At 61.4% G+C, this 55301-nt stretch carries 58 protein-coding genes and 1 pseudogene (2 of these 59 only partly in view); 26 read left to right on the forward strand and 33 right to left on the reverse strand.

Features of this window, described 5'->3' with window-relative positions:
• On the reverse strand, positions 1-937 hold the 5' portion of the coding sequence (locus FHT70_RS21480; protein WP_183704708.1) for a glutathione S-transferase family protein. Its footprint begins 77 nt before the window's first position; only the first 937 of its 1014 coding nucleotides appear in the window; its start codon is at positions 935-937; its stop codon lies off the left edge, out of view.
• Positions 938-1214: 277 nt separating this feature from the next.
• On the opposite strand from FHT70_RS21480, the gene FHT70_RS21485 reads away from it, so the two are divergent.
• Complete coding sequence (locus tag FHT70_RS21485; RefSeq protein ID WP_246721910.1) at positions 1215-1715, forward strand: N-acetyltransferase; 501 nt, start codon at positions 1215-1217, stop codon at positions 1713-1715.
• On the opposite strand, the gene FHT70_RS21490 is transcribed toward FHT70_RS21485, so the two are convergent.
• From FHT70_RS21490 to FHT70_RS21510, 5 genes are read right to left on the reverse strand one after another with little or no spacing between them, the layout of a single operon-like run.
• Positions 1716-2132, reverse strand: a complete 417-nt coding sequence (locus tag FHT70_RS21490; RefSeq protein ID WP_183704712.1) for a GNAT family N-acetyltransferase — start codon at positions 2130-2132, stop codon at positions 1716-1718. It abuts the gene before it with no gap.
• A 4-nt stretch (positions 2133-2136) separates the two neighbouring features.
• A complete protein-coding gene (locus FHT70_RS21495) occupies positions 2137-4209 on the reverse strand; it encodes a hypothetical protein (RefSeq protein ID WP_183704714.1) in 2073 nt (690 codons plus the stop codon).
• A gap of 1 nt (position 4210) precedes the next feature.
• Positions 4211-7024: a DUF4159 domain-containing protein gene (locus tag FHT70_RS21500; protein ID WP_183704716.1), complete on the reverse strand. Its 2814-nt coding sequence runs from the start codon at positions 7022-7024 to the stop codon at positions 4211-4213.
• Positions 7021-7941 carry a DUF58 domain-containing protein gene (locus FHT70_RS21505; protein WP_183704718.1) on the reverse strand — a complete coding sequence of 307 codons (921 nt, stop codon included), beginning with the start codon at positions 7939-7941 and terminating at the stop codon, positions 7021-7023. Before FHT70_RS21505 ends, FHT70_RS21500 begins: the two co-directional genes overlap by 4 nt.
• Before the next feature lie 13 nt (positions 7942-7954).
• Positions 7955-8965, reverse strand: a complete 1011-nt coding sequence (locus FHT70_RS21510) for a MoxR family ATPase (protein ID WP_183704720.1) — start codon at positions 8963-8965, stop codon at positions 7955-7957.
• Positions 8966-9123: 158 nt separating this feature from the next.
• Here FHT70_RS21510 and FHT70_RS21515 point away from each other — a divergent pair, with 158 nt between their 5' ends.
• Genes FHT70_RS21515 through FHT70_RS21525 form a run of 3 tightly spaced genes read left to right on the forward strand, consistent with a single transcriptional unit; the run spans position 9124 to position 11644 of the window.
• Positions 9124-9747 carry a DUF1285 domain-containing protein gene (locus FHT70_RS21515; RefSeq protein WP_183704722.1) on the forward strand — a complete coding sequence of 208 codons (624 nt, stop codon included), beginning with the start codon at positions 9124-9126 and terminating at the stop codon, positions 9745-9747.
• Entirely contained in the window at positions 9744-10394 is a 651-nt protein-coding gene (locus tag FHT70_RS21520) for a CoA pyrophosphatase (protein ID WP_183704724.1), read from the forward strand. The genes FHT70_RS21515 and FHT70_RS21520 overlap by 4 nt, the downstream gene beginning before the upstream one ends.
• On the forward strand, positions 10391-11644 hold the full coding sequence (locus tag FHT70_RS21525; protein WP_183704726.1) for a CCA tRNA nucleotidyltransferase: 1254 nt from the start codon (positions 10391-10393) through the stop codon (positions 11642-11644). The genes FHT70_RS21520 and FHT70_RS21525 overlap by 4 nt, the downstream gene beginning before the upstream one ends.
• Positions 11645-11715: 71 nt before the next feature.
• On the opposite strand, the gene FHT70_RS21530 is transcribed toward FHT70_RS21525, so the two are convergent.
• From FHT70_RS21530 to hemF, 3 genes are all read right to left on the reverse strand, one after another.
• On the reverse strand, positions 11716-11901 hold the full coding sequence (locus tag FHT70_RS21530) for a DUF1059 domain-containing protein (protein ID WP_064806262.1): 186 nt from the start codon (positions 11899-11901) through the stop codon (positions 11716-11718).
• A 113-nt stretch (positions 11902-12014) separates the two neighbouring features.
• Entirely contained in the window at positions 12015-12278 is a 264-nt protein-coding gene (locus FHT70_RS21535) for a hypothetical protein (RefSeq protein ID WP_085778925.1), read from the reverse strand.
• 102 nt (positions 12279-12380) lie between these two features.
• Positions 12381-13292 carry an oxygen-dependent coproporphyrinogen oxidase gene (gene hemF / locus FHT70_RS21540; RefSeq protein ID WP_183704728.1) on the reverse strand — a complete coding sequence of 304 codons (912 nt, stop codon included), beginning with the start codon at positions 13290-13292 and terminating at the stop codon, positions 12381-12383.
• 177 nt (positions 13293-13469) lie between these two features.
• On the opposite strand from hemF, the gene FHT70_RS21545 reads away from it, so the two are divergent.
• Positions 13470-13730, forward strand: coding sequence for a hypothetical protein (locus FHT70_RS21545; protein ID WP_183704730.1), 261 nt, complete (start codon positions 13470-13472; stop codon positions 13728-13730).
• Positions 13731-13733: 3 nt separating this feature from the next.
• On the opposite strand, the gene FHT70_RS21550 is transcribed toward FHT70_RS21545, so the two are convergent.
• Positions 13734-15380: a Na/Pi cotransporter family protein gene (locus FHT70_RS21550; protein WP_183704732.1), complete on the reverse strand. Its 1647-nt coding sequence runs from the start codon at positions 15378-15380 to the stop codon at positions 13734-13736.
• 199 nt (positions 15381-15579) lie between these two features.
• Positions 15580-16041, reverse strand: coding sequence for a tRNA (cytidine(34)-2'-O)-methyltransferase (locus FHT70_RS21555; RefSeq protein ID WP_085778921.1), 462 nt, complete (start codon positions 16039-16041; stop codon positions 15580-15582).
• Positions 16042-16424: 383 nt separating this feature from the next.
• On the opposite strand from FHT70_RS21555, the gene FHT70_RS21560 reads away from it, so the two are divergent.
• Positions 16425-18281: an ABC transporter ATP-binding protein gene (locus tag FHT70_RS21560; RefSeq protein ID WP_097597124.1), complete on the forward strand. Its 1857-nt coding sequence runs from the start codon at positions 16425-16427 to the stop codon at positions 18279-18281.
• Positions 18282-18382: 101 nt separating this feature from the next.
• On the opposite strand, the gene FHT70_RS21565 is transcribed toward FHT70_RS21560, so the two are convergent.
• Complete coding sequence (locus FHT70_RS21565; RefSeq protein WP_085778920.1) at positions 18383-18613, reverse strand: CopG family transcriptional regulator; 231 nt, start codon at positions 18611-18613, stop codon at positions 18383-18385.
• A gap of 161 nt (positions 18614-18774) precedes the next feature.
• Here FHT70_RS21565 and FHT70_RS21570 point away from each other — a divergent pair, with 161 nt between their 5' ends.
• Positions 18775-20688 carry an ABC transporter ATP-binding protein gene (locus FHT70_RS21570; RefSeq protein WP_183704734.1) on the forward strand — a complete coding sequence of 638 codons (1914 nt, stop codon included), beginning with the start codon at positions 18775-18777 and terminating at the stop codon, positions 20686-20688.
• On the opposite strand, the gene FHT70_RS21575 is transcribed toward FHT70_RS21570, so the two are convergent.
• Positions 20644-21576, reverse strand: a complete 933-nt coding sequence (locus tag FHT70_RS21575; RefSeq protein WP_183704736.1) for an endonuclease/exonuclease/phosphatase family protein — start codon at positions 21574-21576, stop codon at positions 20644-20646. The two genes, FHT70_RS21570 and FHT70_RS21575, sit on opposite strands and share 45 nt — an antisense overlap.
• A gap of 286 nt (positions 21577-21862) precedes the next feature.
• Here FHT70_RS21575 and petA point away from each other — a divergent pair, with 286 nt between their 5' ends.
• From petA to FHT70_RS21595, 4 genes are all read left to right on the forward strand, one after another.
• On the forward strand, positions 21863-22441 hold the full coding sequence (petA, locus tag FHT70_RS21580) for a ubiquinol-cytochrome c reductase iron-sulfur subunit (protein WP_011426278.1): 579 nt from the start codon (positions 21863-21865) through the stop codon (positions 22439-22441).
• A 14-nt stretch (positions 22442-22455) separates the two neighbouring features.
• Positions 22456-23736, forward strand: a complete 1281-nt coding sequence (locus FHT70_RS21585; protein WP_085778917.1) for a cytochrome b N-terminal domain-containing protein — start codon at positions 22456-22458, stop codon at positions 23734-23736.
• Between the two features lie 25 nt (positions 23737-23761).
• Positions 23762-24646, forward strand: a complete 885-nt coding sequence (locus tag FHT70_RS21590) for a cytochrome c1 (RefSeq protein ID WP_020921913.1) — start codon at positions 23762-23764, stop codon at positions 24644-24646.
• Positions 24647-24760: 114 nt separating this feature from the next.
• Positions 24761-25303, forward strand: a complete 543-nt coding sequence (locus FHT70_RS21595; RefSeq protein ID WP_183704738.1) for an adenine phosphoribosyltransferase — start codon at positions 24761-24763, stop codon at positions 25301-25303.
• Positions 25304-25321: 18 nt separating this feature from the next.
• Here the strand turns inward: FHT70_RS21595 and FHT70_RS21600 are convergent, their stop codons facing one another.
• Positions 25322-25789 carry a MaoC family dehydratase gene (locus FHT70_RS21600; RefSeq protein ID WP_183704740.1) on the reverse strand — a complete coding sequence of 156 codons (468 nt, stop codon included), beginning with the start codon at positions 25787-25789 and terminating at the stop codon, positions 25322-25324.
• On the reverse strand, positions 25786-26277 hold the full coding sequence (locus tag FHT70_RS21605; RefSeq protein ID WP_097596953.1) for a MaoC family dehydratase: 492 nt from the start codon (positions 26275-26277) through the stop codon (positions 25786-25788). The genes FHT70_RS21600 and FHT70_RS21605 overlap by 4 nt, the downstream gene beginning before the upstream one ends.
• A 193-nt stretch (positions 26278-26470) precedes the next feature.
• Here FHT70_RS21605 and FHT70_RS21610 point away from each other — a divergent pair, with 193 nt between their 5' ends.
• Positions 26471-27544 (forward strand): hypothetical protein, encoded by a 1074-nt coding sequence (locus FHT70_RS21610; protein ID WP_097596952.1) that lies wholly within the window; start codon positions 26471-26473, stop codon positions 27542-27544.
• Positions 27545-27559: 15 nt separating this feature from the next.
• Here the strand turns inward: FHT70_RS21610 and ychF are convergent, their stop codons facing one another.
• A complete protein-coding gene (ychF, locus tag FHT70_RS21615; RefSeq protein ID WP_020921909.1) occupies positions 27560-28663 on the reverse strand; it encodes a redox-regulated ATPase YchF in 1104 nt (367 codons plus the stop codon).
• Positions 28664-28817: 154 nt separating this feature from the next.
• Between ychF and FHT70_RS21620 the strand changes: the two genes are divergently transcribed.
• From FHT70_RS21620 to clpS, 3 genes are all read left to right on the forward strand, one after another.
• On the forward strand, positions 28818-29096 hold the full coding sequence (locus FHT70_RS21620) for an AbrB/MazE/SpoVT family DNA-binding domain-containing protein (RefSeq protein WP_183704742.1): 279 nt from the start codon (positions 28818-28820) through the stop codon (positions 29094-29096).
• The gene (locus FHT70_RS21625; protein ID WP_097596950.1) at positions 29086-29484 is read left to right on the forward strand and encodes a type II toxin-antitoxin system VapC family toxin; all 399 of its coding nucleotides are present in this window, start codon (positions 29086-29088) and stop codon (positions 29482-29484) included. The genes FHT70_RS21620 and FHT70_RS21625 overlap by 11 nt, the downstream gene beginning before the upstream one ends.
• A 92-nt stretch (positions 29485-29576) precedes the next feature.
• A complete protein-coding gene (clpS, locus tag FHT70_RS21630) occupies positions 29577-29888 on the forward strand; it encodes an ATP-dependent Clp protease adapter ClpS (protein WP_085780144.1) in 312 nt (103 codons plus the stop codon).
• A gap of 9 nt (positions 29889-29897) precedes the next feature.
• Here the strand turns inward: clpS and FHT70_RS21635 are convergent.
• The 5 genes and pseudogenes from FHT70_RS21635 to FHT70_RS21655 all read right to left on the reverse strand — a co-directional run bounded on the left by FHT70_RS21635 (position 29898) and on the right by FHT70_RS21655 (position 35117).
• Positions 29898-30358: pseudogene (locus FHT70_RS21635) on the reverse strand (GNAT family N-acetyltransferase).
• A complete protein-coding gene (gene pth, locus FHT70_RS21640; protein WP_097596948.1) occupies positions 30355-31086 on the reverse strand; it encodes an aminoacyl-tRNA hydrolase in 732 nt (243 codons plus the stop codon). The pseudogene FHT70_RS21635 and the gene pth overlap by 4 nt, the downstream one beginning before the upstream one ends.
• Before the next feature lie 92 nt (positions 31087-31178).
• Positions 31179-31892 (reverse strand): transporter substrate-binding domain-containing protein, encoded by a 714-nt coding sequence (locus FHT70_RS21645; protein ID WP_097596947.1) that lies wholly within the window; start codon positions 31890-31892, stop codon positions 31179-31181.
• Positions 31893-31916: 24 nt separating this feature from the next.
• Positions 31917-34268, reverse strand: a complete 2352-nt coding sequence (locus tag FHT70_RS21650) for an EAL domain-containing protein (RefSeq protein ID WP_183704744.1) — start codon at positions 34266-34268, stop codon at positions 31917-31919.
• 234 nt (positions 34269-34502) lie between these two features.
• Positions 34503-35117, reverse strand: a complete 615-nt coding sequence (locus FHT70_RS21655; RefSeq protein WP_085778907.1) for a 50S ribosomal protein L25/general stress protein Ctc — start codon at positions 35115-35117, stop codon at positions 34503-34505.
• 402 nt (positions 35118-35519) lie between these two features.
• On the opposite strand from FHT70_RS21655, the gene FHT70_RS21660 reads away from it, so the two are divergent.
• The gene (locus tag FHT70_RS21660; protein ID WP_183704746.1) at positions 35520-37070 is read left to right on the forward strand and encodes a hypothetical protein; all 1551 of its coding nucleotides are present in this window, start codon (positions 35520-35522) and stop codon (positions 37068-37070) included.
• A 210-nt stretch (positions 37071-37280) separates the two neighbouring features.
• Here FHT70_RS21660 and FHT70_RS21665 read toward each other — a convergent pair whose 3' ends face one another.
• The 6 genes from FHT70_RS21665 to lgt form a co-directional block, all read right to left on the reverse strand.
• Positions 37281-38213, reverse strand: coding sequence for a ribose-phosphate pyrophosphokinase (locus tag FHT70_RS21665; protein ID WP_011426263.1), 933 nt, complete (start codon positions 38211-38213; stop codon positions 37281-37283).
• Between the two features lie 105 nt (positions 38214-38318).
• Complete coding sequence (locus FHT70_RS21670) at positions 38319-39140, reverse strand: hypothetical protein (protein ID WP_183704748.1); 822 nt, start codon at positions 39138-39140, stop codon at positions 38319-38321.
• A 102-nt stretch (positions 39141-39242) separates the two neighbouring features.
• Positions 39243-40394, reverse strand: a complete 1152-nt coding sequence (locus tag FHT70_RS21675) for a Xaa-Pro peptidase family protein (RefSeq protein WP_097596943.1) — start codon at positions 40392-40394, stop codon at positions 39243-39245.
• Between the two features lie 5 nt (positions 40395-40399).
• The gene (gene pgeF, locus FHT70_RS21680; RefSeq protein ID WP_097596942.1) at positions 40400-41194 is read right to left on the reverse strand and encodes a peptidoglycan editing factor PgeF; all 795 of its coding nucleotides are present in this window, start codon (positions 41192-41194) and stop codon (positions 40400-40402) included.
• 109 nt (positions 41195-41303) lie between these two features.
• The gene (locus FHT70_RS21685; RefSeq protein ID WP_183704750.1) at positions 41304-42404 is read right to left on the reverse strand and encodes a class I SAM-dependent methyltransferase; all 1101 of its coding nucleotides are present in this window, start codon (positions 42402-42404) and stop codon (positions 41304-41306) included.
• 18 nt (positions 42405-42422) lie between these two features.
• On the reverse strand, positions 42423-43271 hold the full coding sequence (gene lgt, locus FHT70_RS21690) for a prolipoprotein diacylglyceryl transferase (RefSeq protein ID WP_183704752.1): 849 nt from the start codon (positions 43269-43271) through the stop codon (positions 42423-42425).
• A gap of 204 nt (positions 43272-43475) precedes the next feature.
• Between lgt and FHT70_RS21695 the strand changes: the two genes are divergently transcribed.
• The 4 genes from FHT70_RS21695 to FHT70_RS21710 all read left to right on the forward strand — a co-directional run bounded on the left by FHT70_RS21695 (position 43476) and on the right by FHT70_RS21710 (position 45806).
• On the forward strand, positions 43476-43736 hold the full coding sequence (locus tag FHT70_RS21695) for an accessory factor UbiK family protein (protein WP_085778900.1): 261 nt from the start codon (positions 43476-43478) through the stop codon (positions 43734-43736).
• Between the two features lie 387 nt (positions 43737-44123).
• Positions 44124-44624: a YbjN domain-containing protein gene (locus FHT70_RS21700; protein WP_004680153.1), complete on the forward strand. Its 501-nt coding sequence runs from the start codon at positions 44124-44126 to the stop codon at positions 44622-44624.
• 1 nt (position 44625) lies between these two features.
• Entirely contained in the window at positions 44626-45453 is an 828-nt protein-coding gene (gene proC / locus FHT70_RS21705) for a pyrroline-5-carboxylate reductase (RefSeq protein WP_183704755.1), read from the forward strand.
• 11 nt (positions 45454-45464) lie between these two features.
• Positions 45465-45806, forward strand: a complete 342-nt coding sequence (locus tag FHT70_RS21710; protein ID WP_183704757.1) for a tRNA-binding protein — start codon at positions 45465-45467, stop codon at positions 45804-45806.
• A 51-nt stretch (positions 45807-45857) separates the two neighbouring features.
• Here the strand turns inward: FHT70_RS21710 and FHT70_RS21715 are convergent, their stop codons facing one another.
• On the reverse strand, positions 45858-46511 hold the full coding sequence (locus FHT70_RS21715) for an MBL fold metallo-hydrolase (protein ID WP_097596936.1): 654 nt from the start codon (positions 46509-46511) through the stop codon (positions 45858-45860).
• Positions 46512-46799: 288 nt separating this feature from the next.
• On the opposite strand from FHT70_RS21715, the gene FHT70_RS21720 reads away from it, so the two are divergent.
• From FHT70_RS21720 to FHT70_RS21735, 4 genes are all read left to right on the forward strand, one after another.
• Positions 46800-47417 (forward strand): DUF1236 domain-containing protein, encoded by a 618-nt coding sequence (locus tag FHT70_RS21720; protein ID WP_011426253.1) that lies wholly within the window; start codon positions 46800-46802, stop codon positions 47415-47417.
• 343 nt (positions 47418-47760) lie between these two features.
• On the forward strand, positions 47761-48252 hold the full coding sequence (locus FHT70_RS21725) for a MarR family transcriptional regulator (RefSeq protein WP_097596935.1): 492 nt from the start codon (positions 47761-47763) through the stop codon (positions 48250-48252).
• Complete coding sequence (locus tag FHT70_RS21730) at positions 48253-48954, forward strand: response regulator transcription factor (RefSeq protein WP_011426251.1); 702 nt, start codon at positions 48253-48255, stop codon at positions 48952-48954.
• A 75-nt stretch (positions 48955-49029) separates the two neighbouring features.
• On the forward strand, positions 49030-50406 hold the full coding sequence (locus FHT70_RS21735) for an ATP-binding protein (RefSeq protein ID WP_183704759.1): 1377 nt from the start codon (positions 49030-49032) through the stop codon (positions 50404-50406).
• On the opposite strand, the gene FHT70_RS21740 is transcribed toward FHT70_RS21735, so the two are convergent.
• Positions 50403-50825 carry a helix-turn-helix domain-containing protein gene (locus FHT70_RS21740; protein WP_097596933.1) on the reverse strand — a complete coding sequence of 141 codons (423 nt, stop codon included), beginning with the start codon at positions 50823-50825 and terminating at the stop codon, positions 50403-50405. The genes FHT70_RS21735 and FHT70_RS21740 overlap by 4 nt on opposite strands.
• A gap of 71 nt (positions 50826-50896) precedes the next feature.
• On the opposite strand from FHT70_RS21740, the gene FHT70_RS21745 reads away from it, so the two are divergent.
• Positions 50897-51769, forward strand: coding sequence for an oxidoreductase (locus FHT70_RS21745; RefSeq protein ID WP_097597122.1), 873 nt, complete (start codon positions 50897-50899; stop codon positions 51767-51769).
• 59 nt (positions 51770-51828) lie between these two features.
• Here the strand turns inward: FHT70_RS21745 and FHT70_RS21750 are convergent, their stop codons facing one another.
• The 3 genes from FHT70_RS21750 to FHT70_RS21760 form a co-directional block, all read right to left on the reverse strand.
• Positions 51829-52290, reverse strand: coding sequence for a BA14K family protein (locus FHT70_RS21750; RefSeq protein WP_183704761.1), 462 nt, complete (start codon positions 52288-52290; stop codon positions 51829-51831).
• Positions 52291-52437: 147 nt separating this feature from the next.
• Positions 52438-52653: a cold-shock protein gene (locus tag FHT70_RS21755; protein ID WP_003561293.1), complete on the reverse strand. Its 216-nt coding sequence runs from the start codon at positions 52651-52653 to the stop codon at positions 52438-52440.
• 485 nt (positions 52654-53138) lie between these two features.
• The gene (locus FHT70_RS21760; protein ID WP_183704763.1) at positions 53139-54029 is read right to left on the reverse strand and encodes a DMT family transporter; all 891 of its coding nucleotides are present in this window, start codon (positions 54027-54029) and stop codon (positions 53139-53141) included.
• 99 nt (positions 54030-54128) lie between these two features.
• Between FHT70_RS21760 and FHT70_RS21765 the strand changes: the two genes are divergently transcribed.
• A complete protein-coding gene (locus FHT70_RS21765) occupies positions 54129-54638 on the forward strand; it encodes a DUF3052 domain-containing protein (RefSeq protein WP_183704765.1) in 510 nt (169 codons plus the stop codon).
• On the opposite strand, the gene FHT70_RS21770 is transcribed toward FHT70_RS21765, so the two are convergent.
• On the reverse strand, positions 54604-55301 hold the 3' portion of the coding sequence (locus tag FHT70_RS21770; protein WP_183704767.1) for a PQQ-dependent sugar dehydrogenase. It continues 445 nt past the right edge of the window; 698 of the gene's 1143 nt are visible here — the last part of the coding sequence; the start codon falls outside the window, past its right edge — the gene reads right to left on this strand; the stop codon is at positions 54604-54606. The two genes, FHT70_RS21765 and FHT70_RS21770, sit on opposite strands and share 35 nt — an antisense overlap.

Here is a 55301-nt window from a genome sequence, read left to right on the forward strand (position 1 = left end):
CCGGGCCGGCGGGGACGATGCCGGTCGGGTTGATCGTCTTGTGACTGCGGTAGTAGTGCTGCTTGATGTGCTGCAGGTTTACCGTCTCGGCAACGCCCGCCGTTTGATAGAGATCCCTGAGATAGCCGGGCAGATTGCGATAATCGGCGATGCGGCGGATGTTGCACTTGAAGTGGCCGACATAGACCGGATCGAAACGCACCAGCGTGGTGAAGAGGCGCCAATCGGCCTCGGTCAATCTGTCGCCGAAAAGGTAACGGCCCCTGCCCAGGCGTTCGTCGAGAATGTCGAGTGTTTCGAACAATTTGACGACATTTTCCTCGTAAGCTTCTTGAGTTGTGGCAAAGCCCGCCTTGTAGACGCCGTTATTGACAGTGTCGTAGACGGTGGCGTTCAGCGCGTCGATCTCGGCACGCAGATCCTCCGGGTAGAAATCGGTCTTCGAGCCCGTCAGCCCGTCGAAGGCGCTGTTGAACATGCGGATGATCTCGGCCGACTCGTTGTTGACGATCGTGCCGGTCTGCGTGTCCCAGAGGACGGGAACCGTGACACGGCCGGAATAATGCGGATCGGCCTTGGCATAGATTTGCCAGAGGGTGGCCGCGCCGTAGAGGCGATCGCCAGTAGCTCCGCCGCCCACTTTGAATTCCCAACCGTTTTCGGCCATTAGTGGGTCGACGACAGAAACCGAGACCAGGTCCTCCAGTTTCTTCAGCTTGCGGAAGATCAGGGTGCGATGCGCCCAGGGGCAGGCGAGAGAGACATAAAGATGATACCGCCCGGCCTCGGCCCTGAAGCCGCCGCTTCCGGAAGGTCCAGCCTCGCCGTCTGCCGTCACCCAGTTGCGAAATTGCGAGGGCTGACGTTTGAAGTGGCCCTTGCTTTCCTTCGTGTCGTACCAGACGTCATGCCAGACGCCGTCCACAAGCATTCCCATGATTCATTCCCTGGTTGCCATGTTGAAATTGACGTTAGCTGAGATAGTGGGGCTTTGCAGGGGGTAAAGATTGAACAGTGCGTCACGCCCCCCACGCTAGCAGGATCGGATGTGCATTTTGCGTTGGACGGCGGAAATTTTTCCTGCTATCGCCCTTTTCACGATTTGAGGAACACCTGCCTGATGTTCATTTCCAGAAACCTGCGACGACGCTGATGCTCCGAACGCCAAGGGCGTGTTCGAGACCCATCAATCTGTCCAACCGGTTTCTGTCATCATGTACAAGCACGATCTCGTCTACCTCACCGAAGACGCGTCCCACGACGCCGCCATCGAACACATCAATGAAGAAGCCTTCGGTCCGGGCCGCTTCGCGCGGGCTGCCGCGCGTATCCGCGAGCAGGGGCCGCATGACCTGTCGCTCTCCTTCATCTGTGCTGACGACGGCGAGACGATCGCCTCCGTGCGCATGACGCCGGTGCTGGCCGGCACGGTGAAGGGGCATCTTCTTGGCCCGCTTGCCGTTCGACCCTCGCACAAAAATATAGGTATCGGCCGGGAACTGGTGCGGATCGCGGTGGAAGCTGCGCGGCGCAAAGGTTCGGAAGCCGTCATCCTCGTCGGCGATCCGCCCTATTACGGTCCGCTTGGCTTCGAGAAGGTGGCCTATAACGCGCTTGCCTTTCCAGGCCCCGTCGATCCGGGCCGGGTGCTGGTCGTTCCGATGGCCGAGGGCGTGCACGAGCGGCTGAAAGGTGTGATCGCCTGGCGCGGATGATCAGAGCTTTTTCCGGAGGAAGCTGCGGGTGCGACCTTCCGGGAAATTTTCAAGCTCACCGAAGACTTCATAACCCTGGCGCAGATAGGCGCGGAGAGCCTGCGGGTTGAAGGTATCGATCCAGGCGCCACGGCATCCTCGCGCCTTGGCCTCGTCTTCCGCTTTTGCGAGAATCTTGCCGGCTATGCCCGTTCCGCGTAGCGTATCGGGGATATAAAGCAACTGGATGAAGAGCCAGCCCCAGGCGGTAAAGCCCGACAGGCCGCCGGTCACCTTGCCGTCGGTATCGCGGATGAGGACGGCGAGCGGCTGGCGGTCCGAAGGGCCGACATCGCTGTTATTGAAGGCCGAGAGCGCATCGGTGATTGCCGCGAGTTCCACAGCCGAAGGCGATGCCGTGAGCTCGAACTCCGGCATGCGACTATCGCCCTTCGCGCCACCACATGGCGCCGAAAGCGAGCAGCAGGATGCCGACGCCGGCGAAACCGGCAAAGAGCGGCAGCGTGTTGATTCCCTTCAGGACCGTTTCGTTGGTCATGCGGATCATCATTCGCTCGTTATCGGAGACGCGGACCTGGCCGCGCACCGGCAGGATCGGCGGAACGCTGATTGCGCCCTTTTCGCTTGCGACGCGGGTCACGAGACCTTTGCTCCTGTCGACGACAGGCTTCAGCACATCGGTCGTCGAGATCATCGCCTTGAATTCCGGCGCATCGACAGCGCCGATGTGCACAAGCGTCGATAACTTGCCGTTACGGATTTCGAAGAGGCCGACCTCGTTCATGCGTTTCTCGGCCTTGTAAAGCCCGGGTTCTGTCTGGGTGAGCGGCAAGGTTTCGGTCTTGCCCGAGGGATAACGCACGGTGGCGTTACCAGGATTGTCGCCGATTGTCTGGCGGGTGACTTCAAGGGTTCGGCCGGACGCGCGCGCCGTCAACGCTTCTTCCTCGAGCGCTGGTTCCTTCATCAGCCAATGAGCGATGCGGCGATACAGCGAGACATTTGGACCGCCGCCTTCGAAGCCGCGCGCCCAGAGCCAGCCCTGATCGGAAAGCAGCATGGCGACGCGGCCCTGGCCGGCGCGGTTCAGCACCAGCAGCGGATGGTTGTCGGCGCCAACCATGATCGTTTCGCCCTGCGGCCGTTCGACATCGACGCTGCGGAACCAGCGGCCCCAATGCGGCGGGTCCTCGCCGGAGCCGTCCAAGCCGCGCGTGACCGGATGCTTACGCCCTTCCTCGGAGAGTCGAGGATAGAAGGCCTTCTCGATCATCCGGCCCGTCGGCTCTGCCGGCAGCACGGAGGCGAGCGGCGTCATCGCGATCGACTCTGGGCTCGCATGTTCCGGGCCGGCGGCAATCAGCAGCGCGCCGCCGTTCTCCACGTATTGGGCGATGTTGTCATAGTAAAGCATCGGCAGCACGTTGGCGCGATCCTGATAGCGATCGAAGATGATCAGGTCGAAATCCTTGATCTTGTCGATGAAGAGTTCACGCGTCGGGAAGGCGATCAGCGACAGCTCGTTGATCGGCGTGCCGTCCTGCTTTTCCGGCGGACGCAGGATGGTGAAGTGAACGAGATCGACCGAGGCGTCGGATTTCAGGAGGTTGCGCCATGCGCGCTCGCCGGCATGCGGCTCGCCGGAGACCAGCAGAACGCGCAGATTCTGGCGGATGCCATCGATGACATGAACGGCACGGTTGTTGGCGACGGTGACTTCGCCGGGCAGCTCGGCGACGGAAAATTCGAGCACATTGCTGCCGCCACCCGGAACCTTGAAGGAGAAGGGCGTATCCTGACCGGGCGTTGCCTGCAAGGTAGCGATCTCGTCGCCGTTCAGCTTCACCGTGACGTCGGCCGTGCCGCCGGGGCTCGGACCATCGTCAAAGACGCGCAGGACGACCTGCTGCTCCTCGTTGACGATGCCGAAGCGCGGTCCCTTGATGACTTCGATGCGACGGTCGAATTCCTTGGGCTTGCCGGTGACGAGACCATGGATCGGCGCATCGAAGCCAAGCGCCTGATTGGCGGCCGGGACATCATGGACTTCGCCGTCTGTCAGTATGATGGCGCCGCCGATGCGGGCGGAAGGGACGTCAGCGATGTTGGCTGCCAGCGCCTCGAACAGGCGGGTGGACGGAACGTCGGAATTGATGTCGCCTTCGACATCGATGAAGCGGGGTTCTATCTGGGGGAAGCGGGCAAGCTGCGCTTTCAATGCCGTAAGCGCGTCATCGGTCATCTTCGTGCGCTCGGGCGTCTGCTGGCTCTGGCTCCGGTCGACGATGACGGGGACGATCGTCGACAGCTGATCCCGATCCTCCTGCAGCAGTACGGGATTGGCAAGGGCGGTCATCAGGGCGAGGGCGGCCAGTGTCCTGATCCAGGCGCCGCGAATGCCGCGCCAGATCGCAAAGGCGGCGATGAGAGCACTGGCGGCGGCCAGTGCCGCCAGAATCGGCCAGGGCAGGAAGGGTGAAAAATCGAAGGTCATCTCATTGCCCTAACCGTTCGAGGAGGTCGGGAACGTGGACCTGGTCGGTCTTGTAGTTGCCGGTCAGCATGTACATCATGATGTTGACGCCGGCCCGGTAGGCATATTCACGTTGCCCTTCATCCGAGGGCACAGTCGGCAGCATCGGCGTGCCGTTTTCGTCGACTGCCCAGGCGCCGGCGAAATCATTGCCGGTGATCAGGATCGGCGAAACCCCGTCGGCCGTCGCCGCCGATTTTTCGGTCGCTTCGCGGCCACCTTGCCGGGCCTCGATCCAAAGCGGGCTGCCGGCATAGCGGCCGGGAAAGCTCGACAGGAGATAGAAGGATTTGGTCAGCACGTGATCTGAGGGTACCGGTTCGAGCGGCGGGATATCGAGATTGGCGAGGATTTCCTGCAGCCGCTGACCGTTGGCGCCGACATTGCCGCCATTGTCCAAGGCGCTTATCTGGTCGCGCGTATCGAAGAGCACGGTGCCGCCGTTGCGCATATAGGCGTCGATGCGGCTGATGGCGGCCGATGACGGCATCGGCGCCGTTGCCGAAACCGGCCAATAGATGATCGGATAGAATGTGAGCTCGTCCTTGGTGAGGTCGAGCCCGACGGGCGGCGCCGGCTCCAGCGTCGTGCGGAAGGTCAGGAACTGGGTCAAGCCCTCAAGGCCGCGCTCGGATATATTGTCGACTTCCTGCTCGCCGGTGACGACATAGGCGAGATGCGTGTTGTCAAGCCGCTCCAGAATGAGGTCGTCGCCGGGCCGAGAGTCGTTGGCGTGAACTGTGCCGGGCTGCACCAGGAAGCCGGCGCCGACCGCGACTGCGATCACGCCCAGGGTGCGGGCGGCCGGGCGCAATCGCGAAAAAGCGCCGTTCATGAAGAGAACGACCAGCCCGTCGGCGAGCAGCAGCAGAAAGGCGACCAGGAAAAGAGCCGGCTTTGCCGACCAGCTTTCGCCGCCGATCAAGCCTTCGCGCACGGCATTGGTTCCAGCGGTATCGAGCGGCTTCAGTTCGGCGTTCTCGGGCAGCACGTTCAATGAGGTGAAACCATCTTCCGAACCGTAGAGGCCAGGCGGATTGTCGAAATCCGCCGTCGGTTCGGCTCCGGCCCTGGGGATCAGAGGTCGCGCCGAGCCAGTCTCGGAGACGAGCACACCCTTGGCCGTCAGCATGCGGTAGGGCGGAAGGGTCTCGGAGACACGCGCGCTGCTGCGCGCCTCAGACGTCACACCGCCTGAGCGCGATATCTGCAGGAGGTGACGCAGCATGTCGACGAAAGTGCCCGAGATCGGCAGATCGGACCAGGTCGCTTCCGCAGTGACGTGGAAGAGGACGATCTGGCCGGATGCCAGCTGCTTCATCGTCACCAGCGGCGTGCCGTCGGCGAGGCTTGCCCAGGTGCGTTCGGCAAGGTCGGGTGTCGGCTCGGCAAGCACCTGCCGTTTGACGACCACATCGGCGGGACGCGGTATGCCCGCGAAAGGCCCGATGCTCGGAAATTCGGCCAGCGACTGCGGTTCGCTCCAGGACAAGGTGCCGCCCAGCGCCCGTTCTCCCTGGCGCAGGATGACGGGAATGAGCGGATCGTCGGCAGGTGCCGCCGCCATGCGCGGGCCGGCGAAACGCAGGAGCATGCCACCGTTCGATATCCAGCGTGTCAGAGGTTCGTAGGTCTCCTCCGGCAGGCGGCCGATATCGGCCATGATTATGATCGAAGGATTGCTGGCGAGAAGCTTCGGTATGGCGACGGCCAAATCGGAGTCGGTGGGCTGGATGATATCCGCATAGGGCTGCAGCGCCCGCTGGATGTAGTAGAGCGGCGAGAGCAGCGGCTGGAATTCATCGGCTCCGGTACCGGACAGCAGGACGACCCGGCGGCGCTTGAACGCATCGTCGAGAAGGTGGACCGCGCCTGCCGTGGCGCCGTTGTCGACGCTGATGCGGGCGAAATCGTTGCGCATCTCGAAGGGAGCGGTGATCGAACTCGTGGCGACGCTCTGGCCGGGACGGAAATCCACCCTGCCGTTGGCAATTGAGCGGCCCTGGGCATCGACGGCGTTCAGCGCCACGGATGCGGGGCGCGAACTGTCGAGCCGCGTGACTTTGACGGTCATGGCATCGGCCGCATTGCTGGCCGCGGTGACGGCAACCGTCTTCGTGGCATCGCCCTCGATCAGGCGCAGATCAGCGGGCTGGAGCTCGGCGAGCCTGCGCACCGTCGGATCATCGGCTTTGGCGGCGGCACCGTCGGTCAGGAAGGCGAGGGTGCCGGGCTTGACGCCGTTGAGCGCCGCGCGCAGCGCCTGGAAGGCGCGCTCGCGATCGGGGACCAGCGGCCGCGGCTCGGCAGCCCGCAGCTTGTCGCGGGCACTCGCTGCCGTGCCGGGCACCGCATCATTGGTCGGGTCGGCGGTGAAGGCGATCGCTACCGGCGTGCCGGCGGATTCGGCATCGTCCACCAGCGCGTCGGCGGTCTGGACGCGCCGCTCCCAATCGGGCGATGCCGCCCAGCTGTTGTCGACGAAGAGGACGAGCGGGCCGCCCGAGGCCAGAGAATTGGTGCGCGGGTTGAAGACCGGATCAGCAATCGCAAGGATAATGATGGCGGCGAGCAGCATGCGCAGCAGCGTCAGCCACCAGGGGCTTTGCGCCGGCGTTTCCTCGCGTTTCAGCACCGACGCAAGGATTTTCAGCGGTGGAAAGACTTCCGTTTTCGGACGTGGTGGTGTCAGCCGCAACAGCCACCAGATGACCGGCAGGGCGATCAGGGCGCCGAGAATGGCGGGATAGGCGAAAGCGAAGGGAAGGGCGTTCATAGCAGCCCTCCATGCGTTGCCTTGGCCGGCATGCCGGACAGGTACATGTGGACCGCAACCAGCGCCTCCGAGGCAAGATGATCGGTGCGGTGGGTCGTAAAGGTCCAGCCGAGATGCCGCAGCGACTGACCGAGGCTCTCCCTGCGGGCGAGGTAGGCGTTGCGATAGGTCTCGCGGATGTGTTCGGCGCGGCCGGAGATGAGCTTGGCGCCGGTCTCCGGGTCGATGAATTCTGTGCGGCCGCTATACGGAAAGATCTCTTCAGCGGGATCTGCTATCTCGACCACATGGCCGTGCAGGCCGCGGCGGGCAAGCGGGCCGAGCCGCTCCATGATATCAGGAGCGTCGTCGAGGAAATCGCCGATGAGCACGAGGTCGCTCCAACCGCGGATCATTCCTGTTTCCGGCAGTCCGCCGGTCAGCGGCGCGTGCATGAGCGCGGCTGCGAGGCGTTCGGCGGCATTGCGGGTGGAGGCGGGTTCCATGATGCCGGGGCAGCCGATGCGTTCACCGGAGCGGGCGAGGATTTCGGCAAGCGCCAGCATGACAACAAGCGCTCGGCTTTCCTTGGAGACGCTGCCGTAGCTCGACTTGTACATCATCGAGGGCGACATGTCGCACCAGAGCCAGATGGTGTGCGCTGCCTCCCATTCGCGCTCGCGCACATAGGTATGATCATCGCGGGCGGAGCGGCGCCAATCGATGCGCGACAGGCTTTCACCTTCGGCATAGGGACGAAACTGCCAGAAATTCTCGCCGATGCCGCGCTTGCGGCGGCCGTGCCAGCCGGCAATCACCGTATTAGCAATGCGCTTGGCTTCCACCAGGCAGTCCGGCATCAGGGCGGCCCGCTGCCTGGCGCGGGAAAGGGCATCGCTGCCTGACGTCGGGTTAACGGTCTGTCCGATAGATGCCACGCGTCCGGCTTCCTTATCCCTTTGCCTGCCTGACCAGTCCGGCGATGACGTCGCGCACCGACATGCCTTCGGCGCGGGCGGCGAAGGTCAGCGCCATGCGGTGCTGGAGAATGGGTTCGGCAAGCGCGAAGATATCATCGAGGGACGGGGCGAGGCGGCCCTCGTAGAGCGCGCGGGCGCGCGCGCAGAGCATCATCGCCTGGCCGGCGCGCGGGCCTGGACCCCAGGCGACGTTCTTGTCGGTCGAGGCATTCCCCTGGCCGGGGCGGGCGGATCGCACCAGCGAAAGGATGGCGTCGACGACCGTCTCGCTCACCGGCATCTGACGCACCAGTGTCTGGATTTCGATCAGCCGCTGCGCATCGATGATGGCTTCCGGCCGGGTTTCGCCCAGGCCTGTGGTCTCGAGCAGGATCTGTCGCTCGGCGGCGAGCTCGGGATAGTTGACATCGACCTGCAGCAGGAAGCGGTCGAGCTGGGCCTCGGGGAGGGGATAGGTGCCTTCCTGCTCCAGCGGATTCTGGGTGGCGAGCACGTGGAAGGGAGCCGGCAGATCATAGCGCTGGCCGGCGATGGTGATGTGATATTCCTGCATCGCCTGCAGAAGCGCCGACTGGGTGCGCGGCGAGGCGCGGTTGATTTCGTCGGCCATCAGGAGCTGGGCGAAGACCGGGCCTTTGATGAAACGGAAGGAGCGGCGGCCGCTGTCGTCCTGATCCATCACCTCGGAGCCGAGAATATCCGAAGGCATCAGGTCGGGTGTGAACTGGATGCGGTTGGCAGCAAGGCCCAGCACCTCGCCGAGCGTCGTCACCAGCCTGGTCTTGGCAAGGCCGGGAACGCCGACGAGCAGGGCATGGCCGCCTGACAGCACAGCGAGGACGGTGTTCTCGACGACGCTCTCCTGACCGAAGATCACTTTCGAGACTTCCCCGCGGATGGCGGCGATATCGGAGAGCGCCCTTTCAGCGGCGGCGACGATCGCCTTTTCATCGAGGCTGGCTTCGGTCTTCATCATACCCATGGGCATCTCCAACGGCTGAAATCATTCGGCAGCGAATCGGCGGACTTATACATCTGCCTCATACTCGATAGAGTTATGGAGATGCGACGGGCTGACAAGTTCGTTACGAATGACTATCTCGTGACTTCACTTCGTTAAGGACAAACCGGGACGGAAGAATGGCAGCCGAAGAAATCAGCGGACAGGCGGATGCGGCGGGGCTTGCCGCGCTGATCTCGCGCGCCTCTGCCGAAAACAGCGGTAAAAAACGCGGGTTAGCACCGGTCGAGCGGTGGAATCCGCCTTTCTGCGGTGATATCGACATGGAGATCAGGGCCGACGGCACCTGGTTCTACATGGGTACGCCGATCGGCCGGCCGGCGCTGGTGCGGCTGTTTTCGACGGTCCTGCGCAAAGAGGAGGACGAAAAGACTTACCTCGTAACTCCTGTGGAAAAGGTCGGGATCAGGGTCATCGACGCGCCGTTCATCGCTGTGGAGATGAGCGTGACTGTGCGCGAGGGCCGCCAGGTGCTCACATTCCGCACCAATGTCGGTGATGTCATCGAGGCGGGAAGAGAGCATCGGCTGCGCTTTTCCATTGCGGGCGAGAATGCCGAACTGAAACCCTACCTGCATGTGCGCGGGCGGCTGGAGGCGCTGGTGTCACGCGCGGTGATGTATGAACTGGTCGCGCTCGGCGAGACGGTCGAAGTGGAAGGGCAGACGATGTTTGCAATCTGCTCCGCCGGCGAAGTCTTCCCCGTCATGCCGGCCGATGAATTGGATGCGCTTAGCCGATGAACGATGCGATCACCCAACGTTATCCGCTGTTTTCAGCAGCCGAATTCCGCCGCCGTGCGCTCAATCAGAATGGCGGGCCGGTGGACCATGCCTGGCGCGATCATGGCGACCATGTTCTCAATCCGGATATCGTGGAGGAGGTGGCGACCTTCAAGCTGCGCGACGCCGCCGTGCTCGTGCCTGTCATCGACGACGGCGAGGAAGCGCGTGTGATCTTCACCAAGCGCACGGTGACGCTGCGCAAACATTCCGGCCAGATCGCCTTTCCCGGCGGCTCGATCGATCCGGCCGATATCTCGCCCGAAATGGCGGCAATCCGCGAGACGGAGGAGGAGATCGGCTTGGCCGGTTCTTTCGTCGAAACGGTCGGTAGGTTGCCGAATTATCTCGCCTCGACCGGTTTCCGCATTACTCCCGTGCTCGGCGTCGTCGAGCGGGGTTTCGCGCTGAGGCTCAACCCGGCCGAGGTGGACGACGTGTTCGAGGTTCCGCTTTCCTTCCTGATGAACCCGGCCAATCACCGCCGCGATAGGCGCGTGATCGACGGCATCGACCGGCATTTCTACCGCATGCCCTTTGAAACGCGGATGATTTGGGGCATCACCGCCGGCATCGTCCGTACACTCTATGAAAGGCTTTATGCATGACCGGCGTTGCCGACCAGGCATGGTTCCGCGATCCGGCTCTCGCCCGGGTCCTTGCGCTTCTCAATGCTGATAAGGGGGAAGGTCGAGTGGTCGGCGGTGCGGTGCGCAACAGCCTGATGGGCCTGCCGGTCAGCGATATCGACATCGCCACGACGCTGACGCCTGAGATCGTCATGGAGCGGGCGGCGGCGGCCGGCATCAAGGCGGTGCCGACAGGACTGCAGCACGGCACGGTGACGCTCGTCGTCGATGGCAAGCCTTTCGAGGTGACGACGCTGCGTACCGATGTGGAGACCGACGGGCGCCACGCCAAAGTTGCCTTCAGCACCGACTGGAAGGCCGATGCCGAACGCCGGGACCTGACAATCAACGCGCTCTATGTAGATGCCGAGGGCGAAGTGGTCGATCTCGTTGGCGGACTGGCCGATATCGAAACGCGCAACATCCGCTTTATCGGCGATGCGGCAAGGCGTATTGCCGAGGATCATCTGCGCATTCTGCGCTTCTTCCGCTTTTTTGCCTATTACGGCTCCGGGCGGCCCGATGCGGAGGGTCTGAAGGCCTGTGCGGCGGCGCGTTCGAAACTGAAGACGCTGTCGGCCGAACGCGTCTGGTCGGAGCTTAGAAAACTGCTCGGTGCTGCCGATCCCGGCCGGGCACTTCTCTGGATGCGGCAGGTGGCGGTGTTGACGGAAATTCTGCCGGAATCGGAACGCTGGGGGATCGATGCCATCCCTTCGCTTGTCGCCACCGAGAAGGCGCTCGGCTGGGCGCCTGATCCGCTGCTGCGCCTGATGGCGATCGTACCGCCCGATGCGGCGCGGCTGGAGGCGCTTGCGGCCCGGCTGAAACTCTCCAATGCGGAAGCGGCCACTCTCAAGGCCTGGGCGATGGCGGCGCCGGTCAACGATGAAATCTCGCCGGCTGCTTTCGAAAGGCTGCTTTACCGTAACGGCCTCGACGGCATCGTGACCCGGTTGAAGCTTGCCCTTGCTGTTGCGCGTGGCAAGGCTGAGGGCGATCTAGCCGAGATGGCGCGTTCAGCGCGGCTCGGCAAGCTCATGGATCAGGCCGCGAACTGGAAGAAGCCGCAGTTTCCTCTGAATGGCGGCGACGTGCTCGCGGCGGGCGTCGCCTCCGGCCCTCGCGTCGGCGAACTGCTTGCGGTGCTGGAAAACCAGTGGGTGGAAGAAAATTTTGCGTCCGACCGAACGGCCCTGCTCGCCCGGCTGAAGGAAAGCGCGCAATAGCCGACATCGCGCCGCATCGGATGGATGCGGCGCAGCTTCAATGGTTGTTGCCAGGACTCGCTCACCGGCCGTCAGGCGGCGGTGGCTTCGTCACGGATGCGTGCCTTGATGTTATCAACCATGTTTTCGCGTATGATCGTTTCGCCGTGAGCAGTCTTCAAGTGCTCAACGGCGCGGCGAACCACTTCTGCGTCATTATCCGCCCGGGTGTGCCAGGCGCAGCCGGGAACGAGCGTGCCGCATTCGAACAGTCGCATGGTTTTCTCCTCTGTCTGGAACGCAACGGCCATCGCGCTTTCACGCGATTGATGAAATGTACGTGCGAAGAGAAGGTTCCGGCCGGCAGGAGGTGGCGACCGGACAAGGTGGTTCAGTCGGGCATCGCCCAGGCTTTGTAGGTCTCCGAGAGATGGCCGGGCGTGTTGCTGTTGGCTGCGTCCTTCTGCAGATCCTCCGGCGACTTTCCGCCGGCCAGTTGCAACTTGACCTGCTCGATGAAGCAGCACAGCGGCAGATCGGAGCCACTCTTGGCCCGCAGTTTCTCGGCAATGCGGACAAGGAACTCGGGTGTGTCGATGGCACGGAATGTTTCCTGGGCATCCGTGGACGCAGGCGAGCCGCTTTCTGTCGTCATGACAATCCTCCTCCGATTGTTACGCACGTACATATAAAGTTAGGACTCACTGAATTTTTATGAAGGTCCCTCAGCTCGAATAATCGATGAGATTTTACAGTCTCACGGCCATCGCACGACAGGCGGCAGCGACGAGAGAATGGATTCGACATTGCCGCCGGTCTTCAGGCCGAAGATGGTGCCGCGATCATACAGCAGATTGAATTCGACGTAACGGCCTCGGCGGATCAACTGTTCGTCACGATCGGCTTCCGTCCATAGCTTGTTGAAGTTGGAGCGAACGATTTTCGGATAGACCATGGCGAAAGCCCTGCCGACATCCCGCGTGAAGGCGAAATCGGCGTCCCAGCCGCCGGCTGCCTCGCTCGAATGCAGCCAGTCATAGAAGATGCCGCCGATGCCGCGGGGCTCATTGCGGTGCTTGAGGAAGAAGTAGTCGTCGCACCAAGCCTTGTAGGCGCCGTAATCGGCGACGGCGTGATTGCGGCAGGCGATCTCCATGGCCTTATGGAAGAGCTGGCTGTCCTCGTCCTCCTGGGTGCGGCGGCGCGACAGCACCGGCGTCAGGTCGGCCCCTCCGCCGAACCAGCGGCTTGTCGTGACCACCATGCGGGTGTTCATATGGACAGCCGGAACGTTGGGGTTGACGGGATGGGCGATCAGAGAGATGCCCGAGGCCCAGAAACGCGGATCGTCCTTGGCGCCCGGAATCTGGGCCCGGAACTCCGGAGAGAATTCGCCATGGACAGTTGATGTATGGACACCGACCTTTTCAAAGACGCGGCCTTCCATCATCGACATGCGGCCACCGCCGCCGGCGCCGTTTTCACGCGACCAGTCTTTGGCGACGAAGCGGCCTGGTTCCTGATCGGATAGGGGGCCTTGCAATTCGTCTTCGAGAGCTTCGAAGGAGGCGCAGATCGTATCGCGCAGCGCTTCAAACCACCTGCGCGCGGTCTCCTTCCTTTCCTCGATATCGTCAGGCAAGCCAATCGGCAGTTCGGGTCTTTCCATGTCACGCCTCCGCGGTCGGCATCCTGTGTGGGCACGACTCGCTCAATTCCTCGTTGCCTCCCATCTAGCAGGCGGCGGCGCCCGCCGCCAAGCCGACGCGGGTTCCGGTCGCCGCATTCAAGATTCGACTCGCAAATCAACTATTTCGATACTACCTTTTCCGGAGAGGTAGGTTTGATGGCAAAAATTCCAGGACCTCCGTCCTTCGACGGCCTGAAACGCAGAATGGCGAGACACCGGGCGGAAAATCCCTCCCGTAAGAAAGACCATTTCGTGCGGGAGACATATTGCCTCGGCCTGATTGATGCTCGCGCCAAGGCGCGTGAATGGTTCGACGAATATCCGAAAGCCGCCTATTGGACGGAAGTGGAAAGCTGGCGCCAGCTTGACGGTGACCGGATCGAATTCACCATGCGCCGCCTGCCTTCGGCGGACTGACCGTCACTCCGCGACGGCGCGCACTCGGCTTTCGATCAGAAGGCCGCTTTCATCCAGGATCGGATGCGCCACCGAGACGATGTGGGCGTTGATCCTCTTCAGGTCGCGCAGCATATCGAGATGCAGCGAGCTTGTCTGCAGACTGTCGGCGCGTCCGTCGCGCAGGCGTTCCAGATGGTGTTCGGCCGACTGTTTCTCCATGCGCCGGACCTCCACCTTTGTCTCCATCATCTGACGCGCAAGATTGAAATCGCGAGTGACGAAGATCGTCTGGGCGACACGAAGATTGTCGATCGTCAGGTCGAACAGCTTGCGTAGTTCCTGATGACCATCGTCGGAAAATCTGAGCCCGAGGGAGATCTTCTTCCTCACCTGTTCCAGCAGGCCCTTTTCGATGATGTCGCCCATGTGTTCGAGGTTGATGGCATAGTCAATGACGACGATCGAGCGGCGGGCATTTTCGTCGCTGAGCCCCTCGCGGCCGAGCTTCGACAGATAGACCTTCACCGCCTGCTGCAGCTTGTCGACGCGCTCTTCGAGGGTCGCGATTTCGGAAAGCTTGGAAGAGTCATTGCCTTCGAAGGCTTCGGAGACCCGGATCAGCATGCGCTCGATGAGGTCGCCGATGCCGAGCACTTCGCGGGTGGCGCTGGTTAAAGCAATGACGGGCGTCGAAAGCTCATGCGCGTCCAGATATTTCGGCGCGGTGTCCGGCTCGGCCTGGTCCGGGACCAGCCGGGTCATCAGGGTGGCGAGCGGTCGGGAGAAGGGCCAGGCGAGTGCGGCGAGCAGAAGATTGAAGAGCAGATGCGCGTCGACGGGCAGTTTGGACGGGCCGAAGGGCAACATCTGAATGAGCTCCGCACCGTAGCCCGCAAGCGGCAAGGCGATGACGCAGCCGAGCGTGCGGACGGCGAGATTGCCGAGAGTGACGCGCCGCGCGGAGGCCGGGCCGGACAGCGTCGCGACGACAGGGGGTATTGCGCCGCCTAGATTGGCGCCGAGCACGAGCACGATGACCAGCTCGGCTGAGATCAGTCCGGCCGAGGCGAGCGACAGGATGAGCACCACCACCGCCAGGCTGGACGATGAGACGAAGGCGAGCGCTGCCGAGAAAAGGAGAGCCACGGGCAAAGCGCCATCGAGCAGGCTGATGAAAGCGGCGAGAGCGGGGGAGGCGCGCATCGGCTCCGTCGCAAGGCTCAGGAGATGCAGCGACAACAACATCAGGCCGATGCCGATCAGCGCTGCGCCGCCGCCTTGCCGGGTGCTGGAACGACCGCGGTAAAGCACGATGCCGCAGAGGATCAGGAGTGGAGAGAGCCATTCGATGCCAGTCGCGACGATCCATGCGGTGATCGCGGTGCCGACATTGGCGCCGAGCAAGACGATCTGGGCCATGCGCGGCTTGATCAGGTCACGTTCGACGAAGGAGGCGGTCATCAGCGCCGTTGCCGTCGAGCTCTGCAGCGCCACAGTCGCCACCAGCCCCGACAGGAATGAGCGAAGGCCGCCCCGCGTGCCAGTCGCCAGCCCGGTTCTCAGCCGGGCGCCGAAGGCCCTGGATACGCCGTCCTTAACCTGCGCGAGGCCGAACAACAGCAGCGCCACGGCTCCGAACAGGTTGATCATGATGATCGTAGAATCCATCTTCTTGTTTTAGTCTGCTTTCATCGGTTTGGAGGGGTATTGGCCTGAGGACTCATCTTCTCAAGCTATTGAAATTGTGCCAATCCTCCGATATTTTTGATTGCCCGGCTAATAGATATACTCCGGTTTTAAGGATTCACAATGTTCGATTTCCGACACTTCAGCAATATACAGACGATCTTTTCCAAGCCGGGGCTGATCAGGTCCAGCCGGTCTGCCGCATCGCCTCGCCGACGATCATGGCTGCCGAAATTGCGACATTGATCGAGCGCTGACCCTCGACCATCGGGATGAGGATACGGGCGTCAGCTCTTTCGTGCACGTGATCCGGCACACCGGCGCTTTCGCGGCCGAAAAGCAGCACATCGTCCGGCCGGAAGGCGAAGTCGGTATAGTGATCGGCAGCCTTGGTGGAGGCGAGGATCAGGCGCCGGTCGGTCGTGGCGCGCCAGGCCTCGAAGCGGTCCCAGTTGACGTGGCGGGTCAGCGCGGCGGCGGCGACATAATCCATGCCCGATCGTTTCAGGTTACGATGGGAGACGTCGAAGCCGGCGGGCTCGATCAGATCCACGGTGAAGCCGAGGCAGGCGGCAAGGCGCAGGATCGTGCCTGTATTGCCGGGAATGTCCGGCTGGTAGAGTGCGAGTCTGAGATTCGTCATTCAGGCGGCGCCCGTTCGTTTCGACGCGGGAGGCCTAATACAACTGTGATTTCAGCGCAACAGGGCGCAGTTTGGCCCAGAAACGTTCTATTCGCGCCAGTTAGGGCTGGAAATTTCGCAGTTTTCGCGTTATGCATGCACATCTTCGAACGCCAGCAGGGAGGGCCTCATGAATATTTTGCTCATTATGCGCTTTCCCGCCGTGATGCCGACCAAGGCGACATGGCGCCGCTAGAGCGGGCTTCCTTCTAAAACTTCCCTTTTGATCGATCGTGCGGCTGTTTCAGCCTCGCCCCTTGAACGTCCGGTTCCCATATGTGCTTGCATAGCGCCGGGATGGCGCGAAGCCGGGAGCCGGAATGCTGATGTTTCGGAGCAATTTCATGTTTGGCTGGTTCGAACAGCGACTCAATCCCTTTCCGAGCGAGGAGCCCGTCGCGCCCCCGAAAGGTCTCTTTGCCTTCTGCTGGCATTACAGCAAACCGGCAGCGCCGTGGCTCGGCCTGATGGCCCTACTGACGGCGTCGATTGCCGTTGGCGAAGTGGCGCTCTTCCAGTTCCTCGGCGATATCGTCGACTGGCTGACCAATGCCGACCGCGCCACCTTCCTGCAGACGGAAGGCCACAAGCTGTTCTGGATGGCGGCGCTGGTGCTGGTCGGCTTGCCGCTGGCGGCCGGGCTCGATTCCCTCATCATGCACCAGATGCTGCTCGGCAACTATCCGATGATGGCGCGCTGGCAGATGCACCGCTTCCTGCTGCGCCACAGCATGACATTCTTCGCCAATGAGTTTGCCGGGCGCGTCGCGACCAAGGTGATGCAGACCTCCCTTGCCGTGCGCGAAACTGTCATGAAGATCCTCGACGTCTTCGTCTATGTCGTCAGCTATTTCCTGACGATGATCATCGTGATTGCCGCTGCCGACTGGCGGCTGATGATCCCGATCCTCATCTGGCTCGCCATCTATATCAGCATCGTGTCGTACTTCGTGCCGCGGCTTCGCAAGATCGCGGCCCAGCAGGCGGATGCGCGTTCGATGATGACGGGCCGCGTAGTCGACAGCTATACGAACATCGCCACCGTCAAGCTGTTCTCGCATGCGGGACGTGAGGAGATCTATGCCAAACAGGGCATGGACGAGTTCCTGCAGACCGTGCACAAGCAGATGCGCAAGGTGACGCTGTTCCATATCAGCGTCTACCTGAACAACTGCGTCGCGCTCTTCGTCGTCTCGGGCCTGTCGATCTGGTTTTGGCTGAACGGGGCGATCTCGGTCGGCGCGATCGCTATCGCCATCGGTCTTGCCATGCGCGTCAACGGCATGTCGCAATGGATCATGTGGGAAGTCTCGGCGCTATTCGAGAATATCGGCACCGTCTATGACGGCATGGAGATGATGAGCAAGCAGCACGACATCATCGACAAGCCGAATGCGCCTGACATGACGGCGAAGAAGGGGGCGATCCATTACGATCGCATCCGCTTCCACTATGGCCAGGGCAAGGGTGTCATCGACAATCTGTCGCTCGACATCAAGGCAGGTGAGAAAGTCGGTCTGGTCGGTCGTTCCGGCGCCGGCAAGACGACGCTGATGAACCTGCTCCTACGCTTCTACGATCTGGAAGCCGGCCGCATCACCATCGACGGGCAGGATATATCAGGCGTTTCGCAGGAGAGCCTGCGTTCGCTGATCGGCGTCGTGACACAGGATACGTCGCTGCTGCATCGCTCGATCCGCGACAACATCGCCTACGGCCGGCCGGAGGCGACTGACGCCGAGGTGATCGAAGCCGCCAAGCGGGCCAATGCCTGGGAGTTCATCGAAGGGCTCGTCGACATGCAGGGGCGCCAGGGGCTTGACGCGCAGGTCGGCGAACGCGGCGTCAAGCTCTCCGGCGGCCAGCGCCAGCGCATTGCGATCGCTCGCGTCTTCCTGAAGGATGCGCCGATCCTGGTGCTCGACGAGGCGACCTCGGCGCTCGATTCGGAAGTGGAAGCGGCGATCCAGGAAAACCTCTTCGCCCTGATGGAAGGCAAGACCGTGATCGCGATCGCCCACCGGCTTTCGACGCTGACGGAGATGGACCGGTTGATCGTGCTCGACAAGGGCCGGATCGTCGAGGCCGGTTCGCACGGCGAACTGATCGAAAGCGGCGGCATCTATGCCGACCTCTGGAACCGCCAGTCCGGCGGCTTCCTCTCCGATCACGCCGAGGAGGCGGAAGAGGCCGCGGAATAAAAATCGACCCTCCCGGCGTGAGCGGGGAGGGCATTTTCGTGATTGCGATGATTTGACCTCGCAAGGCGATTGTCGAAGACCGGCTGCGGTCGGGCGTGCTTTCAAAGGCTGTCGGCCCAGTCGATCACGCGGTCCTGTTCGACGACAACGATGGTGTTGGCGGCTGCGATCGTGCGCAGTGCCACGATGCGGCGGCGTTCCTCGCTGTCGAGCCAGGCAGCGATAGCCTCGATGACGATCTCGTCGCGCGGCAGCGCCAGGTCGAGAGCCAGGGCATCCAACCTTTCTGCAAGCGGAAGCGGAATATGCGCATTGAGCATTTTCGTTTCCATGACCTTCTCTCCGGTGAAGCGCGATTCTAGCGTCAGATTGCGACGAGTTCGGGGGCAATCAATGGCGATGCCGCCGATGTTATCGTTTATTACCAAAATATTAGGTTGCGTCCGCTTTCCATTCCCTTTGCCGCTCCCCTTAATCCGCCTATATCGCTTCCATGTTTCTGCGACCCGTCTTCCGCCTGTTCGAAACCTGGATCGATCCGTTCCGTCCGCGCGACGACTTGCAGCCGCCACGCGCGACGATCGGTTTCATCTGGTTCTACATCGGCCAGGCGAAGATGCCGTTCATCGCCATGCTCATTCTCGGCGGCACGTCGGCGGCAATCGAGGCTGCGCTCTTCTGGTTCGTCGGACGCCTCGTCGATATTCTCGCTAGTATTACGCCGGGCGCCGGCTGGAGCGGTCTTATCGCGGCCCATGGCGGCGAGCTGTTCGGCATGCTCGCTCTCATCGGGCTCGTGCGCTTCGTCGTCGCCTTCCTGATTGCCCTCGTCGATCAGCAGGTGATCACGCCGGGCTTCTACAATCTAGCACGTTGGCAATCTTATCTCCACGTCTCAAGGCAATCATTGTCGTTCTTTCAGAGCGATTTCTCCGGGCGTATCGTCACCAAGGTCTGGTCTGCCGGCCAGGCAACCGGCGATCTCGTCACGTCTCTGATGGAAAGCGTCTGGTTTGTCGGAATTTATGCGGTAACGACGCTCGTGCTCGTCGCCGGGCTGGACTTTACACTCGCCGCCGTCGTGCTGTTTTGGCTTGGCGCCTTCAGCCTGCTTGCCCGCCACTTCGTCCCGCGGATCCGCCATCACTCCCGCGAAACGGCGGAGGCCGGGTCGATGCTGAACGGCCGGATGGTCGACTCCTACAGCAATATGCAGACGCTGAAGCTGTTCGCACGCGATGAAGAGAGCGATCGCTACATGCGCCAAGGTTTCGATATCTATCAGGACACGGTGCTGCGCTTCACGCGGTTCATCACTGGCGTGCGGGCCTCCATGGCCCTGCTCTCCGGCCTGATGATCGTGACGATGGCGGGCTTGAGCGTCGATCTCTGGCTGCGCGGCTTGATCACTTCCGGCGCGGTGGCATTTTCGCTGGCGCTGGTGCTCCGGCTGAATTTCCTGCTCGGCAGGCTGATGACGCAGTTCAACGGCATCATGCGCAATCTCGGCACCATCCAGAACTCCGCGGAACTGATTTCACAACCGCTCGGGCTCGTCGATCGGCCCGATGCGAAGAGCCTGGTGATCCGCCATCCCGGCATTTGCTTCGATAATGTCTCCTTTCGCTACGGCAAGGGTCAGCAGCCCGTCGTCGAGAATTTCTCCCTTGCCATCCGCCCGGGCGAGAAGGTCGGGATCGTCGGGCGTTCGGGCGCCGGCAAATCAACACTGATGAACCTGCTGCTGCGTCTCTATGACATCCAGGATGGCCGTATCCTGGTCGATGGTCAGGATATATCGGCGGTGACACAGGAATCGCTCAGGATGCGGATCGGCGTCGTCAGCCAGGATACGTCGCTGCTGCATCGTTCCGTGCGCGACAATATACTCTTCGGACGGCCGGATGCCGGCGAGGAGCGGCTGATTGAGGCGGCCCGGCGCGCCGAAGCCTTCGACTTCATCGCCCGCCTGCAGGATCAGCAGGGCCGTAGAGGTTTCGATGCGCATGTCGGCGAACGCGGCGTCAAACTGTCGGGCGGGCAGCGGCAGCGCATTGCTATTGCACGGGTCATGCTGAAGGACGCGCCGATCCTGGTTCTCGATGAAGCGACGTCGGCGCTCGATTCCGAAGTGGAGGAAGCGATCCAGTCCAACCTCCATCGGATCATGGAGGGCAAGACGGTGCTCGCCATCGCCCATCGGCTGTCGACGATCGCCGCGCTCGACCGGCTGATTGTCGTCGACCTCGGCCGGATCATCGAGGAGGGCAGCCACGACGAGCTGCTTCGCCGCGGCGGGCTGTATGCCGAGCTTTGGGCTCGTCAATCCGGCGGCTTCCTCGCGACCGACGAGGATGCAGGCTCACGGATCGAGGACGAATTCCGCCATGAGGCCAAAATGGTTTGATCCGAAATTGTTCTCGATGCGGCGGACCGATTTCAGCCGCAGGGGCGCTTTGCTGAAGACGTGATCGATCGAAATGCCGAAGGGGCCGGCGGCGATCGGCCATGTCGCAGGCTCCAGCGATGCTGTGCCCAAGCCCTGGCTGCGCATGAGATACTGCACATCCGGCGCCAGAATCGACGTATTGAAATCACCGGCAAGCACGAGCGGTCCCGGCAGCGAAGGGATAATCTCGGCGAGATCTTCGACTTCCAGCCCGTGGAATTCGTCATAATAGGGTTTGGTCAGGTGCGCGGCGAGGAAGTTGATCTTCTGGCCGTCGAAATCGATCGTCGAGATCGTCAGCCGATTGCGCCACAGCAGGCCGAGGCTGCGGATGCGAGGCTCGATCAGCGGGCGCTTCGACAGGACGAGCGTATCGCATTGCTCCATGCCGACGCCGCAGCCGACGTAATAGGGGTAGGTCTTCAGCAGTCGCGGCAATTCGGACAATACCGGTTCGGCCTCGAGGATGTTGACGACATCGGCGCCCGAGCCGATCGCCATGTCGGCAATAGCAGCGCCATTTGCGAAATTGTCGTTCTCTATATTGAAGGACATCAGCTTGAAGAGAGCAGGACGGCTCTCGTCTACCGCAGGCTCGACGAATTCACGCGTCATGACGATGCCGTGGACAACGAGAACCATCGATGCGCCGAGTGTCAGCAACGCGTACCAATGCCGCTTAAAGAGGAGGGCTACCCCGGAGGCCACTGCTGCGGCCGCCGCCAGATGGATCTGGAAGCTGTAAAAGAGAGAAAGCAGATAGAAATCTTTGACATAGCGCAGCGAGATAATGGCGAGGACGAGGGTTGTGAGAACGCTCATTACGCAAAAGATCGTGTCTCTCATCCGCTCGGGTCCGGCTGGCTGGCATCGTTGCGGTTGCGCCTAACACGGTCGCTTTTTTGTTGCAATGCAACATACGGGCAAGCGGGTGTTTGCCGTAAAAAATTCATCTGAAATTTCCCGCGACATTGTGCCCTCATCCCCCTGTCAAGGCTGGACATAATTTGCGATCAAGCTTAGAACGCGCCGGATTGCCGGGGAATCTATGGCCGAAATGTGTCCAGATCGATTCGCCAGCAGAGGGGGCGGGGCGGAATTCCGCGATAACTGCGCAGAGGATGGTTAAGCCGTGAGCGAACACGTAACGACAAGCGAGGCTTCAGCAGAGCCCACTCGCCGTGATTTCCTTTATCTCACCACTGGTATGGCGGGCGCTGTCGGCGCCGTTGCTGTCGCATGGCCGTTCATCGACCAGATGCGTCCGGATGCGTCGACGCTGGCGCTTGCCTCCATCGAAGTCGACGTCGCGAGCCTCGAGCCCGGCATGTCACTGACGGTCAAGTGGCGCGGCAAGCCGATCTTCATCCGCAACCGCACGCCGGAGGAAGTGAAGGCGGCGGCCGATGTACCGCTGGCGGATCTCAAGGATCCGATCGCGCGCAACGCGAACCTTCCGCCTGAAGCGCAGGCAACCGGTGTTGACCGTTCGGGCGGCAAGGACAAGGAAAACTGGATCGTCATGATCGGCACGTGCACCCATCTCGGTTGCGTTCCGCTCGGTCAGGCCGGTGAGTACAATGGTTGGTTCTGTCCCTGCCATGGCTCGGTCTACGACACGGCCGGCCGCATTCGCAAAGGCCCTGCGCCGCAGAACCTGGCGATTCCGACCTTTTCATTTGTGTCCGATACCAAAATCAAGATCGGTTGAGGGGAGACTGATTTATGAGTGGCCATTCCAGCTACGAACCATCAACCGGCTTCGAAAAATGGGTCGATGCGCGCCTGCCGCTGCCGCGCATGGTCTATGACAGCTTCGTGGCATATCCGGTTCCCAGAAACCTGAACTATGCCTATACCTTCGGCGCGATGCTTTCCGTCATGCTGATCGTGCAGATCCTGACGGGTGTCGTGCTCGCCATGCACTATGCCGCCGACACGACGATCGCTTTCAACTCCGTTGAAAAGATCATGCGCGACGTCAACCACGGCTGGCTGCTGCGTTACCTGCATGCCAACGGCGCCTCCTTCTTCTTCGTCGCCGTCTACCTGCACATTGCCCGGGGCCTCTACTATGGCTCCTACAAGGCGCCGCGCGAAATCCTCTGGATCCTCGGTGTGGTCATCTACCTGCTGATGATGGCGACGGGCTTCATGGGCTACGTCCTGCCCTGGGGGCAGATGTCCTTCTGGGGCGCGACCGTCATCACCGGCTTCTTTTCGGCCTTCCCGCTGGTCGGCGAATGGGTGCAGCAGTTCCTGCTCGGCGGCTTTGCCGTCGATCAGCCGACGCTGAACCGCTTCTTCTCGCTGCACTACCTGCTGCCTTTCATGATTGCAGGCGTCGTCGTCCTGCATATCTGGGCGCTGCATGTGACCGGCCAGACCAACCCGACTGGCGTCGAGGTCAAGACGAAGACCGACACCGTGCGTTTCACGCCCTATGCAACGATGAAGGATGCCCTCGGCGTCTCCGTCTTCCTGCTCGTTTACGCCTATTTCGTCTTCTACCTGCCGAACTTCCTCGGTCACGCCGATAACTACATCCCGGCCGATCCGTTGAAGACGCCCGCCCACATCGTTCCTGAATGGTACTTCCTGCCGTTCTACGCGATGTTGCGTTCGATCACCTTCAACATCGGCCCGATCGACTCCAAACTCGGCGGCGTGCTCGTGATGTTCGGCGCGATCATCGTGCTCTTCTTCCTGCCGTGGCTTGACACCTCGAAGGTCCGCTCGGCGGTCTACCGTCCCTGGTACAAGCTGTTCTTCTGGCTGTTCGTGCTCAACGCAATCATCCTAGGCTGGCTCGGTTCGCAGCCGGCGGAAGGCAGCTACGTCATCGTGTCGCAGATCTGCACGCTTCTCTACTTCGCCTTCTTCCTGGTCGCGATGCCAGTTCTGGGTCTGGTGGAAACGCCGCGCCGCATCCCGAACTCGATCACGGAGGCGGTGCTTGAAAAGCGCAACAAGACCACTGGCGCCGCCGCGGCGGCCAATGCGTAAGCGAGCGACGGAAGGGAATAGAACTATGAAAACGCTTGTTGCAAGCATTCTGCCGCTTGCCGTCGCCGCTCTCCTTGGCAGCGCCGCTTTCGCCGAGGAAGCGACGCCCGCGAATGGTGCAGCTCCCGCGCATCACGAGGAAGGGGCGACGCCGCACTATCCGCTAAAGGAGCCAAAGGAGCAGGAATGGAGCTTTGCCGGCCCCTTCGGCCACTACGACAAGGCTCAACTCCAGCGCGGCCTCAAGGTCTACACGGAAGTCTGTTCTGCTTGCCATTCGATGAGCCTCGTGCCTTTCCGCACGCTCGACGAACTCGGTTATTCCGAGGCGCAGGTGAAGGCATTCGCTGCCAATTACGAAGTTCAGGACGGGCCGGACTCGGCCGGCGAAATGTTCACCCGCAAGGCAGTCCCTTCGGATCATTTCCCATCGCCCTTCGCTAATGCTGAAGCCGCGGCTGCGTCCAATAACGGTGCGGCTCCGCCCGATTTTTCGTTGATCGCCAAGGCCCGTGAAGTCGAGCGCGGCTTCCCGCAGTTCGTCTTCGACATCTTTACGCAGTATCAGGAAAGCGGCCCGGACTACATCTACTCGCTGCTGACCGGCTATGAAGAGCCGCCAGCCGGCTTCCAGGTGGCGCAGGGCGCGCATTATAACCCGTATTTCCATGCTGCCGCCGTTCTCGCTATGCCGAAGCCGCTTTCCGACGGCCAGGTAACTTATGACGACGGCGCGCCGGCGACCGTCGACCAATACGCCAAGGACGTTTCCGCCTTCCTGATGTGGGCCGCCGAACCGCATCTTGAGGAGCGCAAGCGCACCGGCTTCATGGTGATGGTGTTCCTGGCGATCTTTACCGTGCTGATTTACCTGACGAAGCGCTCGGTTTACGCCAACAAGGAACATTAAGCGTTCCGTGCCTGAATTTGAAAAGGCGGCTTGCGAGCCGCCTTTTTTGTTGGTTCCACCCTCGGCAATTGATAGGGTGCGCCGGTTTTATGCGCTCGCAAATACGGACGTTCCATGGGCAATACAATTTCGGAGCTCGCAGCCAGCATTCGCTCCATCCCCGACTATCCCAATCCCGGCATTATCTTCCGTGACATCACTACGCTGCTCGGCAACCCCCGTGCTTTCCGCCGGGCGGTCGACGAGCTGGTGCAACCCTATGCCGGCACGAAGGTCGACAAGATCGCCGGCGTGGAGGCGCGCGGCTTCATCCTCGGCGGTGCGGTGGCGCATCAGCTTTCCTCGGGCTTCGTGCCGATCCGCAAGAAGGGCAAGTTGCCGCACGACACGGTGCGCATCGCCTACAGCCTGGAATATGGCGTCGATGAAATGGAGATGCATCGTGATGCGGTCCAGCCCGGCGAGAAGGTGATCCTGGTCGACGATCTCATCGCCACCGGCGGCACGGCCGTGGGCGCGACGCAGCTTCTGCGCCAGATCGGCGCGGAAGTGGTCGGCGCCTGCTTCGTCATCGACCTGCCCGACCTTGGCGGCCGCAGGAAGCTGGAAGAGCTCGGCGTCGTCGTCCACACGCTGGTCGAATTCTCCGGGCATTGAGCCCGCGTTGCGGCGGCGTCAGTCGAATTCCAGCACACCGCTTTCAAAGCGCATGACGGGATCGCCGTTCTGATTGACGCCCTCGCAGAGGATGGTGTTGAGATGCCAGCCCGGCCGTGATGCCAGCGGTCGGCTGGAGAGCAGGGCGACGGAATAGGTCACGACGTCACCCGCAAAGACCGGCCGCAGCCATTGCAGCTTCTGAAAGCCGGGTGAGGGGCCGAGGTTCGGCGCCGTCAGGCCCCGCTCGGCGAGTGCGACGCGCTGCCTTTCCCAGAAGGCGAGGAAGGTTCGCATCCAGGCGGCCGTGGTGTGCCAGCCCGAGGCGCAAAGCCCGCCGAAGAGCGTGTCTTTCGCTGCTTCCTTGTCGACGTGAAAACGCTGCGGATCGTGGCGGGTTGCGAAGCGGATGATGTTTTCCTCGGTGAAGGTGTAGGTGCCGATCTCGGCTTTCTGACCGACGGTGTAAAGCTCGGACATTCTCATGCTGACGGCTCCGAGCTCACGTTGGCATCCTCCGGAGTGGGGCGCGCGCGGATCATCACGGAATTCTCTGAGAGGCAGACGAGTTCGCCGCGCTGGTTTTCCACCGCGTGGCGGAATTTGACGATGCCCATGCCGGGGCGCGAGCGCATCGGCCGGGCTTCGAGAACGGTCGAATGGCCCTGCAGCGTATCGCCCGCAAGCACCGGCTTTCGCCATTCCATCAGATCGATGCCCGGCGCACCCTCGCAAAGTGCGTCCAGCACGTAGCTGTCTGCCATCATGCGCATGAGCATTGCGGAGGTATGCCAGCCGGAGGCGGCAAGCCCGCCGAGGATGCTGGCGCGACCGGCGGCTTCGTCGAGATGCATCGGCTGCGGGTCGAATTCGCTGGCGAACTCGATGATTTCTTCGGTGAGCACCAGTTTCGGGCCGAGGGCGAAACGGCGGCCGGGTTCAAAATCCTCGAAAGACAGCTTTTCTGCCGGCATTCTCTCCTCCGCCATATCAAGCGCCTAGAACAGGATGTTTTTAGGCCGGTCGGCCTAAAATCTGAATCCTGTTCTACATTAAAGAGTTAGAGCATGATGTTCGTCCGAAAACCGCTTACACTTTTCGCCATCATGCTCTAGTGCTTACAATAGCATCCGCGCGGGCTCAATGATTCCCGGGAGATAAACCGGTATGACGGAACTGAGGTCGATACTAGACGAGGCGGCGCGCCAGGGGCTGATTTCGTCGGAAGCGGGCGGGCGGCTTCTGCCGTTTCTGACCGAGCGTGGCGTGTCTGTTGTTGAGACGCAGAAGGCAGTCGCAGCCGAGGAGCGGGCCTGGTCGGACACCGAGACGCCGCGCTTCGTGCGCGGCTTTCACGACGTGCTGATCACCATCGGTGTTATCGTCGCGCTCGTCGGCCTCTGGGGCCTGGCGCCGCTTTACGCCGTGCCGGTCGCTATCATCGTGCTTTCGGAAATCCTGGTGCGCCGCCAGCGGCTCGCCTTGCCGGCTGTCAGCCTGACAATCGCGCTGTTCTGCTGGACATTTTTGCTGATGTCCCGCGTCTTCACGCCATGGACCTCCGAAATCGGGGCGGATCTGACGCAGTTCGTCGCCGGCTTTCCGATCCTGCTCGGCGTCTATTATGCCCGCTATCGCGTGCCCCTGTCGCTGGCGCTCACTATCATGTCGACGCTTGCCTTGGTGCTCACGCTGCTTTTGCGCCTGGTGCAATGGCTAAGCGGCAATCCCGCGTTTTTCGTCGATCATCTTGGCGTGCTGGCCGCTGTCGCTTTCGTCTGCGCGCTCGGCCTGTTCGCGACGGCGCTATATTTCGATCTCGGCGACCGGCTGCGGCGGACGACGCGTTCGGATATCGCCTTCTGGCTGCATCTCGGCGCAGCGCCGGCGCTGCTCTACAGTGCCGTCTCGCTACTATCGTTCGGGGAAGCCGGCCGTATCTTCGACCTGGCGAACATGTCGGCCCGGACTCCCGTGGTCGTCGCGACCGTGGCGGCGCTGATGCTGATCGGCCTGGTCATCGATCGTCGCGCCTTCGTCACGTCGGGGCTGCTGTCTCTCGGCGTTGCGATCTTCAGCGTCGTCCGCAAGGGAAATGCGACCGTCGATACCTACATCTTCACGACGCTGATCGTTGTCGGCGCGATCGTGCTCATTATCGGAACGGGTTGGATGCCGCTTCGGCGGCTGGTGCTCAGGGCACTGCCGCCGGCAATCGCAAACAGGCTGCCGCCGGGTTAAGGCGGCAGCGATTTTTCAGGTATTGAAACGGAAGTGGATGACGTCGCCGTCCTGGACGACGTATTCCTTGCCTTCGTCGCGCGCCTTGCCGGCATCCTTGGCGCCAACTTCGCCGTTGTACTTGATGTAATCGTCGTAGGCGATGGTGTTGGCACGGATGAAGCCGCGTTCGAAATCCGAGTGGATGACGCCGGCGGCCTGCGGCGCCTTGGTGCCGCGCTCGATCGTCCAAGCGCGCGTTTCCTTCGGGCCGACGGTGAAATAGGTGATGAGGTCGAGCAGCTTGTAGCCGGCGCGGATCAGCCGGTCGAGGCCCGCCTCGTCAAGGCCGAGGGCAGAGAGGAATTCCTTGGCTTCCTCTTCGGCAAGCTGGGCGACCTCAGCTTCGATCGCCGCCGAGATAATGACGGTTTCGGCGCCCTGCTCCTTCGCCATGGCGGCGACGGCGGCGGTGAATTCGTTGCCGGTCGAGGCATCGCCTTCGGCGACGTTGCAGACATAGAGCACCGGATGCGAGGTGAGAAGGTTGAGCCCCTTGAGGATGGCGATCTCCTCGGCATCGAGCTTCGACAGCAGCGTGCGCACCGGCTTGCCTTCGTTGAGTAGCTTCAGCGAGGCTTCCATGATCGGCAGCATCGCCATCGACTCCTTGTCCTTGCCGGTGGCGCGCTTGCGCGTCTGCTCGGTTCGGCGCTCCAGGCTCTCGAGATCGGCGAGCATCAGCTCGGTCTCGATCGTCTCGGCATCGGCGACCGGATTGATACGGCCCTCGACATGGGTGATGTCGCTGTCTTCGAAGCAGCGCAGCACATGCACGATCGCATCGACTTCGCGGATATTGGCGAGGAACTGGTTGCCGAGGCCTTCACCCTTCGAGGCACCGCGCACCAGGCCGGCGATATCGACGAAAGAAATGCGGGTCGGGATCAGTTCCTTGGATTTGGCGATGTCGGCCAGCTTGCGCATGCGCGGATCGGGCACGGCGACTTCGCCGGTGTTCGGCTCGATGGTGCAGAAGGGGTAGTTCGCCGCCTGTGCAGCCGCCGTCTTGGTGAGCGCATTGAAGAGGGTCGATTTGCCGACGTTCGGCAGACCGACGATGCCGCATTTGAAGCCCATGGCTTGATCCATATCTATTGGTAACTTTGCCCTGCCTATGCGGGAATGGCCGGCTCGGGTCAAGGGTTTGCGGCACGAATCGAAAAAGCAAGGCCAGCCGGTTTGAAGGTAAGGCGGTTTAGCCTTACCTTTTGGCGGAAAGGACACAGCTGACATGGCAACCCTGAAAGTGACAGCAAAAGGACAGGTCACCTTGAGAAAAGGAGTGCTTCGGCACCTCGGGATCAGGCCCGGCGATAAAATCGACGTTGATCTCCTGGCTGGTGGCAAGCTTGAGGTCGTTGCGGTCAAAACCCAGCCGGCCAGCCGTTCCATCGAGAATTTCTTCGGAAGTCTCGAGAACAAGGGCAATATTCATGCGACGCTCAAGGAGATCGATGAGGCCATAAAGGCGGGCTGGGCTGGCGAGGTCGGCATCGCTGATGATCGTTGATACGAATGTGCTCGTGCGGGCGGCCGTGGATGACGATCCGAAGCAAACGGAACATGCAAGGATATTGATGCGCGAGGCTGAGCGGCTGTTCGTCTCCAACCTGACGTTCTGCGAGTTCGTCGGGGTCGTCGGCCGGATTTATCGTAAAAGCGCCTCCGAGATCGCTGCGACCATCCGGCTGCTGTTAGCCGACAGGAAGATCGTCTACGACAGAGCAGCTGTCGAGGCTGGATTGTCCTTCCTCGATGCCGGCGGTGATTTCGCCGATGGCGTCATTGTCTTCGAAGGCCGCAGGCTTGGCGGGGAAGTATTCGCGACCTTCGACAGGAAGGCTGCCGCCATCGTCGAAAGCGCCGGGCGAGCCTGCCTGCTGCTCTCGTCGGAATGATATTCCGTCATTGAACTGCCGTGCTGACGATGCAATATAGTCCGGCGGATGTTTCTTCCGCCTTTTCATGTCATCAACGGGTGGATTTTCCGATGACTGACAATGACGTTGCCCTGAAACCGAAGACCAAGGTGAAGCCGAAGCTGGACAAGCCGAAGCTCTACAAGGTCATTCTCGTCAACGACGATTACACGCCGCGCGAATTCGTCATTGTGATCCTGAAGGTCGTCTTCCGTATGAGCGAGGAGACGGGTTACCGAGTGATGATGACGGCGCACAAGCTCGGCTCCTGCGTGGTCGTGGTCTGCGCCAAGGACATTGCCGAGACCAAGGCCAAGGAGGGTATCGACCTTGCCAAAGAGATGGGTTTCCCGCTGATGTTCACCACAGAGCCCGAGGAATAGCCTTTCAGCTCACGGTCGGCGGATCTGATAGCCGGTCTTGTCCTGCAGGAAGCCGCAATTTTCGTAGAACCGCAGCGTCACCGGGTTCTTCGAGCCGGTGAGCAACATCACCTTATAGCAGCCGGCCTTCCAGGCCTCATTCACCGCATGGCCGACGACGGCGCCTGCATAGCCGCGCCGGCGGTGCTCGGCGTGGGCGACGACGTTTTCGATCAGCGCATAAGAGGCGCCGCCGCGCGTCAAGTTCGGCACGATGATCAGCGTGACGGTGGCGGCGGCGTGAGGCCGGCAAAGCCGATGAATACAGTCATGCCGGGCTGGGCGAGAATGGCGGAAAAGCGCTCCTCGGCCATGGTCCCGTCGAGAATGGGATCGGTCGGATTCAGATGCCGGTAGAGGACGGTCAACCCATTGAGATCGTCGGGAGCGGCACTGCGGATGGTAAAATCCCGGTCTGGCAGCGGCCTCATTCCCCCTTGTTGCCGAACATCTTTTTCAGCATCTCTGCCATCGGGCCGCTGGTCGGCAGCTTCGGCTGATTGCTGTTGCGGGCCTGGCGGATATGCGACTGGCCGGCCGGCTTCTTGTCGCTATCCTTGCTTTCCTTTCGCGGCTTCTCTTCCTCGGCCTTGCCACCCAACGCCAGGGCGATCTTGTTCATCAGCTGTGAATCCTCGTTTCGCACCAGCATGTCGGCATTGTCGGCCAGCGTTTCGAGAAGCGGCTCCAGCCACGCCCTGTCGGCCTTGGCGAAATCGCCGAGCACGTGGTTCTGCACCATCTCCTTGACGCCGGGATGGCCGATGCCGAGGCGCAGCCGCCGGTATTCCTTGCCGCAATGGGCGTCCAGCGACCTGATGCCGTTGTGGCCGCCATGGCCACCGCCGGTTTTCAGCCGCGCCTTGCCAGGGGGCAGGTCGAGTTCGTCATAGATCGCGACGAGCTCGGCGGGCTGGAGCTTGTAGAAGCGCATCGCCTCGCCGACGGCCTCGCCGGAGAGGTTCATGTAGGTCTGCGGCTTGATCAGCAGGACCTTGTCGCCGCCAAGTTCTCCCTCCGCAATTTCGGCCTTGAACTTCTTCGACCAGGGCGAGAAGCCGTGGCGCCGATGGATGGCGTCGACGGCCATGAAGCCGATATTGTGGCGGTTGCCGGCGTATTTGCCGCCGGGATTGCCGAGACCCGCGATGATCAGCATGGCCTGTCGTCCTCGCTTAAGCTTTTCCGACGTTCACCACCCGGAAACGGGAGCAAAGTCAAGCGGAAAGGGCAGTGGCGAACCGGGCGGTATCAGTCCGACAGGTTCATACCGTATTTCTGGAAGATCTGCTTCTGGTCGCCATCGGCAATCAGCTTGTTGAGCGCAGCCTGCATCTTGGCGAGCAGATCGTCGGGAAAGCTCTTCTCGCAGGCGATGCCCATGGGCTGGGAGGAGAGCACGGTTACGATCTCCACCGGCTGATCGGCCTTCAGCTTTTCGAAATAGAGTTCGGAGATCGGCATCATGTCGATGCGACCGCTGAGCAGCTTGCGCAGCGTGGCGTTGAAGTCACTGGCGACGTCCAGCTTGGTGAAACCCTTCTCCTTCAGGATCGTCTCGGTGTAGTCCTCGCGCTGGGTGCCGATCGTATATTTCTTTGCTTCGTCGAGATTGCTGGCGGTGACGCCCGAACCCTTGCGGGTGATTAGGATGTTTCGGTCGATGAGCAGCGGCTCGACCCATTTGAACAGCGGATCGCGCGCGCTATTGTGGGCGGTGGCGAAAACACATGTCATCGGCGCAGTGCGGGCAAGGCCGAAAGCACGCGCCCAAGGCATGACTTCGATCGTATAGTCGACGCCGATCGCGGCCATCACCTTTTCGACCTGCTCGACCGTCGCGCCTTTGATCTCTTTGCCTTCGCGATAGTTGAAGGGGGCGTAATCCTCGGTCGTGAAAGCAACCGTCTGTGCGTGGGCGGCGCAAGGCAGCGCCAGCCATGCGAGAAGCAGGAGCTTTTTCATCGTGTCGTCTCCTTCGTTCTTCGTTTACGAGGCGCGTGCGACGGCTGATTGCGGGGCCATCAGTTCCTCAGTGAGTGCGGCTGCGTGCTGTGGACGATGGAAGAGATAGCCCTGGCCATAGTCCAGACCCATCTGGTGAAGCGTGCGGCATTCCTCTTCCGTCTCGATGCCCTCGGCGATGACGGTGCAGTTCATCTTGTGGGACAAGGTGGTGATGCCTTCGATCAGCATGCGGCTCTTCTGGCGCACGTCGTCATCGCCGTCGTTGATCGCGCGGGTGAAGGACTGATCGATCTTGATGATATCGACAGGGAAACGGTTGAGGTAGCTGAGCGACGAGTAGCCGGTGCCGAAATCGTCGAGCGCGATGCGGCAGCCGAAGCGGCGAAGCTCGGTGACGATCATGCGAATCTGCGGATTGTCGTGCATCAGCACGGCTTCCGTGATCTCGACCACGATGCGCTCGGGGCGGATGCCGTGGCGACCGACGATCGCGGCTAGACGGGCCGGCAGTGCCGGCTCGAACTGCAGCGGCGAGAAGTTGATGGCCAGGTAGGTGTCCTGCATCCCCGATATGCGAGAGATTTTCGCGAGATTGGAAATTGCCTTTTCCATGATGACGTTGCCGACGCGGACGATCTTGCCCGTCTCCTCAGCGACGCTGATAATTTCGGCCGGCGGCATCAGACCTTTCTGCGGATGGTTAAGGCGCATCAGCGCCTCGAAACCGGCAATGCCGCGGCGGTTGAGATTGACGATCGGCTGCAGGAAGGCTTCAAACCAATTGTCGACGAGGCCGGCTTCGATATTGGCCTCGATTTCGGCGCGGCTGCGGGCGCGGTCGAGCATGGCTTTGTCGAAGAGCTGTGCGCCGTTCTTGCCGTCCCGTTTCTTGGCATACATCGCCATGTCGGATTTCTGCAGCAGCTCGGCCGCGGTCGCGGCGTGATGTGGGTAGATGGCGATGCCGATGGACGCGCTCAGATGCATGTCCGGGGCAAATGGCGTTTCGAAGATTGAGGCGATCTGCTCGCACATCGCCTTTGCGCGCGTTTCGGCGTCCTTCGCAGGCAGCAGGATGGCGAACTCGTCGCCGCCGAGACGGGCCGCCTCGTCGGAGGGGGCAAGATGGGTCTTCAGGCGCTCGACGAGTTTGATCAGCGCCGTGTCGCCGGCAGCGTGCCCCATATTGTCGTTGATCCACTTGAAGCGGTCGAGATCGACGAAGAGGCAGGCGAGTTCCTGGCCGGCGGCGTCTGCGGCAGCGATCTTGTTATCAAGCACCGCCTCGAAGCCTTGGCGGTTGAGAAGCCCGGTCAGATGGTCGGTGATTGCCTGGCGATGGTTGCGGTCCTCCGAAGCCTTGAGCTCGGTCACATCCGTCATGACGGACAGCGAGAGGCGATCGTGAGCGCCGGCGGCCGCTTCCGATTCCATGATAAGGACGTCCATGGTGCGGCCGTCGCGGCAGACGAATTTGACGGTGACCGTCATGCCGTTTTCAGCGTAGCGGCGCTTGACGAATTTATTGCGGCTGTTCGGCGTGACCAGATCTGCAAAATTGCGGCCAATGACGTCGGCGCGACTATAACCGGTGGCGAGCAGCCAATAGTCGCTGACGGCAGTGATGCGGTCTTCCTCATCGAGCGAGAAGAGCATGGCGGGCGTCAGATTGTAGATGTCGGTGGCGCGGCGATGGGCGAGCTTCAGCTCCTTCTCCTCGCTTTCCAGCTTGGTTTGCATCTCGTTGAAGCTGCGGGCAAGCCGTCCCATCTCGTCGTTCGACTGCCAGTCGACATGATGGCGCGAGCCGAGCTGCCGGGTGGCCTCGATTGCCGCCGTCAGACGCATCAGCGGCTGGATGACGAAGAACCGGTTGCCGATCAACGCTGTGCCGAAAACGGTCAGAACCGCGAAGATGAAGATCGAAATGAAGACGACCTCTTCCTGCTTCAGACCGGAAAACAGCCCGAGGGCGGGATAATAGACGCTGATGCTGCCGAGGTTCTTCGGACCGTCGACGGTGTTGTAGATGATGGCACGCGACACCTGCACGAGCTTGCCGTCAAAGGAACGCGGAATGGTGGATTGGCTGACGTCGAGCTGACCCGACTGATCCCGCACCTCGACCTTGACGATGGCGCCCTGGGAAACGACCGTCGCGCTGATCTGGGTGACGCTTTCCTCATCGAGGTCCCAGAGCGGTTTTGCCAGGGCTTGAGCGTTGGCGACAAGAAGAACAGAGATATGGTCGCGTATTTCTTTATCAGCGCGTTCCGAGGAAAGAAAAAGGAAAAGAACAAAAAGCGGAGCGACAAAAACAAGCAGCGCTCCGCAAACAATCCCAAAAAACCTGTTCTCAACGGAATTGTTCATGGTTCCGTCTACTCCCCCAGGCCGGCATATTTGCTGTCGCGCGTTCAGGCCGGCTTCTTCGCAGCTGACGGCCCATGCTTTCACGAATATGTTAAATGTTGCTGAAACGGAGGCTTGGCAGGCAATGAAAAGCCCGCCTTCCCCGTGAACTGGTTCTCGAAAGTTGGATGACGACTTTCGGGAGCCACTTCACCGGGGAAGGCGGGCCATATGCTTTGCAACTGGTCGAAGCGATCAGGCTTCGGCTTCGCCTTCAGCTTCCGCGGCGCTCTCATCGACGCCGGCAGCCGGAGCGACGATGGTCGCGACCGTGAAGTCGCGGTCGATGACCGGGCTGACGCCCTTCGGCAGGGTGACTTCCGAAATATGGATGCTGTCGCCGATCTTCTTGCCGCTAAGGTCGATGTTGAAGAATTCCGGGATCGCATCGGCCGGGCAGTGAACTTCAACTGCGTGGCGGACGATGTTCAGAACGCCGCCGACCTTGAGGCCCGGAGACTTCGCTTCATTGATGAAGTGAACCGGGATTTCGACGGTCACCTGTGTGTTGCCGGAGACGCGCAGGAAATCGACATGCAGCGTGAAGTCGCGGACCGGATCGAGCTGGTAGTCCTTCGGCAGAACCTTGTACTTCTTGCCGTCGACTTCGATGGTCGCCACGGTGGTCATGAAGCCACCGGCGTGAATGCGCTTCGTCACCTCATTGGTGTTGAGAGCGATGGCAATGGGGGCCTGCTTGTCACCATAGATGACAGCGGGAATCAAACCGTTGCGGCGAAGTTCACGGGCGGACCCCTTACCAACCCGTTCGCGCGCCTCGGCCTTGAGCTCGTAAGTTTCCTGGCTCATGGCTATTCCTTTCGAGGTTATTTGGAGAGTTCGGCGGCAGGCAAAAGCCCAGTTCCGTCGAACCGGAGGCGGGTTTTCCCATCCTCATCCGCGTTGCCTCCAAGGGTGTCTACGCGGACCGGTGGCCTATAGTATAAGTCGCCCGGAAACGCAAGTTGCCGATTGCGCCGGTTTTTCGGCGATGGAGGGGCTTTCGCCGGGGCGCTTCATCATCGGTGAGAGCGAACTCGCCCAGATTGCATCCGCACCCATCCCAATGCGAGAACCTTGTTGAAATCACTCGCGATCTGCACCTGGTCAAACGCAAAATTGCCAGTGCTTATCGCCACTTGGCTTGACATTGCCGCGCTTCGCATCTTTGGATGGCCGCAATCAAAAAGTGGCTGAGGAGAAAACCAGACCATGCGTCTCAAACTTGTCACGGCAACGAGTATTCTTGCCCTTTGCCTTTTCACCGGGGCCGAGGGCGCGGAGATCAACCAGGAGGGCGCCAACGCGGTCAAGGAGACCCTGACGAAGCTGCTTCCGCAGGATTTGGCAAAAAGCGGCTTCATCACCGTCAATCCGGCCGGCGCACGCTATGAGGTCATCTACGATCTGGCGAAGCTGCTTACCAAGGCGGATCCGGCGACGTTTACGATCACAGGGTTGACACCGTTTTCGATGTTCGCCACGCCGCTCGACAGTGGCCTCTGGAACATCGAAGGCGACAACAGGCTCAACGTCTCGGGCCATTTCAAGGGTCCAGACCAGAAGCCGACGGATTTCACCTATTCTATCGCGTCGCTTGTTTATTCCGGCGTCTTCGACCCGGCGATCAGCTATCTGCGCTCCGGCACCTTCGCGGCCAAAGACATCAAGGTGGCCAGCAAGTCCGAAACGGAGGAGGTCCATGCCAGCATCGCCAGCATGGATCAGAAGCTGAGTTCGACCGACAGCGCAGGCGGCCACGGACGGATCGATTTCGCCGGCAGCGGCTCGATGTCCGATTTCGTCGAGCAGGTTTCCGGCCTGCAAATGCCGCCCATCGAACTTCGTGCCGGCTCGATCAATGTCGAGGCCAAGGTGAATGGCCTACCGGCCAAGCAGATTCGCGAGATGGTCTTCTTCGTGCTTGACCATGTCGATGAGAAGGAATTGAGCCCGGAAAACAGCGACAAGATAAAGGGAATAGTGAAGGAGGCCTTCCCGCTTCTGACCTTGTTCAGCGAGACGATCGGGGTCAACGACCTGACCGTCAGCAGCGAGATGGGCAAGGGCGGTGCCAAGGCATTCGGCTACAACCTCGCCATCGACGGGCCGAGTGACGCCATGCGTTTCGGCTTCGGCATGAATGCGCAGGAGATCAGCCTCGACACGCCGCTGATGCCGGCAAACTATTCGGCCTTCATGCCGAGCAACTTCGATTTCCAGCTCGCGCTTCCGAATCTGGATTTCGCAAGCTTCGGCGACGCCCTCATGGCGATGGATTTCAAAGATTCGGCGTCCGAGAAGACCGGCGAGGAGATGGCGAAGAAGCTCTTCCGCGATGGCCGGCTTGCCGTCGAGTTTCCGAAGATCAGTGCCAAATCGCAGGTCTATGACGTCGATATAACCGGCAGGATCGAAGGTCGCGTCGATACCGAGAAGGACTATTCGATGGAGGCGACGATCCTTGCCCGCGATCTCGACAAGACGATCGCGGCGGTTCAGGAGCTTGCCAAGACGGACCCCGACCTCAACCAGGTCTCCTTCGGCATCATGATGGTGAAGGGCTTTGCCAAGACCGATGCGGATGGCCGTTCGCGCTGGGACGTGAGCATCAGCCGCGACGGTTCCGTGGCGGTCAATGGCCAGCAGATCAAGGGACCGGATGGTCCGGACCAGGACCAGGATCAGGGGCTGGAGTCGGACGAGCAGCAGGAACCGGATCAAGGTCAGGACGTAGTCCCTGCGCCGCCGCAGCAGCCTTGAACGTTCTCGATTGGAATTGAACAAGAAAGAGGCCGGCTTGTGCCGGCCTTCAGGCTGCTGACAAACCACTGCAAAAGCCGTGACGCCATCCTCGGCCTTGTACCGAGGATCTGCGCCGGCCGATTAAATATCTGAAAATAATGCTTTCCTGCCAAGGAATTGCAGAGGTCAGATGCTCGGCACAAGGCTCGGCATGACGGAGGAGGCTTTTCAATCGAAGAGGCTGGAGACGGACTCTTCCTGGCTCGTGCGGCTGATGGCTTCGCCGATCAGCGGGGCCGTCGTCACGACGCGGATATTGTGCGCTGAAAGCACCGCCGTTGTCGGCTGGATCGAATCGGTGATGACGAGCTCACGCAGCTTCGAGGAAGTGACGCGGGTGACCGCGCCGCCCGAGAGAACGCCGTGCGTGATATAGGCGGTGACGCTGGAGGCACCCTGGGCGAGCAGTGCGTCGGCCGCATTGCAGAGGGTGCCGCCGGAATCGACGATGTCGTCGATCAGCAGGCAGTCCTTGCCGGTGACGTCGCCGATGATGTTCATGACTTCGGATTCACCTGGCCGATCGCGACGCTTGTCGACGATGGCCAGAAGACAGTCCAGCCGTTTGGCGAGCGCGCGGGCGCGCACCACGCCGCCGACGTCCGGCGAGACGACCATGACATTGCTGAGGTCATAATGGCTCTTGATGTCGCGCGTCAGCACGGGCAGGGCGAAGAGGTTGTCTGTGGGTATATCGAAGAAGCCTTGGATCTGACCGGCATGGAGATCGAGCGTCATGACGCGATCGGCGCCGGCTTCGGTAATCAGGTTGGCAACCAGCTTGGCGGAGATCGGCGTGCGGCCGGATGCGCGGCGGTCCTGACGGGCATAGCCGAAATAGGGAAGAACGGCGGTGATGCGGCGTGCCGACGAACGACGCATGGCGTCGATCATGATCAGCAGTTCCATCAGGTGGTCGTTGGCGGGAAAGGCGGTGGGCTGCACGAGGAAAACGTCCTCGCCGCGCACGTTTTCCTGGATTTCCACGAAGATTTCCTGGTCGGCAAACCTTCGGACACTGGCTCTTCCCAAAGGAACATTGAGATAGTTGCAGATCGCTTCGGCGAGTTGCCGGTTCGAATTGCCTGCGAAAACCTTCATTTTGGTCCGCCTGTTATGCGCTGATAGCCGCGCTTTTTAGTCAGCTTCCCAGTGAATGCAAGGGCAAAGGCGCCACAGACTTTCATATTTGCAAAAAGTTTGTGACTAACCGCCCTGAGTTTGCCGCCAGGAGGTGAATTCCGCGATGGTTTTCGAGCCGATCTGCTGCATCACCGAAGCCGGGACACCCGCCCAAGGGTCGGCGGCGGCCGTCGGTACGCTTTCCTGCCCCTGGATGCGGTGCAGGCGGGCGCCGCCACCGTCGAGAATGTCCCAGACGTAGACGACGGTGACCTTGCCGTCGTCACTGAAGGCAGAGAGATAACCTTTGAGGATGTAATCGCTGCTCGTGTCGTTCGAGCTCTTGATTGAAAGGCCGTGGGCGCGCGCCTCGGCGCCGAGCTGGCGCGAGAGCGGAGTCACGGCTTGCACCGGGGCCCCGATGATCGGCAGGAAGCGCACGGTATTGCCGCGCGCGGATGATGTCCCGGGGGTGAGGGCAGCGGTCTGCTGCGGTTGCTGCGCGTCAAGCCGCTGGCCGGGCTGTGTTGGCGATCCGGCGCCGGCGGCAGCCGGCGGCAGCGCCTGTCCCTTGATTGGAGCGGAGGCGGCGGGCGAGGAGCCGTTCCTCGACAGCGCGTCTGCCTGCTCCTGCATCGTCGTCGGGGGCGCGCCGCTGCCGGGTCGATAGGTTCTTTGCGATTGATCATAGGCCGGATGATAGCCACTCGGCTGTGTGCTCCCGGCAAAAACCGGCTGGCGGGTGCCGGCCAGACGTTCTGCCTCGCCCTGCGTCACCGGACTTGACGGCGGAGTTCCGGAGGATTCGCCGATGCCGACTTGCGGCGTCAGCGCGTCGGTGGTGTTGCAGGCGGTCAGCAGAGCCATGACGAACAGGAGCGTGGGCACAGTCGCAGCTCGCGTCATCCCGTGATCCGTCCTTCCCACAATCGTATCAACCCGCCCGGATTTATGCGGGCGGGGATGGTCCTCTGTCAATTCCGGATTCTCACCGGTCAGTCCCGGTCTTCAAAGGCCGATGAAATCGAGCGAATGACGGGAAAGTGTGCGCGGCGCATCCGCCGTCGTCAGGTAGGTCTGTCCGAGCGTCATTGCCGTGCCGGTATCGGAATCGGCAATGATCATGTGCACGAAGAGCGACATGTTCGGCTCGATCGGCTGCGGATTGCCGACATGGAACATCTGGTGCTCCATCCAGGAGGGCGAGAAGCGGGCGCCGAGCGAATAACCGCAAGCATTCAGCCGGTGTCGGGCAAGGCCACGCTCGTCCATGATCCTGGCATGGATGTCGAAGACGTCGCCGAAGGTGTGGCCGGGCTTCAGCACGGTCTCGATCGCCTCAATGGTTTCGCGGCAGGCATTGTAGAGCTCTCGATGGCGTTGCATCGGCTCGCCGATGACGATCGTGCGCATCATGGCGGCATGATAATGCGCATAGGTGCCGGCCCATTCCAGCGTCAGCTGGTCGTTGGCGTCGAGCTTGCGGCGGCCGGCCTTGTAGCGGCAGAGCAGGGCGTCGGCAGCGGAGCCGATGATGAACTCGTTGGCGGGATAATCGCCGCCGCCGGAAAAGACCGCACCCTGCATGGCGGCGAGGATATCGGCCTCGTCGGCGCCCGGTTTCGTTAGCCGGATTGCGGCGTCGAGCGCGTCGTCCGCGAGAGCGGCAGCGCGCTCGACATAGGCGACTTCCGTCGGGCTCTTGACGAGACGAAGACGGCTGACGAGATAGGAGGCGTCGACGATCTGGCCGAAAGTGGTCAACTGCGCGTCGAGCAGGCGGGCGATGCGGCCGGTCATCCCGTGCGTATCATATTCCACGCCGATGCGTGCGCCGAGCAGATCCATCTCGACCAGGAGGTTCTTCAGGTCGAGCGTCGGATCGGCATTGACCCTGTCGACCCAGATGTGGATGTCTTCGAGGATCGAAGTGTGTTTGGCCTGGCGGAGATCGGCCGAGCGGGTGATCAGCGCCATCGTACCGTCGCTCTTGACGACCAGCGTCTGGAAAAAGCAGTAGCCGAAGGTGTCGTAGCCGGTCAGCCAATACATGCTTTCCTGGGCGAAGAGCAGCAGGGCGTCGAGCTTTTCTTCCTTCATCTTCTCGGTGAGGCGTGCCAGCCGGCTTGCGAACTCGGCCTTTTCGAAATGCAGTGCCATTCTGCTCAAGTCTCCCTGATTGATATCGCTGAAATCTGGCGGCCGTAGTCCGGCTCGTTGCGATGTGTCGTCCTGCGATAGGAAAAGAAGCGCTCGCTATCCGGATAGGTGCAGAGCCCGAGGTTTTCGGCCTGCACACCAGCCCGCGTCAGCCTGTCGATCGTCAGCGCCGGTAGATCGAACATGGCGCGGCCCGGCGTTGCGGACGGCGTGAAAAAGCGTTCGTAGTCCGGATTTTCGGCGACGAAGCGATCGACGAATTCCGGCCCGACCTCGTAACTCGCCTGACTGATCGAGGGGCCGAGGCAGGCCAGTAGGCTGGCGCGATCGGCCCCCAGGGCTTCCATGGCCGCAATGGTGTTTTCGAGAACACCGGTCAGCGCGCCCTTCCAGCCGGCATGGGCGGCGCCGATGACGCGATTTTCGGGATCGACAAAGAGGACCGGACCGCAATCGGCGGCCAGCACGCCAAGCGCAATGCCGGGAACTGCCGTCACCATCGCGTCGGCGTCGGGGCGGGCGCCGTCGTAATCGGCGCCAATCGTCACGACGTCGGGCGAATGCACCTGATGAACAGTTGCCAGCCGCTCGAGCGGCAGGTCGAACCAGGCGGCGACGCGGCGGCGATTTTCCATGACGTTCCGGCGCTCGTCGTTGGAGCCGAGGCCGACATTGAGACCGCGATAGATCCCTTCGGAAACACCGCCGGCCCGGGTGAAATAACCGTGGCGGATGGTGCCGCCCGTCGCTTCGTTCAGCAGCGGGCTTTGGATCGGTGCGGGAGAGGCCGCGTCCTGCATCTGTAATTCCGGGTTTTCGAGGGGTTTGTTTTGTCCCGAGCGCATCGCGTCTGCGGCGCGCTTCAAGTTCCTGTTTCGCGCGGATGTTGGCTCAGCCGCGTGCGCCCTGTCAATCCACCGGGCGAAAGGGCATGAGATCGACGGCAGGATGGGAGACCGCCATCACCTTGAAGAGTTCACCCATCCGGCCCTCACCGGCGCCGGCAAGCCTGTCGACCGCCGATTGAATGACCTGCTGGGTCTGCGGCTCGCGGTCACGCCCGAGGGCTGCGGCGCGTTCGAGAATGCCGAGGCCGGTCAGAAAGTCACCCTGGTGCAGGGCGCCGTTCAGATGGAGGCCGGCCGTCAGTGCCGTCTCGGCGAGCTGCTGGAAATCGACATGGCTCGTCAGGTCAGCTTCGCCGGGATGGGCGAGCGGCGGGTCGAATTCATGCATGCGCACCGCCTGCAGCGTATCGCCGAAGCCGGTGACGAGATGGCCGTAGTCGACGACCAGCGCCGTGCCGCCGAAGGCGCGCAGCCGCTCGCAGATCGCCATCATCACGGCCTGGCGGGCGGGTGAGATCTCGAAGAGCGTGCCGAGCGGCAGGTTCTGCACCGGTTCCGGCAGTAGGGCCGGATCGAGGCCCGCGACACCTGCGGCAAAGGTCAGTTCGCCATCGGCGTCAAGCCCGACCATGCGCTCGCGGAAACCCGTTTGCGTGCGGACGAACTGTCGGATCGGGATTGCGTCGAACAATTCGTTGGCGGCAATCAGCGTGAAGCCGGGCGGGACCTCATCGAAGCCACCGTGCCACGCGATCCTTTCGCCATAAGCTTCGAGTGTCTGGCTCTGGACGTCGCGCAGGCGCTCGCTGGTTTCGACGAGATGCACGCCCATCGTGTCAAACAGCGGCGGGGCGATGCGGGCGATGACACGCAGCATATCCGCCATCATCGTGCCGCGGCCAGGCCCGATCTCGACAAGGCGCACATCTGCCGGCGTGCCGTGGCGCTGCCAGGCATGGACGACGAAGACGCCGATCATCTCGCCGAAGATCTGGCTGACTTCGGGCGCGGTGACAAAATCGCCGGACCGGCCGAAGGGTTCTCGGGTGCGGTAATAGCCGTGCTCGGGATCGGCGAGGCAGAGCGAGAAATAGTCGGTGACGCTGATCGGGCCGTTGGCCTGGATGATCGCCTTGATCTTTTCGCCTAGAGCGGTGGTCATGTCGCGCGTCCTGCCGGTTTAGAGCTGCGGCGCGGCCTGGCGGCGGGCCCGCAGGATCGCCCAGAGGCCGAGCAGGATCATCGGGGAGGAGAGGACCATACCCATGGTCAGCCAGTTCGTGCCGAGGAGGTAACCGAGCTGGGCGTCCGGCTCTCGGAAGAACTCGACGAAGATGCGCGACAGTGCATAACCGCAGACGAAGACGCCCGTGATGAAGCCAGGGCTTTTCAGCGCACGCATGCCGTAGACGAGGGCGGCAAGCACCAGGAGCAGAACAATGCCCTCAAGGCCGGCCTCGTAGAGCTGGCTCGGATGGCGGGCGAAGGGCCCGCCGGTCGGGAAAACCACGGCCCAGGGGACGTCGGTCAGCCGGCCCCAGAGCTCACCGTTGATGAAATTGGCGATGCGGCCGAAGAACAGGCCGAAGGGAACGACGGCGGCGACGATATCGAACAGGCTCCAGATCGGAATGGCATTGCGGCGAGCAAAGATGATCATGGCAATCGTCGTGCCGGTCAGGCCGCCGTGGAAGGACATGCCGCCGTTCCAGATTTCGACTGCGCGGATGGGATCGCGCAGGACAGCGGGGAGGTCATAGAAGAAGATATAGCCGAGACGGCCGCCGAGCACGACGCCGAGGGCGGCCCAGACGATGAAATCGTCGAGCTGCGTCTTCGTCATCGGCGATCTATTGCCCGGCCAGAGACTGTCGTTGGCGGCGAGGCGGCGCGCATAGGCCCAGCCAAGCAGGATGCCGGCGACGTATGCCAGGCCGTACCAGTGAATCGCCAACGGACCGATCGAAAAAGCGATCGGATCGATGTCCGGGAAAGGCATGATCGCAAGGAGATTGGCTGCTGTCGGCAAGGTTTTCCCATCCGTTGAGGTCGGCGGAACATGCCGCCGCGATCCCGGACGGTCAAGTGCATTGTTCGTGATCGCGCCTCGGCTGCCCGCTTCAGGATAAGGCTATCCCGCGCAAAGCGCTTGCATCGCGGGTGGCGAAGCCCTACCTCAATCTTCGAGGCCCCGAAGGGCTGAATTCACCTTATACGAAGGGAGAAAAACGCCATGACGACCGGAACGAACCGCATCATGGACGAGTTCGCCAAGCTGATGACCGATGCGGCAGGTGCCGCGCAGGGCGTCCGCAAGGAGATCGAGACGGCTTTCAACGCCCAGGCCGAGCGTTGGCTGAACAGCATGGACGTCGTCAAGCGCGAGGAATTCGAGGCCGTGCGAGAGATGGCGATCAAGGCGCGCGATGAGAACGAGGCGCTTGCCGCCCGTATCGCGGCGTTGGAGGCCAAGCTCGCCAGCGAGGGCCACTAAATCCAGCTAGGTGCAGATGCGGCGTTGCCTTCATGCCACACGCCGCATCTGTCACAAAAAATTCCAGGTGAGTTTTCCACCTGTGGACACTGCCAAAAAAGCCAATACGCAGAGTCGCTTATTCTCCCTTCTGAATTGAGTTTCGAAGTGCTTTCCACAGCAGGCCTGCCCTATTTTCCCTTCTGGGGGCTGGCAGGTGGCAAGGGTCATTATACACTGATTTTAAATGATGATTCGAAGCGACTTGGTAAGCTCCGGGCAGGTTATCTGCGTTAAGTCTGGCAGCGGTTCAACGATCATCCGATGGTGGTTTCCGGTATTGCGTGTGTCTTTCTTGTGTTCGTATCCCAAGCTAAGCCGCATTCGTTCCGGTCAAGAAGGTGCTGCATGAACCTGATGGAATTGGAAGTCGAGCGTCAGTCGAACCCGGTCGATATGATCGAGTACGTGGCCTCCAACAACGACTGGTCGTTCGAGCGATCCGGCGAGGACGAGATCGCGATGACGGTCGAGGGACGCTGGGCGGACTATCATGTTTCCTTTTCCTGGATGGAGGAATTCGAGGCGCTGCATCTTGGCTGCGCTTTCGATATCAAAGTCCCCGACATTAGGGTCAACGAGGTGGTCAAGCTGCTCTCGGCGATCAACGGGCAGGTCCTGATGGGTCATTTCGATCTCTGGCGTCAGGAAGATGTCGTCATCTTCAGGCAGTCGCTGCTGCTTGCAGGCGGCGCGGAGCCGACCAATCGCCAGGTAGAGGTGCTGCTTTCCAGTGCGCTCGACACATGCGAAGCCTATTTCCAGGCATTCCAGTTCGTTGTCTGGTCCGGCATGGACGCGGCTAAGGCGATGGAAGCCGTGCTGTTCGAAACGGTAGGCGAGGCATAAGATGCCGGCGAAGGCGTTATCCCCGGCAAATCCCGTCGTACTGATTGGCGCCGGAAACATGGGCGGAGCCATGCTCTCCGGCTGGCTGAAGAGCGGCGTTCCGGGCTCCGCCGTCATTGTTGTGGATCCAGGCCCTTCATCGGCGATGCTGGCGACGATCAAGGAAGCCGGCGCGACGCATCTGACCGCGATCCCTACGGAATTGAAGGCGAGCGTTTTGTTTCTCGCAGTCAAGCCGCAGGTGATGGAGACGGTGTTGCCTGATGTGAAGAGCGCCGTCGGGCCGGCGACGGTCGTCGTCTCGGTGGCAGCCGGCAAGACGCTCGGTTTTCTCGAAAAACATCTCGGCAAAGCCGCCATGGTGCGAGCCATGCCGAACACGCCGGCTATGGTCGGCCGCGGTGTGACCGGGGCCTTTGCCAATTCAGGAGTCAGCGATCCGCAACGCAAACGCGTCCATGCCCTTCTCAGCGTCTCCGGCCCGGTCGAATGGGTGCCTGCGGAGGCCGATATCGATGCCGTGACGGCGCTTTCCGGCAGCGGCCCGGCTTATGTATTCTATCTCGTCGAATGTATGGCGGAGGCAGGCCGAAAGCTCGGCCTGCAGGCGGACCTCGCCATGCGTCTTGCGCGGGAAACGGTCGCGGGGGCTGGTGAACTCTTGCACCAGTCCCCCGACGATGCTTCGCGGCTGCGGCAGAATGTGACGTCTCCCGGCGGCACGACGGCGGCGGCGCTCGCCGTTCTGATGGCGGAGAACGGCATGCAGCCCCTGTTCGATAAGGCGCTTGCGGCAGCGCGCAAGCGGGCCGAGGAACTGGCCGGCTGACGGAGATGCACATGGCGGAAGAGATCAGCTACGCCGATTTCGAGCGTGTCGACATCCGTGTCGGTACGATCATCGAAGCCAGCTCTTTTCCGGAGGCGCGCAAGCCGGCTTTCAAGCTGCTCATCGATTTTGGCCCTCAGATCGGTATCAAGAAATCCTCGGCGCAGATCACCGTGCATTATACGCCGGAAACCCTGATCGGCCGGCAGGTGTTCGGCGTCGTCAATTTCCCGCCCCGGCAGATCGGTCCGTTCCGTTCGGAAGTGCTGACGCTGGGATTCGAGGACGAGAATGGCGCGATCGTGCTTGCGGCGGTCGAACAGCCGGTGCCGAACGGCAGGAAGATGATGTGAGCATGGGCTCACACCATTTTGCCGGGTGCCTGATGTGTCTGCATCGGATGCTCAACGAGGCCTGATTTCCTGCAGATACGGATTGCTTCGCCGTTCGTCACCGATGCGGCTGCCGGGCCCATGGCCGCAGATAAAGCCGACGTCGTCGCCAAGCGGCAGGACCTTGTCGCGGATCGAATCCAACAGCTGCTGATGATTGCCGCCAGGCAGGTCGGTGCGGCCGATCGAGCCGTTGAAGAGCACGTCGCCGAGATGGGCGAAATTCTGTGCGCGGTTGAAATAGATCACGTGGCCGGGGGCATGGCCGGGCGTGTGATAGACCTCGAATTCGTGGGCGCCGAAGGAGACCTTGTCGCCGTTCTTCAGCCAGCGGTCCGGCAGAACATTGCGCAATCCTGATATGCCGTACGTCGCGGCCTGGGTCTCGATGCGCTGCAGCAGCGGCAGGTCATCCTGATGCGGGCCGACTATGTCGACGCCGAGGGCTTCCTTCAACTCCCCGGCGCCGCCGGCATGGTCGAGATGACCGTGCGTCAGCCAGATTTCCTTGATGGTCAGGCCGCTTTTCTCAATCGCCTGAAGGATAAGCGGCACGTCGCCGCCCGGATCGACGACGACGCCTTCCTGGGTATCGGGATCGAAGAAGACCGTGCAGTTCTGCTGAAAGGGTGTCACCGGAATGATGCCGGCCTGGAGCATGCCCATAAGTGCCTCGCTTGGGTGTCTCGGGTGCTCAGGGTATAGTCCGAAACGGCGGCGAGGACAGCCCAAATCTTCTGCTTTGACGCGTGTTTCACGGCAGCAAGACCGACTGCAACACAAGTTTATAGGTCTCTTCCGCCGTTCGGCCCGTCGACGAAATCAAGTTTTATTCTAATTTTTCAATTGCTTGTGAGGGCGTATCTGGAGGGGCCGTTTTGCCCCGGCGGGGCGCGTCGGAACATCGTGGAACGCCGCGCGTTGTCCGGCCATCGAAACCAAGGAGACGCTCACATGACCTTGAAGAGAAACATCCTGTTGGCTGGAGCCGTGCTCCTGGCGAGCGGCGGTCTGGCGCAGGCGGAGATGGTGGCGACCACGGTCAACGATCTCAATGTCCGCGCAGGTCCAGGCCCGCAATATCCGGCGGTCGGCCTTGCCACCCGCGGTTCGACCGCGGTGCTCGACGGCTGCATCGAAGGTAGCCGCTGGTGCCGTGTCGACGTCAACGGCATGCGCGGCTGGGTCTATGCGGATTATCTGCAGATGGACTACGGCGGCAACCAGGTTATCGTCGAGCAGCATCGCGCCGAGATCGGCGTTCCCGTGGTGACCTACGAATCGACTGCCAGCGTTGTCCCGGCCGACCCGCAACCGGCGCCGGGCGATGAATTGATCGGGCCGGTTGGAGCTGTCGAAACGATCACTCCGCCGGAGACGGTGCGGACCTATATCGAGACCAATCCGACCGAGACGGTGCGGCTTGGCGGCGATGTGGTCGTCGGCGCGGAAGTGCCTGCCGACGTGACTTTCCAGACCATTCCGGATTACGAATATCGCTACACAAGGATCAACGACCGGCCCGTCCTCGTCGATCCAGGTACGCGCCGGATTGTCTACGTCTATCAATAAGATCATCGGCAACTGTGAAAGGAGGCGGTCGGCAGGCCGCCTCGTTCGCGCAATCCTCCTCCCGCCTTTGAAGCCATTCCAAACCTCCGCCGGGGCTTCACTCGCCATGCCTGTTGATTGTTGTCCCCATTACGTTTTATCCAAGACGTCGGGGGAATTGCTTATTGCGTCGGAAGTTCCGGGCGGACCTTGGTTACCAAAGAAATATCAGGGAAATTGCGAAATAAGCTCGGGCTCCCACGAAGTTCGGTGAAGCTGGTAGCCGCGTAAATTTACGTCAATAATACTGACCTATGTATGCGGAAGTTTCCCGCAACGCGCGCAACGAGAAAGGAAATGTGGAGTGTCACGACAGACCGGTCCCAAAGCAGGCAAGCCGGAGCCGTTGGCCACGCCAATGGAGGATACAGGCGGTATCGATTTCGAGATGATCGAACTATTCTTCTTCGCCTATCGCGACTTCGTTTCTGATCCTGACGCCATCCTCGAAAAGAGCGGCTTCGGACGGGCGCATCACCGCGTCGTGCATTTCGTCAACCGCAATCCCGGCATGACGGTTGCTGATCTTCTCGACACACTGAAGATCACCAAGCAGAGTCTTGCAAGGGTGCTGAAACAGCTGATCGATTCGGGCTATATTCGCCAGGTGGCCGGTCCTGAGGATCGGCGGCAGCGCAAGCTTTATCCGACGAAATCGGGGCGCGAGCTGGCGCTTGCCCTTGCAGAGCCGCAATCGCGCCGCATTGAGCGGGCATTCGAAGGAGCCTCTGCGCAGGTGAGGGAGGGCGTGAAGGCCTTCCTTGGAGGCATGCGGGATAGAAAGAAGGCGGAGTGAATGGCGGTCAAGACAGGTATTTCCGACGATGCGGCGCATCTGCTGGTGGTCGACGATGACTCCCGTATCCGCGCGCTGCTCAATCGCTATCTCGCGGAGAACGGCTTTCGCGTCACTGTCGCGGCCGACGGCGCCGAGGCGCAGCGCAAACTTGCCGGTCTCGATTTCGATCTCATCATCATGGATGTGATGATGCCGGGCGAATCCGGCATCGACGTCACCCGCGGGCTTCGCGCCATCAAGAACGTGCCGATTATCATGCTGACGGCGCTGGCGGAATCGGGCAATCGCATCGAAGGCCTTGAGGCCGGCGCCGACGATTATCTCTCCAAACCCTTCGATCCGCGCGAGCTGGTCCTGCGCATCAACAATATCCTGCGCCGCAACGCCAACGGTGAGGGGCTGAAGATCGAACAGGTCATGTTTGGGCCCTACACTTTCTCCCTGACCCGCAAGGAGCTGAAGAAAGCCAGCGAGGTGATCCGGCTTACCGATCGCGAACAGGAAATCATGCTGCTCTTTGCGCGCCGCGCCGGTGACACCATCCCCCGTCACGAACTGATCGGCAATGACACAGAGGTCGGCGAGCGGACGATCGACGTGCAGATCAACCGGCTCAGGCGCAAGATCGAGGAGGATCCGGCCAATCCCGTCTGGCTGCAGACGGTGCGCGGCATCGGATACAGGCTGAGCATCGACTAGATTTGAGAAGTGGAGCATGATGCGGAGGACGGTTCACACTTTCCCGTATCGCGCTCTGAACGGCCGGGACCGACGATGGTGACAATGGACAGTTTGCGGCGGGAAGACCGCGCTCCGGCGGCGGGCTGGCGCTGGATCGTCCGCTGGCTGCGGCGCCGATTGCCCACCGGGCTCTACGCGCGCTCGCTGCTGATCATCATCATCCCGATGGTGCTGCTGCAATCCGTCGTCGCCGCCGTCTTCATGGAGCGTCACTGGCAAATGGTGACCGAGCGCCTGTCGCTCGCCGTCACCCGCGACATCGCCGCCATCATCGAGATCGTCGAGACCTATCCGCAGAATTCCGACTATAGCGAGATCATCCGCATCGCGCGCGATCAGCTTAACCTGCAGATTTCGATTGAGCCGGACGGCGATCTGCCGCCGCCGCGCGTCAAGCCCTTCTTCTCGATCCTTGACGGCATCCTCAGCGATGAGATCACCGACGAGATTCACCGGCCTTTCTGGATCGACACGGTTGGCAACTCGAACCTCGTCGAAATCCGGATCAAGCTCGAGAACAAGATCCTGCGGGTGCTGGCCAAACGCAGTCAGACCTATGCCTCCAACACCCACATCTTCATCGTCTGGATGGTCGGCACGTCGCTGGTGCTGATCGGCATTTCGATTCTCTTCCTGCGCGGGCAGATCCGGCCGATCCTGATGCTGGCGCGGGCTGCCGAAAGCTTCGGCAAAGGGCAGAAGCCCGACAATTTCTATCCGCGAGGCGCCGACGAGGTCAGGCGCGCCGGCCTTGCCTTCATTCTGATGCGTGAACGCATCGAGCGGCAGATCGAGCAGCGTACGGCGATGCTTTCCGGCGTCAGCCATGATCTGCGCACCATTCTCACCCGCTTCAAGCTGCAACTGGCGCTCGCCGGCGACAATCCCGACCTGCATGGCCTGAACGACGACGTCAATGATATGCAGACGATGCTGGAGGCCTACATGGCCTTCGCCCGCGGCGAGGTCGAAGAGGATGTCGGCGAGCTGAAGCTCAGCGAGATCTTCGCCAAGCTGGAATCCGATTTCGTCCTGCATCGTAAGCAGTTCAGCTATACGATCGAAGGCGACGACGACATTTCCGTCAGGCCGAATGCGTTCACGCGTCTCGTCACCAACCTTGCCTCGAACGCGCGCCGTTATGCCAATAGGCTCGACATCGAGGCCAAGCACAATGCCAAGTGGCTGACTATTATCTTCGATGATGACGGGCCGGGCATTCCGGAAAAGAATCGCGAGGACGTGTTCAAGCCGTTCTTCCGGCTGGACGCAGCGCGCAACCTGGATGCATCCGGCACCGGCCTCGGTCTTGCGATTGCCCGCGATATTGCTCGCAGCCATGGCGGCAACGTCACGCTGGGCGACAGCCCGCTCGGGGGCTTGCGGGCAACGATCCGTATTCCGGCCTAATTGTCCGTTGCCGTCAGCTTCACGGCCTTGCGCGAATCGAACTCATCCAGGCGCTCCACGATCCAACGCCAGAGAGTGACGACCTGCATGAGGAGGTCGCGGCCAAGCGGCGTCAATTCATATTCAACGCGCGGTGGAATCTCGGGATAGAGGGTGCGAATAATGAGGCCGTCGCTTTCGAGGGTGCGCAGCGTCTGCGTCAGCACTTTCTGGCTGATGCCCTCGATCCGCTCCATGAGGCGCGAGAAGCGTAAGGGTGCGCCGGCATCCGATAGTGCGTGCAGGATGCGCAGTGGCCATTTCGCCGCCGCCCGTTCTATCAAGGCGCGCGCCCGTGCATCCTGCTCGTCAGTCATGTTGCAGCAGAAATCGAATATGTCGCCGGCCACTTCAGTTACCTCGAGGTGTGTATAGATCATTCTGGTACCTTCTTTCGATCGGGAACAATAGGACCTACATGCTCGGGGAACCAATCAAGGAGAGGTTTCCGATGTCGAAGGTGTGGTTGATTACAGGCTGTTCGCGTGGTCTCGGCCGGGCGCTGGCGGAGGCGGTTCTGGCCGCCGGCGACAATCTGGTGGCGACGGCGCGCGATCCTGCCCGGCTTGCGGATCTTTCCGAACAATATGGCAATCAGGTGCTGACGCTGGCGCTCGACGTGACCGACGAGGAAGCGGCAGCTGCCGCGGTGGAAGCTGGCGTGAAGCGGTTCGGCCGCATCGACGTGCTTGTCAACAATGCCGGCTACGGCAATGTCAGTCCGATCGAGGATACCAGCCTCGCCGATTTCCGAGCCCAGGTCGAGACCAACCTCTTCGGTACTGTTATCATGACCAAGGCGGTGATCGCCCTGATGCGCGAACAGGGTGCGGGCCATATCATCCAGTTCTCATCCGTCGGCGGCCGTATCGGACCGGCCGGACGTGGCGCCTATTCGGCAGCCAAATTTGCAGTCGAGGGCTTTTCGGAGGTGTTGTCTAAGGAAGTCGCGCCATTCGGCATCAAGGTGACAGTGGTCGAACCCGGCGGTTTCAGAACTGATTTCGCCGGTGCCTCGACGGTGCTGGCCGAGGGGCGCGCGGACTATGCGGAAACGGTCGGCGCCACGGTGCGCTTCCAACGTGAATATGACGGCCGTCAACCTGGCGATCCTGCCAAAGCGGCCGCCGTCGTCATTCACATTGCCGGTCTCGACCAACCGCCGCTCCGGTTGCTGCTCGGCAGCGATGCTGTGCGCAATGTCGAGAAGGCGGATGCGGCACGCATCGAGGCCGATCGGGCATGGCGCGCGGTCAGCGTCTCGACCGATTTCGAGCCGGATGCCGAGTTGCGGGCGATGCCCTGGGAGAAGAAGGCGGGCTGAACGAGGCAAAAACAAAAGCGCCGCTGGAGAGCGGCGCTTCGCGATGACGTGTTGGCAGATCAGCCGGCGGTGCAGAAGTGACTGCGGCCATCATTGCCGATATAGGTGCCGCTGCGGGGATCGAAGGAGCGGTAGCGGTAGGAGCAATAACGCTCCCATTGCGGTGACCAGGGCTCCACCGACGCGCGCGCAGGCGCATAATATCTAGGCTGTTCAACATATTGCGGCTGCTCGACATAGACGCGGCGCGGAGCGCGATAGACCGGAGCCGGCTCGTAATATTCTGGCTCGTACGGCGGGTCGATGTAGCGGGGTTCGTCATAAACAGGGCCATTATTGGCGTTGGCGATAGCCGAGCCGACAATCAAACCGGTGGCGAGACCGACAGCGCCACCGACGAGGGCATCGTTGTTGTGATGATGGCGCCAGTGGTGGTCACCGGCCGAGGCCTCGCCGACGACGGAGAGAGAAAGCGCGGCAGCCGTTGCCGTCAGCAGAAGAGTTTTGGCGAGCCTGTTCATAAGCATCAAGTCCTAATCTCGGAAACCGAACGCCGGTTCCTTCTCGATGGTGTCAGTCCTAAAGATTCCTGGCTGAACGAAGGCTGAACGACAAAACCCGGCATTGCTGCCGGGCTTCAACTCGAATTCGACAGCCTTGTTAAGGGCTCAGCCGGCAATCTGCAGATTGACGGCCTTGGGGCCCTTGCCGCGGCGATCCGGCTCCGTGTCGAAGCTTACCTTCTGGTTTTCCGTCAAACCGGCCAGCCCGGAGGCCTGTACGGCAGAAATGTGAACGAAGATATCGGCGCCGCCCCGGTCCGGCTTGATGAAGCCGAAGCCCTTGTCGGTATTAAAGAATTTTACAGTGCCAGTCTCGGCCATGCGTCAGGTCCTTTTCTCTCTGCCCGCCATCCACACGGGCAGCATCATAGCATTGCCTCCTTGCGGGAGGCGTTGGCAGGCAAGTCTTGAAATTTGAGAAAAAGGTCCCCTCTACCTCGGCCTGCTCCAAGCAGGACTTTCGCCTGCTTTGTTTGGAACCGGCTGACCGGAATATTAGCGTTCCCGGCGCGCAAATACTTAAGGACTTCCCATGCTCGCAAAATGCCCGAACGCGCTGAGAGTGCTGCGTTTAAGGGATTTTGGCAAGCAAAAGTTTTTTAACGTGTCCTTCCGGGCACACTGCTGCCCGCGTCTGGTTTGCGCAAAAACGCAAAATTTCCGTCGTGAATGGGAGATGATTAACGATTTATATCGCCCGCAATGTAAGTTTCGGGCAGATTTTGCCAAAAATACAACGTAAACGGGCTAGCGAGTTCCCTAAAAATTTTTTTGAATTCGGCGTCCACCCATATTTGGACGCATGTTCAGGCGGCTGACAGGCGGCGGCGAGCAAAGCCGGGCACGATCTCGACTACAAGCATAGCGATAAACATTAGCGCACAACCTGTATATCCGGTGGCCGGCATCGACTCACCGAGAATCAGGGCTGCGAGCGATGCGCCGAAGAGCGCTTCGGACGAAAGGAAGATCGCCGCCTGCGACGGAGTCGTGTAGCGCTGGGCAATCACCTGCAGCACGAAGGCCAAGCCGGACGAGAAGATGCCGACATAAAGGATCTCAGGTCCTGCGGCCCAAATCGCCGAAAGGCTGATCGGTTCGACCGCTGCGGCAACGGCTAACGCGCAGGCCGTGGTGACGGCAAATTGCGTGGCGGCCAGCGCGAGCGGCCTTCCGCTCTCGGAGACGGTCATGCCGGCAAGGGTGATCTGGATCGCCCAGAAGGCGGCGCAGGCCACGGTCAGGAGATCGCCTGAGGTGAGCGCCGAGAGATGACCGCCGGACAGGAGATAGATGCCGGCGAACGCCATCAGCGCGCCCGGCCAGATGATCCAATGCGGGGCACGGCGCAGGAAAAACACGGCAATGAGCGGCACGAAGACGACATAGAGGCCAGTGATGAAGCTGGAATTCGTCACCGTCGTCGTCTGCAGGCCGACCTGCTGGGTGGCGGCGCCGCTGAAAAGGGCAAGGCCGGTGAGGATATAGAGCTTGGCATGGCGCGCGCTGGTTTTCACCTTTGCCTTGCGCACTTCCAGAAGAACGAAAGGCAAGACGGCCAATGTGGCGACGGCAAAACGTAAGGCGATGAACCAGAAGGGGCCGATCGCCTTCATCGCCGTCGACTGCGCGACGAAGCCGCCGCCCCAGATGGCGGCTGCAAGCAACAGGAGGAGGTTCGCCTGAATGCGCGTCATGTCGTCCTCGATGAGGAAGGGAGATCTGTTCGAGCGGTTAGCAGTTGCCTTTCCTCTAGGCAAGGGCGAAGACTTGGCGCTGATGGCGGAGGTGGAGGCATGCAACGCGAAAAACAGACGCCGGCGAGCGGTATGGCGGTATCCGGAATGGCAGGCTATTCCGGTACGCCGCTGGCCATGAAGCTCGGGCTTGCGCATGGGCAGGCTGCCGCTCTTCTCGGTGTTCCCGAAACGATCGACGACATCAATGGTTTCAGCGGTTTTGCTTCAGTCATCCGCCTGCTTCCCGAGACTCTTTTGCGGGCGCTCGATTATGTCCATCTATTTGTGACTGAGCGCATAGTGTTGGAAGCGGCGGCGCCGACGCTGTTCCGGGTCCTGAAGCCCGACGGCATGATCTGGATCTCCTGGCCGAAGAAGAGCTCACGCGTGCCCACCGATATCACCGAGGATGTGCTGCGGGAGATCCTGCTGCCAACGGGCCCGGTCGATGTGAAGGTCTGCGCAGTCGACGAGATCTGGTCCGGGCTGAAATTCGTCATTCGCAAGGAATTGCGCGGCGCGCTGCGACCGCTCAACCGTTGTTGGCCTGAGCGCGCGAGACCCTGAGCAGCGCGCCGTCGTCCTCGTCCGTCAGCATCAGCAGCGCGCCGTCGGGCGCTACAATGACGTCGCGGATGCGGCCGTAGTCGCCCTCGAACAAGCGCTCCTCGGCGATGAAGGCGCCGCTCTCGTCGCGCTGCATGCGCGAGAGCAGCTGGAATTTCAGCGCCGCGACGAGGAAGTCGCCGTCCCATTCCGGGAACATGGCGCCGCGATAGACAGCGAGCGCGCCGGGCGCGATCGAAGGATCCCAATAGTGCAGCGGCTGCTCCAGCCCTTTTTTGGCGGTGCCTTCGCCGATCTCGGCGCCTGAATAGTCACGGCCGTAGGTGATGATCGGCCAACCATAATTCTTGCCCGCTTCGATCTGATTGATCTCGTCGCCGCCGCGTGCCCCATGTTCGACGGTGTAGAGCTTGCCGTCCTTCGCATCGAAGGTGATGCCTTGCGGGTTGCGGTGGCCCTTCGACCAGATCTCCGGCAGCGCCTTGCCGCCGTCCTTGAACGGATTGTCGGCGGGGATGCTGCCGTCGGCATTGATGTGGACGATCGAGCCGGCATCGTCCTGCCAATCCTGCGAGCGGTCGCGGTCGCCGCGGTCGCCGACGCTGATGAACAGCGTGCCATCGCGGGCGATCGCGATGCGCGCGCCATATTGGATGTTGCCTG

Origin of the sequence: Rhizobium sp. BK049, assembly GCF_014193135.1 — a bacterium.
In the GTDB taxonomy this organism is placed as follows: Bacteria; Pseudomonadota; Alphaproteobacteria; order Rhizobiales; family Rhizobiaceae; genus Rhizobium.

Coding starts and splice junctions, on each gene's coding strand:
- FHT70_RS21485 (WP_246721910.1), top strand. CDS start 1,215: ATGTACAAGCACGATCTCGTCTACCTCACCGAAGACGCGTCCCACGAC.
- FHT70_RS21490 (WP_183704712.1), bottom strand. CDS start 2,132: ATGCCGGAGTTCGAGCTCACGGCATCGCCTTCGGCTGTGGAACTCGCG.
- FHT70_RS21495 (WP_183704714.1), bottom strand. CDS start 4,209: ATGACCTTCGATTTTTCACCCTTCCTGCCCTGGCCGATTCTGGCGGCA.
- FHT70_RS21500 (WP_183704716.1), bottom strand. CDS start 7,024: ATGAACGCCCTTCCCTTCGCTTTCGCCTATCCCGCCATTCTCGGCGCC.
- FHT70_RS21510 (WP_183704720.1), bottom strand. CDS start 8,965: ATGGGTATGATGAAGACCGAAGCCAGCCTCGATGAAAAGGCGATCGTC.
- FHT70_RS21515 (WP_183704722.1), top strand. CDS start 9,124: ATGGCAGCCGAAGAAATCAGCGGACAGGCGGATGCGGCGGGGCTTGCC.
- FHT70_RS21520 (WP_183704724.1), top strand. CDS start 9,744: ATGAACGATGCGATCACCCAACGTTATCCGCTGTTTTCAGCAGCCGAA.
- FHT70_RS21525 (WP_183704726.1), top strand. CDS start 10,391: ATGACCGGCGTTGCCGACCAGGCATGGTTCCGCGATCCGGCTCTCGCC.
- FHT70_RS21530 (WP_064806262.1), bottom strand. CDS start 11,901: ATGCGACTGTTCGAATGCGGCACGCTCGTTCCCGGCTGCGCCTGGCAC.
- FHT70_RS21535 (WP_085778925.1), bottom strand. CDS start 12,278: ATGACGACAGAAAGCGGCTCGCCTGCGTCCACGGATGCCCAGGAAACA.
- hemF (WP_183704728.1), bottom strand. CDS start 13,292: ATGGAAAGACCCGAACTGCCGATTGGCTTGCCTGACGATATCGAGGAA.
- FHT70_RS21545 (WP_183704730.1), top strand. CDS start 13,470: ATGGCAAAAATTCCAGGACCTCCGTCCTTCGACGGCCTGAAACGCAGA.
- FHT70_RS21550 (WP_183704732.1), bottom strand. CDS start 15,380: ATGGATTCTACGATCATCATGATCAACCTGTTCGGAGCCGTGGCGCTG.
- FHT70_RS21555 (WP_085778921.1), bottom strand. CDS start 16,041: ATGACGAATCTCAGACTCGCACTCTACCAGCCGGACATTCCCGGCAAT.
- FHT70_RS21560 (WP_097597124.1), top strand. CDS start 16,425: ATGTTTGGCTGGTTCGAACAGCGACTCAATCCCTTTCCGAGCGAGGAG.
- FHT70_RS21565 (WP_085778920.1), bottom strand. CDS start 18,613: ATGGAAACGAAAATGCTCAATGCGCATATTCCGCTTCCGCTTGCAGAA.
- FHT70_RS21570 (WP_183704734.1), top strand. CDS start 18,775: ATGTTTCTGCGACCCGTCTTCCGCCTGTTCGAAACCTGGATCGATCCG.
- FHT70_RS21575 (WP_183704736.1), bottom strand. CDS start 21,576: ATGAGAGACACGATCTTTTGCGTAATGAGCGTTCTCACAACCCTCGTC.
- FHT70_RS21585 (WP_085778917.1), top strand. CDS start 22,456: ATGAGTGGCCATTCCAGCTACGAACCATCAACCGGCTTCGAAAAATGG.
- FHT70_RS21590 (WP_020921913.1), top strand. CDS start 23,762: ATGAAAACGCTTGTTGCAAGCATTCTGCCGCTTGCCGTCGCCGCTCTC.
- FHT70_RS21595 (WP_183704738.1), top strand. CDS start 24,761: ATGGGCAATACAATTTCGGAGCTCGCAGCCAGCATTCGCTCCATCCCC.
- FHT70_RS21600 (WP_183704740.1), bottom strand. CDS start 25,789: ATGAGAATGTCCGAGCTTTACACCGTCGGTCAGAAAGCCGAGATCGGC.
- FHT70_RS21605 (WP_097596953.1), bottom strand. CDS start 26,277: ATGCCGGCAGAAAAGCTGTCTTTCGAGGATTTTGAACCCGGCCGCCGT.
- FHT70_RS21610 (WP_097596952.1), top strand. CDS start 26,471: ATGACGGAACTGAGGTCGATACTAGACGAGGCGGCGCGCCAGGGGCTG.
- ychF (WP_020921909.1), bottom strand. CDS start 28,663: ATGGGCTTCAAATGCGGCATCGTCGGTCTGCCGAACGTCGGCAAATCG.
- FHT70_RS21620 (WP_183704742.1), top strand. CDS start 28,818: ATGGCAACCCTGAAAGTGACAGCAAAAGGACAGGTCACCTTGAGAAAA.
- FHT70_RS21625 (WP_097596950.1), top strand. CDS start 29,086: ATGATCGTTGATACGAATGTGCTCGTGCGGGCGGCCGTGGATGACGAT.
- clpS (WP_085780144.1), top strand. CDS start 29,577: ATGACTGACAATGACGTTGCCCTGAAACCGAAGACCAAGGTGAAGCCG.
- pth (WP_097596948.1), bottom strand. CDS start 31,086: ATGCTGATCATCGCGGGTCTCGGCAATCCCGGCGGCAAATACGCCGGC.
- FHT70_RS21645 (WP_097596947.1), bottom strand. CDS start 31,892: ATGAAAAAGCTCCTGCTTCTCGCATGGCTGGCGCTGCCTTGCGCCGCC.
- FHT70_RS21650 (WP_183704744.1), bottom strand. CDS start 34,268: ATGAACAATTCCGTTGAGAACAGGTTTTTTGGGATTGTTTGCGGAGCG.
- FHT70_RS21655 (WP_085778907.1), bottom strand. CDS start 35,117: ATGAGCCAGGAAACTTACGAGCTCAAGGCCGAGGCGCGCGAACGGGTT.
- FHT70_RS21660 (WP_183704746.1), top strand. CDS start 35,520: ATGCGTCTCAAACTTGTCACGGCAACGAGTATTCTTGCCCTTTGCCTT.
- FHT70_RS21665 (WP_011426263.1), bottom strand. CDS start 38,213: ATGAAGGTTTTCGCAGGCAATTCGAACCGGCAACTCGCCGAAGCGATC.
- FHT70_RS21670 (WP_183704748.1), bottom strand. CDS start 39,140: ATGACGCGAGCTGCGACTGTGCCCACGCTCCTGTTCGTCATGGCTCTG.
- FHT70_RS21675 (WP_097596943.1), bottom strand. CDS start 40,394: ATGGCACTGCATTTCGAAAAGGCCGAGTTCGCAAGCCGGCTGGCACGC.
- pgeF (WP_097596942.1), bottom strand. CDS start 41,194: ATGCAGGACGCGGCCTCTCCCGCACCGATCCAAAGCCCGCTGCTGAAC.
- FHT70_RS21685 (WP_183704750.1), bottom strand. CDS start 42,404: ATGACCACCGCTCTAGGCGAAAAGATCAAGGCGATCATCCAGGCCAAC.
- FHT70_RS21695 (WP_085778900.1), top strand. CDS start 43,476: ATGACGACCGGAACGAACCGCATCATGGACGAGTTCGCCAAGCTGATG.
- FHT70_RS21700 (WP_004680153.1), top strand. CDS start 44,124: ATGAACCTGATGGAATTGGAAGTCGAGCGTCAGTCGAACCCGGTCGAT.
- proC (WP_183704755.1), top strand. CDS start 44,626: ATGCCGGCGAAGGCGTTATCCCCGGCAAATCCCGTCGTACTGATTGGC.
- FHT70_RS21710 (WP_183704757.1), top strand. CDS start 45,465: ATGGCGGAAGAGATCAGCTACGCCGATTTCGAGCGTGTCGACATCCGT.
- FHT70_RS21715 (WP_097596936.1), bottom strand. CDS start 46,511: ATGGGCATGCTCCAGGCCGGCATCATTCCGGTGACACCCTTTCAGCAG.
- FHT70_RS21720 (WP_011426253.1), top strand. CDS start 46,800: ATGACCTTGAAGAGAAACATCCTGTTGGCTGGAGCCGTGCTCCTGGCG.
- FHT70_RS21730 (WP_011426251.1), top strand. CDS start 48,253: ATGGCGGTCAAGACAGGTATTTCCGACGATGCGGCGCATCTGCTGGTG.
- FHT70_RS21735 (WP_183704759.1), top strand. CDS start 49,030: ATGGTGACAATGGACAGTTTGCGGCGGGAAGACCGCGCTCCGGCGGCG.
- FHT70_RS21740 (WP_097596933.1), bottom strand. CDS start 50,825: ATGATCTATACACACCTCGAGGTAACTGAAGTGGCCGGCGACATATTC.
- FHT70_RS21745 (WP_097597122.1), top strand. CDS start 50,897: ATGTCGAAGGTGTGGTTGATTACAGGCTGTTCGCGTGGTCTCGGCCGG.
- FHT70_RS21750 (WP_183704761.1), bottom strand. CDS start 52,290: ATGAACAGGCTCGCCAAAACTCTTCTGCTGACGGCAACGGCTGCCGCG.
- FHT70_RS21755 (WP_003561293.1), bottom strand. CDS start 52,653: ATGGCCGAGACTGGCACTGTAAAATTCTTTAATACCGACAAGGGCTTC.
- FHT70_RS21760 (WP_183704763.1), bottom strand. CDS start 54,029: ATGACGCGCATTCAGGCGAACCTCCTCCTGTTGCTTGCAGCCGCCATC.
- FHT70_RS21765 (WP_183704765.1), top strand. CDS start 54,129: ATGCAACGCGAAAAACAGACGCCGGCGAGCGGTATGGCGGTATCCGGA.